The sequence below is a fragment of the Pseudoroseicyclus sp. CXY001 genome (assembly GCF_041714655.1).
Lineage (GTDB): Bacteria > Pseudomonadota > Alphaproteobacteria > Rhodobacterales > Rhodobacteraceae > Pseudoroseicyclus_A.
In genome coordinates, this window is record NZ_CP168219.1 from 818,857 (window position 1) to 873,710 (window position 54,854).

Here is a 54,854-nt window from a genome sequence, read left to right on the forward strand (position 1 = left end):
GTGGATGGTGAAGCTCACGCCATCCAGCGCCGCCTCCTTCGGGCGGGAGGGATAGTGGAAGCGTACGTGGTCGAAGGTGATCTCGCCATGCGGCTCGGGCAGGGCGGCGGGCGCGGCCGGGTCTTCCACCGCGTCGTCGGCATGGAGCAGCTCCACCAGCCGCTCGGTGGCGCCGGCGGCACGCTGGAGCTCTCCCCAGATCTCGGTCAGGGCGCCGACGGCCCCGGCGACCATGACGGTGTAGATCATGAACTGCACGAGCTCGCCGACGCTGATCTCGCCGGCGCGCACATCCGCCGCACCCATCCAGAGGAAGCCCACGACCCCGGCGAAGGCGATGAAGATGACGATGGCCGTCATCACCGCCCGCCAGAAGATGCGCGTCTGCGCGGTGCCGTAGCTCTTCTCGGTCACATGGGCGAATTTGGCGCGGCTGAGCCCCTCATGCGTGAAGGCCTGCACCGTCTGCGCCGAGAGGAGCTGTTCGGAGGCATCGCCGGAGGAAGCGGCGATCCAGTCCTGGTTCTCCTTGCTGAGCCGCCGCACGCGGCGGCCGAGCGTGATGAGCGGGATGAAGATGACCGGGATCGGCCAGAGGACGAGCAGCGTCATCTTCAGCGAGGTCACCAGCATGAGGGCGATGCCGCCGATGAGGATGAGGATGTTGCGGAGCGCCACCGAGACCGACTGGCCGATGACGGTCAGGATCAGCGTCGTGTCGGTGGTGATCCGGCTCAAGACCTCGCCGGTCATGATCTTCTCGAAGAAGGCCGGGCTCATGCCGATCATCCGGTCGAAGACAGCTTTTCGGATGTCGGCCACCACCCGCTCGCCGAGCCGGGTGACGAGGTAGTAGCGCAGCGCCGTGCCGATCGCGAGGAGCCCCGCGAAGACAAGCGCGAGGGCGAAATAGCCGTTGGTCAGCGCGCCCGCGTCGAAATTGTCGACCACCTGCCGGGCGGCGATGGGCAGGACGAGGCTGATGCCGGCGGTGAACACCAGCGCCAGCCCCGCCAGCGCGATCATGCCGCGATAGGGGAAGAGAAAGGGGACGAGCGCGCCGAGCGCCCGGATGCGCTTGGAGGCGGCGCGCTCTGTCTCTGATTGTCGCGGAAGCGGCTCGGCCATCGTTTCTCCCCCCCTCGAAGGTTGAGGGCTATCTAGTGACGCCGGGGCGGGCGAACAACCTAGCGGTCGAGCCCCTGCGGCAGGGGCCGTCCCTCGGCCCAGGCGGTGACGTTGTCCAGCGCCATCTGGCCCATGCGCTCGCGCACCTCGAGCGCCGCCGTGCCGAGATGCGGATAGAGCACCACGTTGTCGAGCGCGCAGAGCCGTTCGGGTACGTTCGGCTCGTGCGCATAGACGTCAAGCCCTGCGGCGAAGATGGCACGGCGCTCGAGCGTGTCGATGAGCGCGTCCTCGTCCACCACGTCGCCGCGGGCGATGTTGACGAAGATGCCGCCGGGCTTCATCGCTGCGAAGGCTTCGGCGTCGATCAGCTTCTTCGTCTCGGCCGTCGCGGGGACGGTGACGACCACGATATCCGCCTCGGCCATGAGCTGGTGGAGCGTCTCCACCTGCCGGGCGGGGAGGGGGGCCTCCTTCTTCGAGCGGTTGAAGTAGAGGACCGGCATCGAGAAGCCGTAGTGGCCGCGATGCGCCACGGCCTGGCCGATCCGGCCCATTCCGACGATGCCGAGCGTCTTGCCCGTGACATGCGTGCCGAGCATGTCCATGGGCCCGAAGCCCTTCCACTTGCCGGCGCGCACCATCCGCTCGCCCTCGCCGCCCCGGCGGCAGGCCGAGAGGATCAGCGACATGCCGATGTCGGCCGTCGCATCGGTGACGACCCCCGGCGTGTTCGAGACGACGAGCCCGGCGGCGCGGGCCGCTGGCACGTCGATATGGTTGTAGCCCACCCCGAAATTGCTGAGGACGCCGGCGCGGATGGTCTCGGCCGCGGCGAAGGTCTCGGCCGAGAAGTCATCGCCTAATGTCGGGATGATGGCGTCATACTCCCCGAGCGCGGCCACGGCCTCGTCCCGGGTCAGCGCGATGGCGCTCTTGCGGATCACCGTCTCGAAGCGCTCTTCGGCGAAGGCGCGATTGGCCTCGGGGACGGGGCGGGTGAAGAGCAGCTTTTTCAAAAGAGCCGGGCCCCCTTGGCGACGGGCTGGTCGGGGCCGATCAGCACCACCTGGCCATCGTCATCGGGCAGGCCGAGAACGAGCACCTCGGACCGCACCGGGCCGATCTGCCGGGGCGGAAAGTTGACGACGGCGAGCACCTGCTTGCCGACGAGCGTCTCGGGCGCGTAATGCGCGGTGATCTGGGCGGAGCTCTTCTTCTCCCCCAGCTCGGGGCCGAAATCGACCCAGAGCTTGATGGCGGGCTTGCGCGCCTCGGGGAAGGGCTCGGCGCGGGTGATGATCCCGGCGCGGATGTCGACCTTCATGAAGTCGTCGAAGGTGATCTCGGCTGTTTCAGCCACGGGAGAGCTCCTCGCTGCGGGTCTTTGCGGCGGCCATGGCGCGGGACATGAGGCCGGGCAGCTCCGGCATCAGCACCTCGAGCGCCGCCTGGGTGGTGCCATTGGGCGAAGTGACGTTGACGCGGAGCTGCGCCGGATCCTCCTCCGCCGCCTCGGCCAGCGCGCCCGCGCCGCCGACGGTGGCCTTGGCGAGTTGCAGCGCGAGGTCCGGCGTGAGGCCAAGCTCCTCCCCCGCCGCCGCCATGCATTCGATGAGGTGGAAGACATAGGCCGGGCCGGAGCCGGAGAGGGCGGTCACCGCGTCGATCTGCGCCTCCTCCTCCAGCCGGACGACCTGGCCGATGGCGGAGAGGAGCGCCTCGGCCATGGCGAGATGCGCTTCCGTCGCGGCGGCATTGCCGATGATGGCAGTGATGCCTCGGCCGATGGCGGCGGGCGTGTTGGGCATGGCGCGGATCACCGGCGTGCCGGGGCCGAAGGCGGCCTCGAAGGCGGCGATGGGCGTGCCGGCGGCGATGGAGAGGACCAGCGTCTTCCCCCCGCCGAGCGCGGCGACATCGGGCAGGGCGGCGCCCATCATCTGCGGCTTGACGGCGATCAGCGCCACGGCGGGCGCCTCGGGCAGCGCCTCGTTGAGGTGAAGCCCGAGTCCCTGAACCCAATCCGACGGCTTGGGGTCGCGCACATGCACCGCCTCAGCGCTCAGCCCGCCCTTCAGCCAGCCCGCCAGCATCGCCGAGCCCATCTTGCCGCAGCCGAGGAGCAGGAGCCCCCGCGTGCCGATGTCACCGAAATCCATGCTGGCTGCCCCCTTCGCTGTGCGCGCGGACCCTAGGGGCGCGCCCGGGAGGGATCAAGCGGGCCATCAAGCGGGCCTGTGTGCCGGGCGGTCGCCCACCGCCTCGCGCCAGTGCCGCCGGCAGAGCGAGACGTAGCGGTCGTTGCCGCCGATCTCGATCTGGGCGCCCTCGCGCGCCACCTGGCCGTCCGGCCCCTTGCGCACGACCATCGTCGCCTTCCGCCCGCAATGGCAGATGGTGCGCACCTCGCGCATCTCGTCCGCCAGCGCCAGAAGCGTCGCCGAGCCGGGGAAGAGCTGGCCGAGAAAGTCGACCCGCAGCCCGTAGCACATCACCGGCAGGTTCAGATCGTCCACCACGCGGGCGAGCTGCCAGACCTGCGCGGGGGTGAGAAACTGCGCCTCGTCGACGAAGATGCAGGCCTTGCCCGGCCCCTCCTTCGCGATGACCGCGTGGAGGTCCGTCGCCTCGTCCCAGGTCAGCGCCGGCTCGCCGATGCCGATGCGGGAGCGGATCCGCCCCTCGCCGGCGCGCGTGTCGAGCCGCGCGGTGAGGAGGAGCACCTCCATCCCCTGTTCGCGGTAATTATGCGCGGCCTGCAGGAGCACGGTGCTCTTGCCGGCATTCATCGTGGAGTAGTGAAAGAAGAGCTTCGCCATGGCGGGATCACTTGCCCGCCCGCGTGGCCGAGAGCAAGGGTTTCACGAACCAGCCGGGCCGGTGCGCCACCCCGCCGGGCGGGGCGCGAAGGGCATCGCACCGGCCCGGATTGCCCGGGAGGGGCAGTCAACTCGTGACACCGAACAGAACCCTTCGCCGATTGACTTGCATGCAGAAGGTGAAGACGGGTTTAATGCGCGGGCCGCAAATAGGGGACAGGCGAGTGAGCAACGTAACGGCGGACGGGCGGATCCGCTCCTATCTGAAGAAACACACCGAGGCGCTCGTGAAGGAGGTTGGCATCGAGCCTGCCGCCGAGCTCACCGGGCGCTCCAAGGCGACCCTGGGGCGCTATTACTCGGACGATCCCGAACATGCCTCGCGCTTCATGCCTGTCGATGCCGTGGCGTCTCTCGAGATGGCCTCGTCCTATCCGCATGTGACCGCGGCCCTCGCCGAGCTGCAGGGCATCCAGCTCGAGCACAGCGGCGCGCCGCGCAGGCCGAACACCGGCAGCATCAATGCCAATGTCATCGCGCTCAGCCAGCGCTTCGCCATCCTGATGGCGGAATATCACCTGTCGATCGACGACGGCCGCATCTCCGTCAACGAGGCGCGCCGGCTTTTGAAGGAGACGCTGGAGCTCCAGAAAGTGCTCGTCGACATGAAGCTGCGGCTCGAGGACGAGGCCGGCCAGTAGCCTGGCGTCCTACTTCGCCGCCCCCCCGAATCGTCTGGATTTCTGGAGCGATGCCGGTAGCGTGATCGCGCCGGCAGACGGCCGGCGCCCTAAAGGACCCTCCCATGTTCGATTGCCGCCCGTTGCCCCTCGCCGCCATGCTCCTTTCGCTCCTGACAGGGCTCGCAGGCCCGGCCGCGGCAGAGCGGGTCAGCTACGGCACCGTGCGCGGCTGGGCGGTCAATGCGAACATCGACGCCGACGGCACCTTCCGGAACTGCGTCGCCAACAACAGCGACAGCATGGTGCTGCTCTATGACGGGCTGGGCTTCACCCTGGGCGTGCCGACGCGCCAGCCCGATGGCGAGCGCGGCGGCTCGCTTTCGGTCGACGGCGCCAACCGCTCGGCGCTCTGGGTCGTGAACAACGGTCAGGCGCGTTTGCCGCTCGGCGACGGGCTGGCCGACGAGCTCGCGGAGGGCTCCGCGCTCTTCGCCAAGGTCGGCTCGGCCACGGCCGACAGATATTCCCTCGACGGCACGGCGGCGACCTTCGAGAAGCTGCAGGAATGCGTCGAGCGCCGCGGCCGCGCGCGGGGCGGGGCGGCGGCGGTGCCCGCGGCTCCGGCGCCGGCGCCCGCTGTCGTGCCCATGGCCCCCGAGCCGGCGGAAAGCGATGCCGCACGGCTCGGCCGCGGCTGCCCGGCCTGGGGGCAGTTCCGCTCGCCCCCCGGCAACGCGGCCGCCGAAGTCATCTTCCGCAACGACGCCGAACAGGCGGTCAGCATCTACTGGATCGCCGAGGACGGCGAGATCATCGAGCGGGAGGCGCTTTTGCCCGACGAGGAAGTCGCCCTGCAGACCTTCGCGGGGCAGTACTTCCTGGCGAAGGATGCCGAGGGCACCTGCCACGGCGGCGTGATCCAGGTCGCGCCCGGCCAGAGCAGCTTCGTCATCCCTTGATCGGGGGCTCTAGAGCCGCTCGACGATCACCGAGCCGACGGAATACCCGGCCCCGAAGGAGCAGATCAGCCCCCGCTCGCCGGGGGCCAGATCGCCCGAGGTCTGCGCAAAGGCGATGATCGAGCCGGCCGAGGAAGTGTTGGCGTATTCCTGCAGGATGTTCGGCTGCTCGCCCGGCTCCGGCTCGCGCCCCAGCACCTTGCGGCCGATGTAATCGTTCATCGCCTTGTTCGCCTGATGGAGCCAGAGCCGCTTGAGCTGGTCCGGCGTGGTGCCGTCCGCCGCCAGATGGCTCTCGACATGGGCGGAGACGAGGGGGAGCACTTCCTTGAAGACCTTCCGGCCGTTCTGCACGAACTGCATGTCGCGCCGGTCCTCCATCTGGTCATGCGCCCGGCGGAGGAAGCCATTGTTGTTGCGGATGTTGTTGGAAAACTGGGTGGCGGCCTTCGTTGAGCGGATGGCGAAGCCGGTGGCGGCATCGGCCTCGATCACGAGGGCGGTTGCGACATCGCCGAAGATGAAATGGCAATCCCGGTCGCGCCATTCCAGATGGCCGGAGGTGATCTCCGGGCTGACGATGAGGGCGGAGGGGATCGTGCCGGCGCGGATCATGTCGGCCGCGACCTGGATCGCGAAGGTGGCCGAGGAGCAGGCGACGTTCATGTCGAAAGCGAACCCCCCGGCGCCGAGCAGCGCCTGGATCTCCACCGCCATCGCCGGATAGGGCCGCTCCATGTTGGAGGCGGCGCAGAGGATCGCGCCGAGGCTTTCGGGGGCGAGCCCGGCCTCTTCCAGCGCCGGCCGGGCGGCCTTGAGCGCGATCTCGGCCATGAGGCTCGGCTCCTCGTCCGCCCTGCCGGGCAGCCTCGGGGCCATGCGCGCGGGGTCGAGCACGCCCGCCTTGTCGATCACATGCCGCCGCTCGATACCGGAGGCCTGGGTGATGAAGGCGGCGGAGGAGAGGGGCTTCTCGGCGACCTCGCCGGCGGCGATGGCGGCGGCATTCGCCTCGTTGAACGCGGTGGCATAGGCGTTGAAGGAGGCGACGAGCTCGTCATTGGTGATGACGTCCTCGGGCGTGAAGACACCCTTGCCGGTGATGACGGGGGTGGGCATGGCTCCTCCTCTTTGGAGCGGAAGCCTGCGGAATGAGGGCGGGGATGTAAAGAACCGTGCGGGCCTGGGGTAGGGTGGGTTTGCAACCCACCATGGGCGCGAGGCTCGAGCGAGGCCCCCGCCCGGTGCGCGCCGCAGGCGCAGGGCGAGCGCCGGCCCGTCCCGCGGGTCGGCGCTCTGGTGAGGCTGGGCATGAGCTCAGAGCGAGGGCGGGGCTGCACCATAAAGCGCGCCGTTCGGGCCGTTGGAGCGCCAACCCCCGGGCCGGCGCCCGCCCTGCGCGGCACCGTGGCGCTCGGTGGAGGACGGGCGGTGGGTTGAAAACCCACCCTACGGGGCTCTCAGCCTTGGAGGCTCCGCACCTCCACCTCACCCTCGCCCCGGGCCTTGATCGCCAGAGCCGCCGCATGGGCCCCCGCCGCCGTCGTGTAGTAGGGGATCTTGTCGTAGAGCGCGACGCTGCGAATTTCGCGGCTGTCCTCAACGGCCTGCGCGCCTTCGGTGGTGTTGAAGACCAGCGCCACATGGCCGTCCTTCAGGCGGTCGACGATGGTCAGGCCGCCCTCGTAGACCTTGTTCACCTGCTCGGCGGAGACGCCGTTTTCGACCAGCCAGGCCGCCGTGCCGCGGGTCGCGAGGATGGTGAAGCCGAGGCCGGTCAGGATGCCCGCCGCCTCCAGCATGTCCGGCGTCTTGTCCTCGTTGCGGATCGAGATGAAGACGCGGCCGCTCTCCGGCAGCTCCACCCCGGCGCCCATCTGCGCCTTGAGGAACGCCCGCGGGAACGACCTGTCCCAGCCCATGACCTCGCCGGTCGAGCGCATCTCGGGGCCGAGGATCGTGTCGACTCCCGGGAAGCGGGCGAAGGGCATGACGGCCTCCTTGACGGAGAACCAGGGCATGTTCGGGTCGACCAAGGTCATCGGGTCGCCCATCGGCAGGGGCGTGTCGTAGCTGACGTCCTGATAGGGCTCGCGCATCGGGAAGGCGGAGAGCTTCTCGCCCGCCATCAGCCGGGCGGCGATTGAAGCGATCGCTGAATCGGTCGCCTTGGCGACGAAGGGCACCGTGCGGCTGGCGCGCGGGTTCACCTCGATGAGGTAGACCTCCGGTTCGCCGGCCTCGTTCGTTTTCACCGCGAATTGCACGTTCATGAGCCCGACGACCTTCAGCGCCTTGGCGAGCGCGACGGTCTGCTCGCGGATCACGGCGAGCACCGCCTCGGGCAGGGTGTGGGGCGGAAGGCAGCAGGCGCTGTCGCCCGAATGCACCCCGGCCTCCTCGATATGCTGCATGATCCCGGCGACATGCACCGCCTCGCCGTCGCAGAGCGCGTCGACATCGACCTCGGTCGCGCCGGAGAGATAGCTGTCGAGCAGCACGGGGGACTTGCCGGAGACGACGACGGCCTCGGAGATGTAGCGCTCCAGCCCCGGCTGGTCGCGCACGATCTCCATCGCCCGGCCGCCGAGCACGTAGGAGGGGCGGATCACCAGCGGGAAGCCGATCTCTTCGGCGATCTCGAAGGCCTCGGCATCGCTGTGGGCGATGCCGTTGTGCGGCTGCTTGAGGCCGAGCCGGTTCACGAGATCCTGGAAGCGCTCGCGATCCTCGGCGAGGTCGATGGCGTCGGGCGTGGTGCCGAGGATCGGGATGCCCGCCTCCTCGAGCGCATTGGCGAGCTTGAGCGGCGTCTGGCCGCCGAACTGGACGATGACGCCCTTGAGCGTGCCGTTCTCCTGCTCGACGCGCAGGATCTCCATCACGTGCTCGAAGGTCAGCGGCTCGAAATAGAGCCGGTCCGACGTGTCGTAATCGGTGGAGACCGTCTCGGGGTTGCAGTTGACCATAATGGTCTCAAAGCCGGCCTTGGAGAGCGCAAAGCAGGCGTGGCAGCAGCAATAATCGAACTCGATGCCCTGGCCGATCCGGTTGGGGCCACCGCCGAGGATGACGATCTTGTCGCGGCCCGTGGGGCGCGATTCATCCTCCACCTCGCCCATCACCGGGGTCTCGTAGGTGGAGTACATGTAGGGCGTCTGCGCCTCGAACTCGGCCGCGCAGGTGTCGATCCGCTTGAAGACGGCAGTGACGCCGAGCCGCTGGCGCGCCCGGGCGACCTGGCCCTCGTCGCGGCCCGTGAGGTTGGCGAGCCGGGCGTCAGTGAAGCCCATCATCTTGAGCTTGCGCAGGCCCTCTTCGGTCACCGGCAGCCCGTCCTTGCGGACGCCGGCTTCGGCGCCCACGATCTCGCGGATGCGGGCGAGGAACCAGGGGTCGAAGCGGGTGACGCCCTCGATGTCGATGTCGCTCACCCCGTGCCGCATCGCCTGGGCGATGATCCGCAGCCGGTCGGGCGTGGCGTGGCTGAGCGCCTTGATGACCGCGGCCTTCTGGGTGTCGGTCAGGGGGGCATCGGTGCCGGCCCCGGCGGGGACGCCCGGGATCGCGATCTCGTCGAAGCCGGTGAGCCCGGTCTCGAGCGAGGCGAGCGCCTTCTGGACGCTCTCGTGGAAGGTCCGGCCGATGGCCATGGCCTCGCCGACCGATTTCATCGCCGTCGTCAGCTCGGGCTTGGCGCCGGGGAACTTTTCAAAAGCGAACCGCGGGATCTTTGTGACCACATAGTCGATGGTCGGCTCGAAGCTGGCGGGTGTCACTTTCGTGATGTCGTTGTCGAGCTCGTCCAGCGTGTAGCCCACGGCGAGCTTGGCGGCGATCTTGGCGATGGGGAAGCCCGTCGCCTTCGACGCCAGCGCCGAGGAGCGGCTGACGCGGGGGTTCATCTCGATGACGACCATGCGCCCGTCGACGGGGTTCACCGCCCACTGGACGTTGGAGCCGCCGGTCTCCACCCCGATCTCGCGCAGGACCGCAATCGAGGCGGCGCGCATGATCTGGTATTCCTTGTCGGTCAGCGTCAGCGCCGGGGCGACGGTGATGCTGTCCCCGGTATGAACGCCCATCGGGTCGACGTTCTCGATGGAGCAGACGATGATCGCATTGTCCGCCTTGTCGCGGACCACCTCCATCTCGAACTCCTTCCAGCCGAGGAGGCTTTCGTCGATGAGGATCTGCCCGGCCGGCGAGGCATCGAGGCCGGAGCGGCAGAAATGCTCGTATTCCGCCCGGTTGTAGGCGACGCCGCCGCCGGTGCCGCCGAGGGTGTAGGCCGGGCGGATGATGGCCGGCAGGCCGATCTCTTCCAGCGCGTCCATCGCGGCGGCGAGGCCGGCGCGGATGTCCTTCTTGCCGTTCTCGCCCTTGGGGGCGGTGACGATGGTGGCCTTGGGGTTCTCCAGGCCGATCCGCTCCATCGCCTCGCGGAAGAGCCCCCGGTCCTCCGCCATCTCGATGGCCGAGCGGTTGGCGCCGATGAGCTCGACGCCATGCTCCTCGAGGACGCCCATGTCGGCGAGGGCGAGCGCGGTGTTGAGCCCGGTCTGCCCGCCCATGGTGGGCAGGAGCGCGTCGGGCTTCTCCTTGGCGATGATCTTGGCGACGACCTCGGGGGTGATCGGCTCGATATAGGTGGCGTCGGCCAGCTCCGGGTCCGTCATGATCGTGGCGGGGTTGGAGTTGACGAGGATGACCCGGTAGCCCTCCTCGCGGAGCGCCTTGCAGGCCTGGGCGCCCGAATAGTCGAACTCGCAGGCCTGGCCGATGACGATTGGCCCCGCGCCGATGATCATGATCGAGCGGATATCGTGGCGTTTCGGCATGTGACGGGACCCCTGCAACCGGCGGCCGGCGCCCGGGAGGCGCTCGGCAAATTGCTGGCGTATTAGGGGGGAGGCGAGGGGGGTTCAACCCCTGGCGGCGGGCGGGTGGCAGGTGCGGGCAGACCCCCGACCCTGCAGTAGAGCTTGGCCCCGAGGCCGATGCGAGGATTGGAGGCCCGGCGGGGGCGGGCAGGGTAGGGTGGGTTTGCAACCCACCGCCACCACCGACCCCGTCAGTTCCGGTAGAGGTAGTCCCGCGTCAGGGGCACCGCCGTGTTGCTCCGCGCGAGCTGGAACTGGAAGTTCACCAGCGTCCCCAGGCGGAACCCCTCCTCGGCGCTGAGGAGGTAGAAGCGCCACATCCGCACGAAGCGCGCGTCGTGGATCCTCTCCGCCTCGTCCACCCTTGCCATGAAGCGGTCGTACCAGTGGCGGATCGTCTTGGCGTAGTGCACGCGCAACACCTCCACATCCGCCGTCACCAGCTCCGCCTTCTCGATCTGCGCCATCGTCTCGGACATCGACGGGATGTAGCCGCCGGGGAAGATGTACTTGCGGATCCAGGAGGAGGTGGCGCGCGGCGCATCGGTCGAGCCGATGGTGTGGATGAGCGCGATGCCCTCGTCCTTCAGCAGATCGCGCACCTTGTCGAAATACTCGCGGAAGTGCCGGCGGCCCACATGCTCGAACATGCCGACCGAGACGATCCGGTCGAATGTCTCCGTCACGTCCCGGTAATCCATGAGGCGGAGGTCGATCTGGCCTTCGAGCCCCGCCTCCTTCACGCGCTGGCGGCCGACCTTGAGCTGCTCTTCGGACAGCGTCACGCCCACGACCTTCGCGCCGTAATCCTTCGCCAGCGTCAGCGCCATGCCGCCCCAGCCGCAGCCGATGTCGAGGACGCTCATCCCCGGCTCGAGGCAGAGCTTGCCGATGATATGGCGCTTCTTGGCGATCTGCGCGTCCTCGAGCGTCATGTCGTCGTGAGGGAAATAGGCGCAGGAATACTGGCGGTCCTGATCGAGAAAGAGATCGTAGAGCCGCCCGTCGAGATCGTAGTGATGCGCCACGTTCTGCCGCGAGCGCAGCAGCGGATTGGCGGCGATGAAGCGCTGGATCGGCGCGGCGATCGTGTCGAGCGCCTTCATGAGGAACGGCGTCGAATCCACGGCGCGATTGTTGAGCGCAAGCTGGATCAGCGGGCGCGGGTCGTCTTCCGGCAAGACCAATGTGCCATCCGTATAGGCCTCTCCCACCGCCATGTCGGGGGAGAGGACGATGCGGCGCATCAACTCTTCGTCCTTCAGGTGAACGCGCACCGGCTCGACCCCGGATTGCCCGTAACGTTTCGGCGGCTGATCGGCCACCGTGACTTCCAGCGCTCCACGCTGGACGAAACGGCGCATGGCCGCGTCGAATATTCTGTCCCACATAGTTTCTTACCCTCACCCACCGAGGGGCACGATTGGCTTGCCCGACGCGAGTGTCAAAGGCGTTTGCTTGACTTCGCCGCCCGAGCGCGCTGTATCGGCGCGACCTTGAATTTAGCCCCGCCGTGAAGGAACACAATATGCACCGCTACCGCAGCCACCGATGCGACGCCCTCCGGCTCGCGGACGCGGGCACCGACGTGCGGCTCTCCGGCTGGGTCCATCGCATCCGCGATCATGGCGGCGTGCTCTTCATCGACCTGCGCGACCATTACGGCGTCACCCAGGTGCTCTGCGACGGGGATTCCCCGGTTTTCAAGGAGGTCGAGAAGCTCCGCGCCGAGACCTGCATCTGCATCGACGGCAGCGTGAAGGCCCGCGACGCCGAGCTGGTGAACCCCAAGCTGCCGACCGGCGAGATCGAGGTCTACATCCGCGACATGGAGGTATTAGGCCCGGTTCGCGGCGATTTGCCGCTGCAGGTCTTCGGCGATCAGGAGTATCCCGAGGAGACGCGGCTGCGCTACCGCTACCTCGACCTCCGCCGCGAGGTGATGCAGCGCAACATGGTGCTGCGCTCGGATGTCGTCTCCTCCATCCGCCGCCGGATGTGGGATCAGGACTTCCGCGAATACCAGACGCCGATCATCACGGCGTCCTCCCCCGAGGGGGCGCGCGACTTCCTCGTGCCCTCGCGCCTGCATCCCGGCAAGTTCTACGCGCTGCCGCAGGCGCCGCAGCAGTTCAAGCAACTGCTGATGGTCTCGGGCTTCGACAAGTATTTCCAGATCGCGCCCTGCTTCCGCGACGAAGACCCGCGCGCCGACCGCTCGCCGACGGATTTCTACCAGCTCGACCTCGAGATGAGCTTCGTCGAGCAGCAGGATGTCTTCGACACCGTGCAGCCGGTCATCACCGGGATCTTCGAGGAGTTCGGCGGCGGCGCCACGGTCGACACCGACTGGCCGCAGATCAGCTATGCCGACGCGGCGCTCTGGTACGGCACCGACAAGCCGGACCTGCGCAACCCGATCAAGATGCAGGACGTGAGCGAGCACTTCCGCGGCTCCGGCTTCGCGATCTTCGCCAAGCTCCTCGAGCAGGAGGGCAACGAGATCCGCGCCATCCCGGCGCCGACCGGCGGCTCCCGCAAGTTCTGCGACCGGATGAACGCCTTCGCGCAGAAGGAAGGTCTGCCGGGGATGGGCTACATCTTCTGGCGCGAAACCGACGGCCAGATGGAGGCCGCCGGCCCCCTCGCCAAGAACATCGGCCCTGAGCGCACCGAAGCCATTCGCGAGCAGCTCGGGCTCGGCGTTGGCGACGCGGCCTTCTTCCTCGGCGGCAAGGCGGCGAGCTTCGAGAAGGTCGCCGGCCGCGCCCGCACGGTGATCGGTGACGAGCTGAACCTCACCGACAAGAACCGCTTCGCCTTCGCCTGGATCGTCGACTTCCCGATCTACGAGAAGGACGACGAGACCGGCGAGATCGACTTCGAGCACAACCCCTTCTCCATGCCGCAAGGCGGGATGGAGGCGCTGGAGGGCGATCCGCTGCAGGTCAAGGGCTTCCAGTACGATCTCGCCTGCAACGGCTACGAGCTCGTCTCCGGCGCCATCCGCAACCACCGGCCCGACATCATGCTGAAGGCCTTCGAGATCGCCGGCTATGGCGAGGACGAGGTGAAGGCGCGCTTCGGCGGGCTCTACACCGCCTTCACCTACGGCGCCCCGCCGCACGGCGGCTGCGCGCTCGGCATCGACCGGGTGGTGATGCTGCTGGCTGGGGAGGACAACATCCGCGAGGTGATGCTCTTCCCGATGAACCAGCGGGCGGAAGACCTGATGATGGGCGCGCCGTCGGCGCCGTCCAACGAGCAGCTCCGCGAGCTGCGGCTGCGGGTGCTGCCGCCGGAAGATTGACGGCAGACGTGACGGTGCGTGAACTTCCCGGGGGGAGTCGCGTTGAAGGGTAAATGATCCTCGTCAACGGAGGCCCCCCATGGGCAAGCTCATCAAGTATTTCGCCATCTACAAGATCGCGCAGAAGCTCTTCCGTCGCCACAAGGAAGAGCCGCGCGGCCGCCGGGCCTGAGGCCCGGGCCGCCCAAGCAGCCAGCCGCCGGCCGGGCCCCTGAGGCTCCGGGCCGGCGGCTTCACGCTCCTCTGACTTGCCGCGCCCGCGCCGGCAGAGCATGAAGGGCGCATGTCCTTCGACCCCGCCCTCGCAGAGATCCGCTTCGGCACCGGCCTGTCGCCGCGTGTGCCGCCGCCGCAGGGCGTGGCCGAGATGGTCGACAGCCTCGCCACGCCCGACATCATCGAGACGACCGTCTCCGTTCCGCCCTTCCCGGAGGCGGTGCTTTACACCCATGCGCTCCGCCAGCTTCGCCGCGAGAACCGCATGGCGATGGGCACCGAGGCGGCCGACGAGACGCAGGCGCGGCTGATGACGCTGAGCCAGGATGCCGTGGAGCTCCGCCGGCAGGCGCTCGCCGCCACCTATATCCGCGCCGCCGAGACCGGCTCGGGGATGCGCGAGCGGCTGACCGCCTTCTGGGCCGACCATTTCACAGTGCGGGCGAAGAACTTTCTCACCCAGCATCTCGTCGCGCCCTATATCGAATCCGCCGTGCGCCCCTATATCGCCGGCCCGTTCTCGCTGCTCCTCAAGCAGGCGGCGCTGCATCCGATGATGCTCGACTACCTCGACCAGACGCCCTCGGCCGGCCCGAATTCGCAGGTGGTCGAGCGGCGGGGCGGCGGGCTCAACGAGAACCTCGCCCGCGAGCTTCTGGAGCTGCACACCATCGGCGTGGGCGGCCCCTATGCGCAGGTCGATGTGCGCGAGCTGGCCGAGCTGCTCGCCGGCGTCGTCTGGCATCAGGACGATACCGACCCCTCCTACCGCGCCCAGCAGGCCGAGCCGGGGGCGGAGACGGTGCTCGGGCGGACCTTCTCGCCCGACGCGCGGCTCTCTTCGGTGATGGAGGCGCTGGAATATCTCGCCGTGCATCCGGCGACGGCGGCGCATGTCTCCGGCAAGCTGGCGCGGGCCTTCGTCTCTGACGCGCCGCCGCAGGACATGGTGGACGAGATGGCGGCCGCCTGGCTCGACACCGGCGGGCACCTGCGCGCCGTCTACACCGCCATGCTGCGCCATCCGGCGGCCTGGGCGCCGGCGCGGCGGCTGGTCAAGCCGCCCTTCGATTTCGTCGCCTCCGCCCTCCGCGCCCTCGGGCTCGGCCAGGCGGAGCTCGGCGCCCTGCCGGCCGACCGCGCCTGGGGCCAGCTCGGCGTGCCGCTCCGCGCCATGGGCCAGTCCTGGGAAGAGCCCGTCGGCCCCGACGGCTGGCCGGACGAGCCCGCCGCCTGGGTCACCCCGCAATTCTACGCCGCCCGCATCGCCTGGGCGATGGCGACGCCCGACCGGCTGATGGACCTGCCCGACCCGCGCGACTTCGTGGGCGCGGCGCTCGGCCCCCTCGGCTCGCCCGAGGTGCAGCGCGCCGCTGCCGCCGCTGAGACGCGGGCCGAGGGCGTCGGCGTCGTGCTCGCCAGCCCGGATTTCCAGAGGAGATAGGGATGGATCGCCGCCGCTTCCTGCAAGGCTCGCTCGCCCTCGGCTGCTCCGCCGCCGCCAGCCCGCTGGTGGCGCCCGTCGCCTTCGCCTCGACGCCGGGGGACCGGCGGCTGGTGGTCATCCTCCTCCGCGGCGCCATGGACGGGCTCGATGTCATCCGCCCGGTCGACTCGCGCGAGTGGCGCGCCGCCCGGCCGACGCTGTCGGAGGATGCGAGCGCCGGCGCCGATCTCGGCGGCGGCTTCGCGCTCCACCCTGCGCTCAGCGACCTCGCGCCGCTCTGGCAGGCGGGCGAGATGGCGGCCGTCCATGCCGTCTCGACCCCCTATCGTGACAAGCGCTCGCATTTCGACGGGCAGGACCTCCTCGAAGCGGGCATCGGCGATCTGGAGGAGGGGCTGCGCGACGGCTGGCTCAACCGCCTCGTCGGGCAGATCCCCGGCGCCCGCGCCGACCTCGCCTATGCGATCGGCCGCGAGCGGATGCTGATCCTCGACGGCGCCGCCCCCCATGCGAGCTGGTCGCCGGAGGTGAGCCTGCTGCTCACCCCGCAGGGCCAGCGGCTCTTGGAATTCCTCTGCGCCGGCGATCCGCTCTTCGGGCTGGCGCTGGAAGAGGCGCTGGCCGTGGCCGAGAGCCTGCCGGGGCAGGAGGATGTGCGCGGCCGCGCCGATCACCTCCGCCTCGCCGATTTCACCGCCGAGCGGCTTCGCGGCGAGGCGCGCATCGCCTCCTTCTCGCTCGCCGGCTGGGATACCCATGCGCGGCAGGACATCGGGCTGAAGAACGCCCTGCAGCGGCTGTCCGAGACGGTGCTGGCGCTCCGCGACGGGCTGGGGCCGGACTGGGACCAGACGGCGGTGGCCTGCATCACCGAATTCGGCCGCACCTTCCGCGAGAACGGCACGGGCGGCACGGATCACGGCACCGGCGGCGCCATGCTGCTCTTCGGCGGGGCGATCCGCGGCGGCCGCGTCTATGCCGACTGGCCGGGCCTCGGCGAGAGCCAGCTCTATGGCGGGCGCGACCTGCTTCCGACGCGCGACGTGCGCGCGCATCTCGGCTGGATGCTCGCCGGGCTCTTCGGCGTCTCTCAGACCGCCATCGAGCGGCAGGTCTTCCCCGGGCTCGAGCTCGGCCCCGACCCCGGCGTCCTCGCATGAGGCCGCTCGGCGCGCCGGTCGAAGGCTGGGCGCCGCCGCCCGCCCCCGGCGATGCGCCGATGGCGGGCCGGTACTGCCGGCTCGAGCGCCTCTCCGCCGCCCATGCCCCGGCCCTTTGGGAGGGCTTCGCGGGCGAGGACTGGCTCTGGGATTACATGCCCTCCGGCCCCTTCCCGGACGAGGCCGCCTTCACCGCATGGGTGGAGAGCCTCACCCCCAGCCGCGACCCGCTCTTTTACACGATCCTCGTGGAGGGCCGCCCGATGGGCATGCACTCCTACCTGCGGATCGCGCCGGCGGCGGGGAGCATCGAGCTCGGCAACATCTGCCTCTCCCCGGCGCTGCAGCGCACCCCGGCGGCGACGGAGGCCTTCACGCTGATGATTGGCGGGGCCTTCGAGGCGGGCTATCGCCGCTTCGAATGGAAGTGCAACGCGCTCAACGCCCCCTCCCGCCGCGCGGCGGAGCGGCTGGGGCTGAGCTTCGAGGGGATCTTCCGCCAGGCGCTGGTAGTGAAGGGCCGCAACCGCGATACCGCCTGGTACGCCGCGATCGATTCCGAATGGCCGGCCCTGAAGGCGGCCTACGAGAGCTGGCTCGCGCCGGAGAATTTCGGCGCCGACGGCCGGCAGATCCAGCGCCTCTCCGACCTCACCGCCCCGATCCTCGTCGCCCGCTCCCCCTGATCCCTTTCATCTGGCCGAAAATACCTCGGAGGTGTGGAGGCAGAGCCTCCACCCGGCCCGGCACGGGCCGGCCCCCCTCAGGTTAAGGGCGCCGAGGGTGCGAGCCGCCGATCCACCATGGCGCTCAGCTCCGAGACATGCGCGCCCAGCACCTCGCCCTTCGTCCGCGCATCCGCCAGCCGGTCCACGGCCTCCGACAGGCGCGTATCCCCGGCGGAGCGCGCCACACTGGCGAGGAATTGGGTCACGTAGTCGAGCTCCTCTCCCTCCGCATCGCTCTTCAGCACCTCGGCGGCATGGGCGAGGTCGTCGCGGAGCGCGATCCTGTCCGGCTCCACCATGCCGCGGGGCAGGGAGCGGGGCCCGGTGGGCTGGCGCTCGGGCGGCAGGTGGCGGAGCACCTCCGTCTGGAAGCTGGCGAGCGAGGTGATGGGCTTTTCGAGAAAGCCGTCCGCCCCGGCGGCGCGGGCGATCTGCTCGGCCTCGGGGTCGGCGGAGACGCCGAGGATCATGTCGATCCGCGGTCGGGCCTGGGCCAGCTCGGTGATGAGCTGCGCGCCCGAGCCGTCGGGCAGGCCGAGATCGACCATCACCACCGTCGGGCGGTAGACGCAGAGGTGCCGGCGGGCATGGGCGAGGCTGTCGGCGCGGCGAAGCCTTGCGCCGGAGCGCAGGGCGAGGAGGCGAAACCCCTCGGCGGCGAAGCGGCTGTCTTCCACCAGAAGGATGGTCAGGCCCAGGAGCGGCTGGTCCGCATTCGGGGGCCTCAGTTGCATGAGATCGTCGAGGGGGTTCATTTGCTGCTCCGATTCCTTCTGGTCTCGCCTTGCCCCAGCTTCACGAATCGCGGTGAAGGCCGCGTTAATCGCCGCGCGTTCTCGTGACATCTGGGTGCTTTACGGCGCCGCCGGCTCCGCCGATAAGGCCCCATGATCGGACGCCTCAATCACGTCGCCATCGCCGTGCCGGACCTTCGGGCCGCCGCCGCGACCTATGCCGGCACGCTCGGCGCCGAGGTCGGCCCGCCGACGCCCTTGCCCGAGCATGGCGTCACCGTGGTCTTCGTCCGCCTGCCGAACACGGCCATCGAGCTGCTCGAGCCGCTGGGGGAGGCCTCGCCGATCGCCGCCTTCCTGGCGAAGGCGCCGTCGGGCGGTATCCATCACCTCTGCTACGAGGTGGCCGATATCGCGGCGGCGGCCGCGCGGCTGGAGGCCGACGGCGCCCGCATCCTCGGCCCGGCGAAGATCGGCGCCCACGGGCGGCCCGTGCTCTTCCTGCATCCGAAGGATTTCAACGGCACGCTGATCGAACTGGAGGAAGCCGCCCCATGAGCATCACCCCATGAGCATCACCTCGATCCTCGTCGTCTACGCGATCACCTGGTTCATGGTGTTCTTCATCGTCCTGCCGCTCAACCTGACGACGCAGGGCGATGTCGGCGAGCGTGTGCCCGGCACCCATGTCAGCTCGCCCGCCGGGCCGTTCATGCGGCGGAAGGTCATCATCACCACCATCGCCGGGACGATCATCTGGGCGCTGATCGTCGGCATCATCCTCTCCGGCTGGGTCTCCGTCGACGATTTCGACTGGTCGAAGAGCCTCCGCGAGGGCGGCTAGGCGCCGAGCCGCGGCCCCTTCAGCCGGTGGTAGAGATGCGTGAAGGTGGCGGCGCCGAGCACCGGCACCAGAAGGTTCACGAGCGGAATGGAGAGCGGCAGCGCCATCAGGCAGCCCGCCACCCAGATCGTGCCGATATGCTTCTTGCGGAGCTGCTTCGCCCCGTCGCGCCCCTCCCGCCGCATGGCTGCGATCTGGAAATACTCCCGCCCGAGCAGGTAGCCGTTCATCAGGTAGAAGATGAAGGGCGCGAAGGGCGGCAGCGCCGCATAGGCGAAGAGCGCGACGATATTGGCGGCGATCAGCACGCCGAGGAAGTTCACCGTATCGACCACGCCCTCCCAGAAGGTGGCGCCTTCCACCGGGGGCAGGGCGGGGTAATGCTCCGCCTCCACCGCCGCGGCCACATCGTCGAGGAACATCGAGGTAATGGCCGAGGCGACGGGGATCATCAGGAACATCGACAGGAAGAACATCAGCACCAGCGACCCCCAGGCGAGGAGGTCGCCGAGCCAGGTCACCTGCCCGACCATCGGCAGCACAAGCTGGCCGGCATCGAGCGCGCTGATCCCCCAAAGGAGCAGCGCGTAGAAGCCGAAGAGCAGCGCCAGCGCCAGGAGCACGCCGACGATGAGCACCCGGCGGAAGCGCGGATCGCCGATCTGGCCGAGCGCCTTGAGGAAATCGCCGAGGATCACGCCGAGACCCATCTGGTCAGCGCCGGCACGTCCGGGCGCGGGCGCTCCGGCGGGGCCGAGGCGGCGGTGCCGATATGGATGAAGCCGGCGAGGGTTTCCTCCGCCGCGAGGCCGAGCTCGCTCTCGAGGAACGGCCGGTCGAAGGCCGGCCAGTCGGTCAGCCAGTTGGCGCCCCAGCCGGCAGCGAGGCAGGCGTTGAGAAGCTGGAAGGCCACGCAGGCGGCGGAGGCGACCTGCTCCTCCAGCGGGATGTCGGCCGGCTTCGGGGCGGAGACGACGGCGACGCAGAGGCTGGCATTCGCATATTGCGCCACGATCTTGTCGCGCCGGCCTTCGTCCTCCCCGCGCGCCTCGGCGCGGGCTGCGACGGCCCCGGCGAGCCGGGTCATGGCGGCCTTCTCGAGGACGATGTAGCGCCAGGGCTCCAGCTTGCCGTGATCCGGCACGCGCGCGCCGATGGCCAGAAGCTCCTCCAGCTCCGCCCGTTCGGGGACGGGCGGCTGCAAGAGCTTGTGGGGGCGCGAGCGGCGGGTGGCGAGGAAGGCGAGGGCGGCCTCATTGCGGTCTGGCATCGGAACTCCGGGCAGCGTTTGCGCCTAGGTAGGCAGGCGAGGCCGCGCCGTCCAGAGGCTGGAGCGCCGCGCGAGGGCAGGGTAGGGGAAGGCATGACGCCCGATCTGACCTCCCTGGCACAGCCCGGCGCCCGCATCGCCGTGCGCGTGACGCCCCGCGCCTCCCGCGCGCGGATCGAGCCGGGGGAGCCCTTGCGGGTCTATGTGACCGTGGCGCCCGAGGGCGGCAAGGCCAACGAGGCGGTGCGCAAGCTCCTCGCCAAGGCGCTGGGCGTGGCGCCGGGGCGGCTGACGCTGGTGAGGGGTCAGACGGGGCGCGAGAAGCTCTTCGAGATCAGCTGAGCGCCCGTTTGTCGCGCGACGATCGTGCCCGGACATCGGGCGATCTCCGTGGGGCCGGGAGGGTTGCCGGGTTGAAGCCCCGCCTACGCTTGGCCTCGCCGCGGGGGTTGGGTGGGTTTGTAACCCACCGCTTGCGCCGCTGGAGCGGTGCCCCCGCCCGGGTAACGCGCCGCAGGCGCAGGGCGAGCGCCGGCCCGTCCCGCGGGCTGGCGCTATGGTGAGGCTGGGCTCGCCCTCGCGCGGCAGCGGCAGAGTCCCGGGCCCCCGAAGGGCCGTCACTCCACGGGTTTGAGCCGGTAGATGCCTTCGGGCAGGTTGAGGGCGGCCAGAAGGTCGCGGACCATTTCGGGCGAGAGCGTGATCCGCTGGACCCGGTCGGTCCGCGGGTCGAGCTGCTCGAGGGTCACGCATTCCTCGAAGGCGTTGACCGTCACATCCTCCTGCAAGGGCGTGGCGCCCTCGTCGATCAGCGTGACGATGGTTGAGTCGAAGTCGTGCTCGATGGTGAACATGGGGAAAGGCTAATCGCCGCCCCCCCGTCGCGCAAGCGCCGGCCGTTCACGCAGCCGGGACTGGCGGCCCCCCCGGCGCTCGGGTTAGGATCACCTTCAAAACAGGCGCCGCGCGGTGACGTGGTGCCGGCAAGACCGCGACACTCCTCGAGACGGCGACGCTCGGGGCTCTGACCCAGGGGGCCGGGCATGGGCATCATCAGAGCCGTTTTCCTCTCCACCCTTCTCGCGGCGCTGGCGGCCTGTGCGTCTTCACCTGCGCCGCAATCGTCGGCCCCGCCCGCCTCCGGCGCCTCCAGCCAGGAGGCGCGGCTCGGCAGCGTGCCCCGGCCTGTCCAGCCCTCGCGCGTGGCGGCGCGCAGCTTCGTGCAGATGATCGACCGGGTGGAGCCCGTGGCCGAACGGCTCTGCCGCGAGCGCAATCCGCGCGCCAATTGCGATTTCATCATCCTCGTCGACGACCGCCCCGGCGAGCCGCCCAATGCCTTCCAGATGCTCGACGAGAGCGGCCAGCCGATCATCGTCTTCACCCTCGCGCTCATCGCCGATCTGCAGAATGCCGACGAGATGGCCTTCGTGCTCGCCCATGAGGCCGGCCATCAGGTCGCCGGCCATATCGCCCGCAGCGAGGAGAACGCCCGCACGGCGGCGGCCGTCTTCTCGGGCATTGCCGGCGTCAGCGGCGCGTCGAGCGAGGCGGTGCGCATGGCGGCGGAGCTCGGCGCCGCCGTCGGCGCCCGCCGCTATTCCAAGGAGTTCGAGTTGGAGGCGGATGCCGTCGGCACCGAGATCGCGCTTCTCGCCGGCTATGATCCGCTCCTCGGCTCGGCCTTCTTCTTCCGCATCGCCGACCCGGGCGACCGCTTCCTAGGCAGCCACCCGGCCAATGCCGAGCGCATCGCCGTCGTTCGCCAGACGGTGGCGGCGCTGCAGGGGGCAGTGCAGCCGGGCGCCTGAGCGCTCAGGCGAAGGCGGCGACGGCCACGGCGGCGAAGAAGCAGCCCGACGCGGCCAGCACGAAGCCGTGCCAGGTCGCCGTCAGGTAGCGGATCTTCGACAGGTAGAGGATCCCGGTGCCGATCGTGTAGAGCACGCCGCCCGCGAGGATGAGGATCGTCGATGCGAGCGGAAAGGTCATGGCCATCGGCCAGATCAGCGCCAGGCTCAGCCAGCCGGCGGCGAGGTAGAGAAGCGGCGAGACCCAGGGCGGCCCCACCCGCAGGAAGAGCTTCATCGAGGCGCCGACCGCCGCGAGGCCCCAGACGATCCAGAGGACGGCGGTCGAGAGCCCGGTGCCGATCATCAGCGTCAACGGCGTGTAGGTGCCGGCGATCTTCAGCCAGATCGCCGCCTGATCGACCCGCCGCAGCACCCCCCGCGCCGCTTCCCGCGGCGGGAAGTGATAGAGCGCCGACGCCGTGAAGGCGAAGATCAGGATCCCGCAATAGACGGAAATCGCGGCGACATTTCCGTTGCTGTAGATGGCCGCGAAGGGGATCAGCAGCGCCGCCCCGACGATTGCAAGAAGGACGCCCGAGGCATGCATGATGCCGTCGGCAATCCTCTCGCTGCGGGCGAGGACGGGATAGGTCTGGGCGAATCTGGTCATGCCCCACCTTCTCACGGGACGGTTGCGGTTTTCCAATCACGCTTGTGGTGAGGAGGACGGGACGTGACGGCACGGGGATGCGGGTGCCTCCGCAGGGTCGGTTTCAGAGGCGACAAGGGGGGCAACGTTCGCAAAGTCCCCTATGGTTGGGTCGGGGCATGGATGGTGGGTTGCAACGCACCCTCCGCTCCGGCGCAACGGTCCCGCTCATTCCCCCGCCCGGTGCGCGCCGCAGGCGCAGGGCGAGCGCCGGCCCGTCCCGCGGGCTGGCGCTCCTGTAGGGCAGGCGGTGCCGGTGAGCGGGGAGGTGGCGGCGCCATAAAGTGCGCCGTTCAGCCGTGAGGAGCGCCAACCCCCGGGCCGGTGCTCGCACTGCGCGGCGGCGGCGGGAATGGTTGCGAAGGCATGGTGGGTTACAAACCCACCCTACGCCGGCGGCTAGGGTTGCGCGTAGGCCGGGCTTAAGCCCGGCGCCCCCGGCCCCGAAACTCAGGCTCGCCCGATCACCCGCCCGTAGAGGTCGTACTCGCTCGCCTCGTCGACCTCGGCCCGGACGATGTCGCCCGGCCTCAGCCCCTCCGTCCCCTCGTCGAGGAAGAGGTTGCCGTCGAACTCCGGTGCGTCGCCCTTGGTGCGCGTCGTGGCAACGCCGTCGGCATCCACCTCGTCCACGATCGCCTCCAGCCGCTGCCCGACCTTCCGCGCCAGCTTCGCCGCGCTGATCGCCTGCGCCTTCTCCATGAAGCGCGCCCAGCGTTCGGCCTTCAGCTCCTCGGGCACATGGTCCGGCAGCGCCGCGGCGCGGGCGCCGGCGACATTCTCGTATTGAAAGCAGCCGACCCGGTCGAGCTGCGCCTCGTCCAGCCAGTCGAGCAGCTCCTCGAACTCCGCCTCCGTCTCGCCGGGGAAGCCGACGATGAAGGTCGACCGCAGCGTGATCTCCGGGCAGTCGCGGCGCCAGGCGGCGATCTCGTCGAGCGTCTTCGCCGAGGCCGCGGGCCGGGCCATCCGCTTGAGAACGCTGGGAGAGCCGTGCTGGAAGGGCACGTCCAGATAGGGCAGCACCAGCCCCTCCGCCATCAGGGGAATGAGCTCGCGCACATGGGGGTAGGGGTAGACGTAGTGGAGCCGCACCCAGGCCCCGAGGCTGCCGAGGTCCCGCGCCAGATCGGTGATATGCGCCCGGTGGCCTCGCTCCTCCGCATAGCGGATGTCGAGCCCGTAGGCCGAGGTGTCCTGGCTGATGACGAGCAGCTCCTTCACCCCCGCCTCCACCAGCCGCTCCGCCTCGCGGATCACCGCATGGGCGGGGCGGGAGGCGAGCCGCCCCCGCATCGCCGGGATGATGCAGAACTTGCAGGCGTGATTGCAGCCCTCGGAGATCTTCAGATAGCTGTAATGCCGCGGCGTGAGGCTCACGCCGGAGGCTGGTAGCAGGTCGATGAACGGGTCCGGGCTCGGCGGCACCGCCTTGTGCACCGCATCGAGCACCGCCTCATATTGATGCGGCCCGGTCACCGCGAGCACCTTGGGATGCGCGCCGGTGATGTATTCGGGCTCGGCGCCGAGGCAGCCGGTGACGATCACGCGGCCGTTCGCCTCCAGCGCCTCGCCGATGGCCTCGAGGCTCTCGGCCTTGGCGCTGTCGAGAAAGCCGCAGGTGTTGACGATCACCGCCCCCGCGCCCGCGTAATCGGGGCTGATCGCATAGCCCTCGGCCCGGAGCCGCGTCAGGATCCGCTCGCTGTCGACCAGCGCCTTGGGGCAGCCGAGCGAGACCATGCCGATCTTCGGCTGGCCGGGGCGCGCACTGCCATCGATCCTCGGCAGGCCGGCGCGGTCGGGGCGGAGATCTGGCGGATTTGCTTGCATGGGCGGGGCTCATACGCGCTTCGGGCGCGCCTTGGAAGGCCCCCCGCATTGCCACGCTGCGGCGCAGCGCTATCCTGAAGGCCGGGGACGGCAAGCTGCGGAGGCCGGAATGGGCGAGATCGAACAGGCTTTGGGCGAGATCGAGGCCGTCGTGCCGAACACGCTCTGGCCCTGGCTGATCGTCGCCCTCGGCCTCGTTGCGGGCTGGGCGCTGCACCTCGCTCTCTGGGCGGGGCTCCGCCGGGCGCTCAGCCACCGCAACGGCCTGGCCGCGCGGCTTTTGCCGAAGCTCCGCCGGCCGGCACGGCTCGGCTTCGTCATCGGCGTCGCGACGCTCTTCGCGCAGGGCGCCCGGCTCGACGAGGATTTCCAGTACTGGCTGGCGAAGATCGCGGTGGCGGTCGTCATCACGCTCATCGGCTGGATGGTCCTCATCGCCATCGACGTAGTGGTCGAGCGGGCCAATGCCCGGCTTGCCCTCGATGCGGAGGATAATCTCGCCGCCCGCAAGCAGGCCACGCAGATGCGCGTCCTGCAGCAGGCCGGCAAGATCGTCGTGGTGCTGGTGACGCTGGCGAGCGTCCTCGCGACCTTCGAAACCGTCCGCCAATACGGCGTCTCGCTCTTCGCCTCTGCAGGCGCCGCCGGGCTGGTGCTCGGTTTCGCGGCGCGGCCGGTGCTGGCGAACCTCATCGCCGGCATCCAGATCGCGATGACCCAGCCGATCCGCATCGACGATGTGGTGATCGTCGAAGGCGAATGGGGCTGGATCGAGGAGATCGCCTCGACCTATGTCGTCGTCCGCATCTGGGACCTGCGCCGGCTCATCGTGCCGCTCTCGAAATTCATCGAGGAGCCCTTCCAGAACTGGACGCGCAAGAATGCCGACATCATCGGCTCGGTCTTCTGGTATCTCGACTGGACGGCCCCGGTCGCCGCCATGCGGGAAAAGCTCAAGGAACTGGCCGAAGCGAGCCCGCATTGGGATGGCAAGGTCGTGAATCTGCAAGTCACCGAGACAGACAAGGATGTCATCACCATCCGCGCCCTCGTCTCCGCCCGCAATTCGCCCATCGCCTGGGATCTGCGCTGCGAGATCCGCGAGAAGATGACGAGCTGGCTTCAGGCCGAATATCCCTCGGCCCTGCCGAAGGCCCGCGGCGAGCTCACGATGGCGGATCGCCCCCCCGAGCGCACCCGCGACCTCCCCCGGGGGCCGTCAGGCAGGGCCGCGGATTCCACCGGCGGCGTGCCGTCGGATGCCGTCCCCCAGAGCGAGGGCGGTACGGCAAAACCCGTCGAAGACTGATCCACCTTTCATCTGGCCGAAAATACCTCGGAGGTTTGGAGGCAGAGCCTCCAACGCACTAAAGGCGTGCGCCGCAGGCGCTCCTTTTAACAGCCCTCAGCGACGGCGGTCGCGCCGCGAGCTCATCGGCTGGAAGGCGACGCCCACATGCGCCTCGCAATAGGGTTTGCCCTGCTGGACGGGCAGGCCGCAGAACCAGAAGTCCTCCGTCGCGGGGTCGCCTACGGGCCATTTGCAGGTCCGCTCGGTCAGCTCCATCAGGGTGAGCTTCTTCGCAACCTTCTCGACCTCGTTCACCTTGGCGAGCGCTTCGGGGCTGATCTCGTTGGCGGAGGGCTGCGGCGGCAGCGGCTGGCCGGCCGGGATGATCGCCCGGCGCGCGGGGCTGATCGCGGGCTCGGCACTGGCGGCCGGCGCGGTGTCCGCTTCGGCCTCGGCAGGCTCGGGGGCGGGGCGCGCGGGCTCGGCCGGCTTTTCGGCGCGGGGGGCCGCGGCGGGGGCAGCGGCGGCGGCGGGCGCGGCCGGGGCGGCGCCGGCGGCCGGCGCGGGGCCGGCCGTGCGGTTCGACAGCCCCAGCCGGTGCACCTTGCCGATCACCGCATTGCGGGTGACGCCGCCGAGTTCCTTGGCGATCTGGCTCGCGGATTTGCCATCGTTCCACATCTTCTTCAGCGTCTCGACGCGCTCGTCGGTCCAGGACATGAAGCTTCCTTCGGATTGCAGGATCGGCCCCGGCAGAGCGGCGGGCCTCGTCATCAAGGGCATAATACTAGTCATGACGCCCCGAGATACAAGCGTCGGCGGCGGAGAGGTGACATCCCCGCCCCGCCTTGCTAGACGCGGACGACCCAAGGGCGCGGCAACAGGCTGAAGAGTGCAGATCGACAAGACCCCGCTGGACGGCGTGATCGTCCTCACCCCGAAGCGCCACGGCGATGCCCGCGGCTATTTCGTCGAGACCTATTCCCGCAAGGTGGCCGGCGAGGCGGGCCTGCCGATGGAATTCGTGCAGGACAACCTCTCGCGCTCCGAGGCCGCAGGCACGCTCCGCGGCCTGCATTTCCAGGCGCCGCCCCATGCGCAAGACAAGCTCGTGCGCTGCAATGCCGGCGCGCTCTGGGATGTCGCCGTCGATGCCCGCGCCGGCTCGCCGAGCTATGGCCAGTGGTTCGGCATCGAGCTGACGCCCGAGAACGGTCGCCAACTCTTCGTGCCCGCCGGGTTTCTGCATGGCTTCGTCACGCTGAGGCCCGGCACCGAGATCGCCTACAAATGCTCGGATTACTATGCGCCCGAATGCGACGGCGCCGTCCGCTGGGACTCGCTCGGCATCGACTGGCCGCTTGAGGGCCGCGAGCCGGTCCTCAGCGGCAAAGATGCAAGCGCGCAGCCCTTCGAGGCCTTCCAGACCCCCTTCGAGGTGGCAAAATGAAAATCCTCGTCACCGGCGGCGCCGGGTTCATCGGCTCCGCCGTCGTCCGCCGTGCGGTGGCGGACGGGCACCACATCGTCAATGTCGACGCGCTGACCTATGCCGCCTGCCTCGACAACGTGGCCAGCGTCGCCGCGAGCCCGCTCTATGCCTTCGAGGAGGCCGACATCCGCGACCGCGCGGCGCTCGACCGGATCTTCGCCGCCCATGCCCCCGATGCCGTCATGCATCTGGCGGCCGAGAGCCATGTCGACCGCTCCATCGACGCCCCCGGCGATTTCATCGAGACGAACATCACCGGCACCTACAACATGCTGGAGGCCGCCCGCGCCCACTGGGTCCGCGCCGGCAAGCCCGAGAGCTTCCGCTTCCACCATATCTCCACCGACGAGGTCTTCGGCACGCTGGGCGAGACGGGCCAGTTCACCGAAGAGACCCCCTACGCGCCCAACTCGCCCTATTCCGCCTCGAAGGCTGCTTCCGACCACCTCGTCCGCGCCTGGCACGAGACCTATGGCCTGCCCATCGTCATGACCAATTGTTCCAACAATTACGGGCCCTTCCACTTCCCCGAGAAGCTGATCCCCGTGGTCATCCTCAACGCGCTCTCGGGCCGCGACATCCCCGTCTACGGCGAGGGCCTCAACGTGCGCGACTGGCTCTATGTCGAGGATCATGCCGAGGCGCTCCTCAAGGTCGTCCAGGAAGGCGCCGTCGGCCGCAGCTACAACATCGGCGGCGAGAACGAGGCGAAGAACATCGACCTCGTGCAGACCATCTGCCGCATCCTCGACGAGAAGCGCCCCGCCAACCACCCTTACGCCGATCAGATCACCTTCGTGACCGACCGCCCGGGCCATGACGCGCGCTATGCCATCGACCCCAGCCGCATTCGCGAGGAGCTCGGCTGGCGGCCGTCCGTCACCCTCGAGGAGGGGCTGGAGAAGACCGTACTGTGGTATCTCGACAACGAGGACTGGTGGCGCGCCCTGCAGGGCCGCAAGGGCGTCGGCGAACGGCTGGGAACGGCGGAATGACCCGAGCCGCACCCTTGCGGATCGCCGACCTTTCCTCCGGAAGGCAGAACAATTTCAACCTGATCCGCATCCTGGCCGCCATCGGCGTGCTCGTCTCCCATGCCTGGCCGCTCTCCTCCGGGCCCGGCACCCGCGAGCCGCTGCAGGCCTGGCTTCACGGGCTCACGCTCGGGCGGGTATGCGTCTATGTCTTCTTCGCCATCTCGGGGTTCTTCATCGCCAAGAGCTTCGAGCGGAGCCGGACGCGCCGCCGTTTCGTGCGGGCAAGGGTGATGCGGCTTTACCCGGCGCTGATCGTGATGCTGCTGCTCACCGTGCTCGTCGCCGGGCTATTCCTCACCGAGGCGCCGGCGGCGGTCTTCTGGGCGGCCGTGCCGGAGTTCCTGCTGCGCAACCTCACGCTCGCCTACATCCAGTTCGAGATGCCCGGCGTCTTCCTCAATCTGCCCTATGAGCAGGCCATCAACGGATCGCTCTGGTCGCTGTTTCACGAGGTCATGTGCTACCTCTGCGTCGTCGTCACGGGCGCCGCAGGGCTTCTGCGCAACCGCCGGCTCTTCGCCCTGGCCTTCGCGCTGACGCTGGCCCTTTGCGTCTCCGGGCCCTTTCTGCCGCTGCCGGGCATCGCGGGGCTCTTCCTCGAGGTCGCGCTGCCCTTCGTCTTCGGCACCGCGGCCTATGTCTGGCGGGCGTCGATCCCGCTCAGCCCGCTCCTTCTGGCCGCGCTTGCCCTGGCCGCCGCCCTCGCCTGGGCCACGCCGCTCTTCCATGCGGTGTTCGTGCTGGCGCTGAGCTATGGCGTCCTCCTCCTCGGATTTTCCCGCATCGCCCCGCTTCTCGCCTACAACCGGCTCGGGGATTATTCATACGGCACCTACATCTACGCCTTTCCCGTCCAGCAACTGGCGGCGGGCTGGGGGGGCGATACGCCGGCCGGCAACATTGCCTTCGCCCTGCCGCTGACGCTGGCCTGCGCGGTGCTGTCATGGCATCTGATCGAGAAACCGGCGCTTGCCAGCGTCCATCGCGCCGATATCGAAGCGCAAAGGAATGTCGTGATATGATCCGCCCGGAGCGCCGCACATGAAGATCCTGATGTTCGGCAAGACGGGGCAGGTCGCCCGCGAGATTCTTGCGCGCGCCGATGATGTGATCGCCTTCGGCCGGGACGAGGCCGACCTCTCCGATCCTGGCGCCTGCGCCGGCGTGGTGGCCGAGGCCGCGGCCCAGGGGGCCGAGGTCGTCATCAACGCCGCCGCCTATACCGCCGTCGACAAGGCGGAGGAGGAGGAGGCGCTCGCCGCCGCCATCAACGGCGCCGCGCCCGAGGCCATCGCCCGGGCCGCCGCCTCCGCCGGCCTGCCGTTCCTGCATGTCTCGACCGACTATGTCTTCGACGGGGCAGGGGAGGCGCCCTTCGCCCCCGACCATCCGACCGCCCCTTTGGGCGCCTATGGCCGCACCAAGCTCGCGGGGGAGGAGGGGGTGCGCGCCGCCGGCGGGCTCCATGCGATCCTGCGCACCTCCTGGGTCTTCTCCGCCCATGGCGGCAATTTCGTGAAGACCATGCTCCGCCTCGCCGAAAGCCGCGACCGCCTGACGATCGTCGGCGACCAGATCGGCGGCCCGACCCCGGCGGCCGACATCGCCGAGGCGCTGCTGACCATGGCCCGGGCCTTCCACGAGGGGCGGGGCACCTCGGGCACCTTCCACTTCTCGGGCGCGCCGGACACGTCCTGGGCCGGCTTCGCCCGCGAGATCTTCGCGCAGGCCGGCAAGGAGGTCGAGGTGGTGGACATCCCCACCGCCGAATACCCGACCCCCGCCGCGCGGCCGCTCAATTCCCGCCTCGATTGCGGGTCATTGGCAGAGGCCTATGGTATCGCCCGCCCCGACTGGCGCGCCGGCCTCAAGGACGTGCTCGCCGCCCTCAAGACGGAGAAGAAATGACCAACCGCAAGGGCATCATCCTCGCCGGCGGCTCCGGCACGCGGCTCTATCCGATCACCATGGGCCTCTCCAAGCAGCTCCTGCCGCTCTATGACAAGCCGATGGTCTATTACCCGCTGACCGTGCTGATGCTCGCCGGCATCCGCGAGATCGCCGTCATCACCACGCCGGAGGATCAGGCCCAGTTCAAGCGGGCGCTCGGCGACGGCAGCCAATGGGGCATCTCGCTCACCTATATCGAGCAGCCGAGCCCCGACGGGCTGGCGCAGGCCTATATCCTCGCCGAGGATTTCCTCGCCGGCGCCCCCTCCGCCATGGTGCTGGGCGACAACATCTTCTTCGGCCACGGGCTTCCGCAGCTCCTCTCCGTCGCCGATGCGAAGGCAACGGGCGGCACGGTCTTCGGCTATTACGTGGCCGATCCCGAGCGCTATGGCGTCGTCGATTTCGGGGCGGACGGCTCCGTCCGCCAGATCATCGAGAAGCCGGAGGTCCCGCCCTCCCATTACGCCGTGACCGGGCTCTATTTCCTCGACGGCACCGCCCCCGAGCGGGCCCGCGCCGTCGCGCCCTCGCCGCGGGGCGAGCTCGAGATCACGACGCTCCTCGAGATGTACCTCCACGACGGGGCGCTCGACGTCCTCCGCATGGGCCGCGGCTATGCCTGGCTCGATACGGGCACGCATGATTCGCTGCTGGATGCGGGGAATTTCGTGCGGACCCTCGCCAAGCGGCAGGGCCTGCAGACCGGCTCGCCGGACGAGATCGCCTACAACCTCGGCTGGATCGACGAGGCGCAGCTCGGTGAGCGCGCCAAGACCTTCCGCAAGAACGATTACGGCAAGTACCTCGCCGACCTGCCCCTGCAGGACCGGCAGGTCTGATCCGCTTTCATCTGGCCGAAAACACCTTGGAGGTTTGGAGGCAGCGCCTCCAACGCACTTAAAAGAATGCGCCGCAGGCGCTCCGCTGACCAACCGTCTCAGCCGCGAAGCCGATCCGGCCTCAGCGCGTCCACCACCCCCGGCTCCACCTCCGCCGCGCCCCCCACATGGCTGGCGAGCACCCGGCTGGCCGCGCAGGAGGTCTGAAAGCCGTAGCCCCCCTGACCGGCGCACCACAGGAACGCCGGCGCGTCGGGATCCGGCCCCAGCACGAGCTGCCGGTCGGGCGCGAAGGTCCGTAGGCCGGCCCAGGAGGAGAGGAGCCGCGTGACCTCCATCGTCACATGCGCCTCGAAGCGGGCGATGCCCTCGGCGAGCACCATGTCGTCCGCCCAGGCGTCATGCGGCTCGGCCGGATCCTCCTCGGCGGGGGAGACGATCAGCGCCCCGGCGTCGGGCTTCATGTACCAGTCCTCGCCCGGCCCCATGACCATGGGCCAGCGGGCAGGGGACATGCCCTGCGGCGCCGCCACGCGCGCCATCGAGCGGCGGAGCGGCGTCAACCCGAGGGGGGCGACGCCGGCCATCGCCGCGACCCCGTCCGCCCAGGCGCCGGCGGCGTTCACCAGCACCTCCGCCTCCAGCACCTCGCCACCCTCAAGGCTCACGCGCCAGCGCCCGGCCTCCCGCGCGATGCCGGTGACCTCCGCGCCGGTCTGCACGCGCCCATTGGCGCGGATGGCCTGCGTGAAGCGCGTCATCAGCGCATGGGTGTCGATGTCCCAGGCGGCCTCGTCATAGCCGGCACGGTCGACCCTGACGGGATCGAGGATCGGGCAGAGCCCCGCCGCCTCCGCCGGGGTGACCGGGGTCAGATGCATGGCCTTCATGTCGGCCGCGAAGGCCGCGGCGGTGCCCCGCGAGCCGACGAGGAGCAGCCCCCGCGGCCTGAGCACGCCCGCCGCCTTCAGCTCGTCATGGCTGGCGCGGTTGAGCGCCACCGTCGTCGGCAGGCCGTAGCTTTCCTCGAAAAGCGCGGCGGAGCGGCCGGAGGCGTGGTAGCCCGTCTGCGTCTCGCGCTCGAGAAGATGGACGGAGCCGAGCTCCGCCAGCCGCGCCCCGGCGGAAAGCCCGGCGATGCCGCCGCCGATGACCAGAAAATCCGCCATGATGCCCCCGATTGCCTTGTCTGCGCTGGCCTGCCGCCGCCGCCGGCGCACCCTCGCACCCGCGAGGCGCGCTGCCAAGTCCGGCCGCGGACGATGACGTGAACGTCAAGCGGTCTGCGCCTTACCTTAGTGAAATCAACGGATTGCCTGCCATTCCCCGATGAGGTCAGGAGCATTTTAAGCAGAATTGGGGCGGAACCGAACCGCGGTCAGGATATCCGGACTCGCCGCCCTGCCGCTGTCGGATAGGGTCGCCGGACATTGCCTTGATGACCGAGTTATTTGCCAGGACCTGTTATGCCTCTCATGACGCTGGGCGACATGGCGGCGCGCCGGACCGTCGTGACCGCCAGCCCGGAGACCTCCATCCTCACCGCCTGCAAGCGCATGTGCGACGAACGGATCGGCGCGATCATCGTGCTGAGGGCCGGCAATCTCGTCGGCATCGTCACCGAGCGAGACATCCTGCGGCGGGTCATCTGCCGCTACCGCGATGCGTCCGAGACGACGGTCGGTGACGTGATGACCCCCGGGCCGATCACGGGGGAGGAGGGCGAGAGCCCCCTCGACGGGCTGAAGAAGATGCGCACCCATGGCATCCGCCACCTGCCGGTCATGCGGCGGAGCGAGATGCTCGGCATCGTCTCCGAGCGGGACATGCCGGTGTCGATCCTCGCCGAGGCCGAGCGCCGCGAGCTGGCCCGGCTCCCCTTCCCGGCGGAGCGCGATTAACTTAGCCTGTTGCCTAAGTTTCTGCTTGACCGGCGGCGGGCTCGCCGGATACCTAGGCACATGCCTAACCATTTGCTCGACAGCACCTTCCACGCCCTCGCCGATCCGACCCGGCGCGCCATCCTTTCCCGCCTCGCGGCGGGGGAGGAGAGCGCCGGCGCCCTGGCAGAGCCCTTCGACATGGCGCTGCCGTCGTTTCTTCAGCATCTGAAGGTGCTGGAGGCCGGCGGCCTCATCACCACCGAAAAGCGCGGCCGCCAGCGCATCTGCCGGCTGGAGGAGGCGCGCTTCGCCGAGGCGCGCGGCTGGATGGAGGCCGAGATGCGCCGCTGGACCGGCCGGCTCGACCGGCTCGGCGATTACCTCAACCGAAAGGACCGCCCCCAATGAGTGCCTCCCCCCTCGACACCTGGTCGCTCGACCGCGAGATCGTGCTGACCCGGGTCTATGACCATCCGATCGACGAGGTCTTCGCCGCCTGGACCGACCCCGCCGCCCTTGCCGCCTGGTTCTCCCCCCAAGGGCTGCAGACGGTGAGCCACGAGGCCGACATCCGCGAGGGCGGCCACTGGCGGTTCGACATGGTGGGGCCGGACGTGACCTACGAGAACCTCATGCAGTTCATCACCATCGACCCGCCGCGGCTGATCGTGATGGATCACGGCAATGCCGACCCTGCCGACCCCGGCCGCTTCCGCGTCACCGTCACCTTTGATGAGCAGTCGAACGGCAAGACTGTTGTCAGCCTCCGCCAGCTTCACCCGACGCGCGAGCAGCGCGACGGCACCATCGGCTTCGGCGCGGTGGAGATCGGCAACACCACGATGGACAAGCTCGCGGCCTGGCTGGCGCGCTGATCCGCCTTTCATCTGGCCGAAAATACCTCGGGGTCCGGGGCAGAGCCCCGAACGTCCCCCCGCAAGCGAAAGAGGGCCCGCCGTTTCCGGCGGGCCCTTCCTCGTCTCAAGCTGCGAGGATCAGGACGGGATCTCGCCCGTCAGCCCTTCCACGTAGAAGTCGAGGCCCAGGAGCATCTCGTCGGTGGCGACCTCGCCCTCCTCGAGCCAGACGGAGCCGTCCTGCTTCATGATCGGGCCGGTGAACGGGTGGTACTCGCCCGAGGTGATGGCGGCGATCATCTCTTCCGCCTCGGCCTTGACCTCTGCCGGCACCACATCGGTGATCTCGCCGATCACCACATGGCCCTCGGCCATGCCGCCCCAGGTGGCGGTCGATTCCCAGGTCCCGTCGATCAGCGCCTGGATGCGCTCGATGTAATAGGGGCCCCAGTTGTCGATGATGGAGGAGATCCGCGGCTCCGGCTTGAAGGCCGCCATGTCGGAGGCCTGGCCGAAGGTGTAGACGCCGCCCGCCTCTTCCGCCGCCGCCTGCGGGGCGGTGGAATCGGTGTGCTGCAGGATCACGTCGACGCCCTGCTCGATCATCGCCTTGGCGGCATCGGCCTCCTTGGCGGGGTCGAACCAGGTGTAGGCCCAGATGACGACCATCTCGATATCGGGGTTCACCTTCTTCGCGTGGAGGAAGGAGGAGTTGATGCCCTGGATGACCTCGGGGATCGGGAAGGAGCCGATGTAGCCGATCTTGTTCGACTTGGTCATGTGACCGGCGATCAGCCCCTCGATGGCGCGGCCCTCGTAGAAGCGGCTGTCATAGGTGGCGAGGTTATCGGCGCGCATGTAGCCCGTCGCGTGCTCGAACTTCACATCCGGGAACTGCTGGGCTGCCTCGACGGTGGCCTCCATGTAGCCGAAGGAGGTGGTGAAGATCAGGTCGGCGCCGGAGAGGGCCATCTGGCTGAGGGCGCGGATGGCATCGGCGCTCTCGGGCACGTTCTCCTGGTAGATCGTCTCGATGGCATCGCCGAAATGCGCGGCGGCCTCGAGCCGGCCCTGATCGTGCTGGTAGGTCCAGCCGCCGTCGCCGACCGGGCCGATATAGATGAAGCCGATCTTCGGCGTATCCTGGGCGCGGGCCGGCAGGCCGAGCGTCGCCGCGGCGGCGGCACCGGCGCCGGTGGTCAGAAGGGTACGTCTTTTCATCTCTCAAACTCCCTGTTTGTCCCGGGACTTGGCCCGCCCGGGGGGCATCTTGTCTGTGACCTCTGGCGCGAGGCGTGGAAGGGGCCTCGCGCTTACCTCGAGGCGTGGAACGACCGGCCCAGCGAGCCCGGCGCCCCCAGCGCCGCGCCCGCCTTGCCGGCCGACAGGATCACGAGCACGATGATCGTGACGAGATAGGGCGACATCGACAATATCTCGACCGGCACCCGCGCGCCGGCGGCCTGCAGGTTGAGCTGCAGCACCGTGATGCCGCCGAAAAGATAGGCACCGATCAGAAGCCGGATCGGCCGCCAGGAGGCGAAGACGACGATGGCGAGCGCGATCCAGCCGGCGCCGGCGGTGAGACCTTCCGTCCATTGCGGCACGCGGATGATCGACAGATACGCCCCGCCGACCCCGGCCATGGCGCCGCCGAAGGCGATGGCGGCCAGGCGGATGCGCACCACCTTGTAGCCGAGCGCATGGGCCGCCTCGTGGTTCTCGCCGACGGCCCGCAGGATCAGCCCCGCGCGGGTGCGGGCGAGGAAATACCAGACGAGCGCCACCATCAGGAGCCCGATGTAGACGAGCAGGTCATGGTGAAAGAGGATCGGCCCGATGACGGGAATGTCCGTCAGCACCGGGATGTCGATCTTCGCCGTGGAGGGCGCGCGGATGCCGACATAGCTCTGCCCGATCATCGAGGCGAGCCCGAGCCCGAAGAGCGTCAGCCCCAGCCCCGTCGCCACCTGGTTGGAGAGGAAAAGCTGCGTCAGCACCCCGAAGATCAGCGACAGGGCGGCGCCTCCCAGCGCCGCGCAGATAAAGCCGACGGTGGCCGATCCGGTGCCGACCCCGGCCGCGAAGCCGATGACGGCGCCGGTGATCATCATCCCCTCCACCCCGAGGTTCAGCACCCCGGCGCGTTCGACGACGAGCTCGCCCAGCGCCGCGAAGAGAATGGGCGTCGAGGCCACCATCAGCGAGGCGATGAGCAGGATCGGGTTGATGTCTCCCATGGGCCGGTCTCCTCAGGCCGCCGCTTCGCTGCCGAAGCGCGGGCGGTAATTGGTGAGCACGTCGAGGGCGAGCAGGAAGAAGAGCAGCATCCCCTGGAAGAGCTGGATGGCGGCGGCGGGCAGGGCGAGCTGAAGCTGCGCCATCTCGCCGCCGATATAGGTGAGCGCGAGGAGCAGCCCGGCGAGCAGGATGCCGATCGGATGCAGCCGCCCGAGGAAGGCGACGATGATCGCCGTGAAGCCGTAGCCCGTGCCGAAGTCGATGGTGATCTGGCCCGCGGGCCCCGTCGCCTCGAAGATGCCCGCGAGCCCGGCGAGCCCGCCGGAGATCAGCATCGACAGGATGATGAGCCGCTTGGGGTCCACCCCCGAGAAGGCCGCGGCCCGCGGGCTCTCCCCCGTGACGCGGATGGCGAAGCCGAGCGTGTGCCGCGCGAGGAGCACATAGGCGAAGATCACCGCGATCAGTGCGAAGACCACGCCCCAGTGCATCCCGGTACCGGCGATCAGCTCATGGTTCGCCGCTGCCTCCCAGTTGCTCAGCCGCCGCGAGCCGGGAAAGCCCATGCCCTCGGGGTTCTTGAGGGGCCCGAGCGCCGCATAAGCGATGATGTTCTCGGCCACATAGACGAGCATGAGCGAGACGAGGATCTCGTTTGTGCCGAAGCGCGTCTTCAGGAACGCCGGGATCCAGGCCCAGACCATGCCGCCGAGCGCGCCGACGATGATCATCAGCGGAAAGATCAGCCAGCGGGCTTCCGACGGGTAGAAGGCTAGCCCCACCGCGGCGCCGCAGACGGCGCCCATGATGTACTGCCCCTCGGCCCCGATGTTCCAGATGCCCGCCCGAAACCCTAAGGCCAGCCCCGTTGCGATGAGGATCAAGGGCCCCGCCTTCACCAGAAGCTGCGGGCGCGTATAGCTGGCGAAATCGCCGAAGAGCGGATCCCAGAAGATCGTGCGGATGGCGACGAGCGGAGGCTTGCCGAGGAAGGCGAAGAGGATGCCGCCCACGACCATGGTGAGAATCACCGCCAGCACCGGCGTGGCGTAGGACCAGGCGTCCGACGGCTGCGGGCGGCGTTCGAGGCGGATCATGCGCGGCCTCCCTCAAAGTCAGGCATGTTCGGCCTCTACGTCGTGCATGTCATGGGCGCCGCCGAGCAACAGCCCGATCTGTTCCATCGTCAGCCCCTGCGCCGGGCGCGGGGCAGAGAGGACGCCGCCGTTGAGCGCGGCGAAGCGGTCTGAGATCTCCATCAGCTCGTCGAGGTCCTGGCTGACGACGATCACCGCGGCGCCCTTGGACGCTAGGTCAAGGAGCGCCTGACGGATCGCGGCGGCGGCGGAGGCATCGACCCCCCAGGTCGGCTGGTTGACCACCAGCACCTCGGGGGCCTGCATGATCTCGCGCCCGATGACGAATTTCTGCAGGTTCCCGCCGGAGAGCGAGCGCGCCGCATTGGCGGGCCCCGGCGTCCGCACGTCGAAATCGCGAATGACCTCTTCGGCATAGCCCTTCGAGCGGCCCCAGGAGATGAAGCCGTTGGAGGAGAGCTTCTTGCGGACGCGCGCGGTCAGCGCCGCGTTCTCCGTCAGCGTCATATCGGGGGCGGAGGCATGGCCGTTCCGTTCTTCCGGCGCGGCGAGAAGCCCCATGGCCCGGCGCGCATCGGGCGGGCGGTTGCCGATCGGCTTGCCCTTCAGGATCACCATGTCGGGCTTGGTGCGCATCTCGCCCGAGAGCGCCAGCAGAAGCTCGTCCTGCCCGTTGCCGGCGACGCCGCCGATGCCGACGATCTCGCCCTTGCGGACCTCGATGTTCACATCCTTCAGCGCCGTGCCGAAGGCGCGGGGGGAGGGGGCGGCGAGGCCCTTCAGCTCCAGCACCACCTCGCCCGGCGGCGCCGGCTCGCGCTCCGGCACATGCAGGACCGAGCCGACCATCATCTCCGCCATCTCCTTGGCGGAGGTCTGGCGCGGGTCGCAGGAGCCCACGACCTTGCCGAGCCGCAGGATCGTCGCGTTCTCGCAGAGCGCCCGGATCTCTTCCAGCTTGTGGCTGATGTAGAGGATCGAGGTGCCCTCCTCGCGGAGCTTGCGCAGCGTGTGGAAGAGGATCTCCACCTCCTGCGGCGTCAGCACCGAGGTCGGCTCGTCCATGATGAGGAGCTTGGGATCCTGCAGGAGGCAGCGGATGATTTCCACCCTCTGCCGCTCGCCGGCGGAGAGGTCCCCGACGGTGCGCGCCGGGTTCAGCGGCAGGCCGTAGGCCTCCGAGACCTCGCGGATCTTCTGCGCCAGTTCGCCCATCGGCGGCGGCGTCTCCATGCCGAGCGCGATGTTCTCGGCGACGTTGAGCGCATCGAAGAGCGAGAAATGCTGAAACACCATCGCGACGCCGCGGGCGCGGGCGTCGGAGGGCTGGCTCGGCTCGTAGGGCGCGCCGGCCAGCGTCATCGTGCCGGTGTCGGGGCGCACGAGGCCGTAGATCGTCTTGACCAGAGTCGACTTGCCGGCACCGTTCTCGCCGAGGAGCGCATGGACCTCACCGGCCCCGATATCGAAACTCACATCTTCGTTCGCCACCACGCCGGGATAGGCCTTCGTCAGCCCTTTCAGGCTGAGCAGCACGTCACTCATCCAGTCATGTCCCCCGTCTGCGCCGCCCGTCTGGCCCCTGCGGCTTTTCCGGAGATTAGGGCAGCGGCCACCCCTATCGCAATGGCCTGTGGGTCCCGACCGTACGATGGGTCGCCTATCGGGCAGGCAATGCGGGATATTTGTGCGCCGGAATGGCCCAAGGCGGCCAATCGGTTGCGGAAGCGTGCCCATTTGCTGTGCGAGCCGATGAGGCCGGCATGGGCGAATCCATGGGTGAGGAGCGCATGGCAGAGCGCGAGGTCGAGCGGGTGGGAATGGGTGACGATCAGATGCCCCGCGTCCGTCGGCAGGCCGGGCACGAGCGCCGCCGGATCCGCCGCCACACGCGCGGTCACGCCCTGGGGCAGGGCCTCCGGCAGCCGCGCTTCCGCAACGTCGACCAGCGTCACGTTGAAGCCGGGCAGGGGGGCGATGACCCCGGCGAGCGCCCGCCCGACATGCCCGGCCCCCCAGATGAAGAGCGGCGCGCCCCCGGCCGGCGCTGCCTCGATCAGCCAGCCGGCCAGCTCCACCGGCGCCGCCCCCGGCTTCATCCGCCGCGCCCGGGAAGCGACCTTCTCCGGCATCTCCGCCGCCGCGCCCATGGGGCGGGCATAGGGCAGGGCCTCCGGCAGGCTGCCCGCGTCGAATCGCTCCCAGACCAGCCGCACCGCGCCGCCGCAGCACTGGTCGAGCGCGGGGCCGAGCGCCTTCGTCTCGCGCCGGATGCCCGGCCCGCCGGCCAGCATTGCCCGCGCCTCGTCCATGGCCGTCCATTCGAGGTTGCCGCCGCCGATGGTGCCCTCGGCGCCGCCCTCCCAGATCAGCATCGCCGTCCCCGCCCCCCGCGGCGCCGAGCCTGCGGTATGGGTGACGAGCAGCCGCACCACCGCGCCATGCGCCGCCACGGCGTCCGTCAGGGCCGGCAGGTCGAAGCTCATCCCCGGCCCCCCCAGTCTTTGCTCCCGAAAAATCCTCGGGGGGAGTCGCCCTTCAGGGCGACGGGGGGCAGACAGCCCCCCCGGCCGCCCCGGCGGCCGGCGATTTCCATATGGAAATCGCGCGCGGAAACCATGTGGTTCCCGCCGCCCGCCATCAGAGCCCCCGCGCCCGCGCCACGGCGGCCAGAAGCCGCTCGGGCGTCGCCGGGGCATCGAGCGCTGCCCAGTTCGGCCCGCAGGCGGCCACGGCATCGGCCAGCGCCAGGAAGTTGGAGATGCCGAGCATGAAGGGCGGCTCGCCGACGGCCTTTGAGCGATAGATCGTCTCCGCCCGGTTCTCGCCGGCATAGAGCGCGACGTTGAAGACCTTCGGCCGGTCGGAGCAGGCGGGGATCTTGTAGGTGGAGGGGGCGTGGGTCCGGAGCCGACCCTTCTGGTCCCACACCAGCTCCTCCATCGTCAGCCAGCCGGCGCCCTGCACATAGGCGCCCTCGATCTGGCCGATGTCGATCGCCGGGTTCAGCGAGGCGCCGACGTCGTGGAGGATGTCCGCCCTCAGGATCCGGTTCTCCCCGGTGCGCGTATCCAGCAGCACCTCGGTGATCGCCGCGCCATAGGCGAAGTAGAAGAACGGCCGGCCCCGGCCCTTCATCCTGTCCCAGCTCAGCTCCGGCGTCTTGTAGAAGCCGGCGGCGGAGAGCGAGACGCGGCTCTCGTAGGTGAGCTTCGCCGCCTCCTCGAAGCTCATGCTCTCGCCGCCCACGTGGACGCGGCTGTCCTCGAAGCGCACGTCCTCCGGCGCCGCCTGGAACTCGCGCGCCACCACCTCGGCCATGCGGGCACGGATCGCGTCGGCGGCATTGGCGGCGGCCATGCCGTTGAGATCGGCGCCGGAGGAGGCGGCGGTGGCGGAGGTGTTGGGCACCTTGCCGGTGTCCGTCGCGGTGATCCGCACGCGGGAGGCGTCCACCCCGAACCGCGCCGCCGTCACCTGCGCGACCTTCTGGTTGAGCCCCTGGCCCATCTCGGTGCCGCCATGGTTCAGCCGGATCGAGCCGTCCTGATAGACATGCACCAAGGCCCCGGCCTGATTGAGATGCGTCAGCGTGAAGGAGATGCCGAACTTCACCGGCGAGAAGGCGATGCCCCGCTTGAGCGCCCCACCGGAGGCGTTGAACGCCGCCACCTCGGCCTTGCGGGCCGCGTAATCGGCGCGCGCCAAAAGGTCATCGGTCAGCCCGTGGAGGATGAAATCCGTCACCTCCATCCCGTAAGGCGTGGTCTGGCCCTCGGGCTTGGGCGAATGCGCGCCGCCGAAGCGCCGCGAGCCGCCGGTGCCCGAAGAGATCGGCGCCGCGCGGCTGAGGCTGTCGGCCACGCCCTTGTCGGGTGCGTCGGGCGCGTCCGAGGTGGCCGGCTTGTCGGGCCCGTGGCCATGGAGCGGCTCGGCCTCGGCGTAGTAGTTCACCCGGCGGACCTCCACCGGATCCTTGCCCAGCTCCCAGGCGATATGGTCGATGATCCGCTCCATGCCGATCATGCCCTGCGGCCCCCCGAAGCCGCGATAGGCGGTGGCGGAGGCGGTGTTGGTCTTCAGCCGGTGCGAGGTGATCTTCACCGCCTTGAGGTTGTAGGAGCTGTCGGCATGCAGCATCGCCCGGTCGGCGACGGGCAGGCTGAGGTCCATCGACCAGCCGCAGCGGATCAGATGGGTGACGTCGAGCCCGAGCACGCGGCCGGTCTCGTCGAAGCCGACGTCGTATTCGACACGCGCGTCATGGCGCTTGCCGGTCAGCACCATGTCGTCGTCGCGGTCATAGCGCATCCGCACCGGCTGGCGGAGCTGGGTGGCGACGACGGCGCAGGCGATGGCGAGCCAGTTGCCCTGGCTCTCCTTGCCGCCGAAGCCGCCGCCCATCCGCCGCATCTCGACGCGCACATCGCCCATGTTGAGGCCCAGAGCCTCCGCGACCTTGTGCTGGATCTCGGTCGGGTGCTGGGAGGAGCACTGGACGAGCAGCTCCCCCGCCTCGAGCGGCGTCACCTGCGCGGCATGGCCCTCGAGGTAGAAATGCTCCTGCCCTCCCATGGTCAGGCTGCCGGTGAGCCGCTTCGGCGCGGCGGACAGGGCGGCGGCGCTGTCGCCCTTCTCCCAGATGACCGGGCCGCCCTCGAAGCGGCTGTCGGCCGCGAGGGCCTCGTCGAGGGTGAGGAGGGGCGTTTCCTCCTCGTAGGTGATCTTCCCCAGCCGCGCCGCCTTGCGGGCGGCGAGGTGGGAGGTGGCGACGACGATGAAGAGCGGCTGGCCCATGAAGTGGATCGGCCCGTCGGTGAGCAGCGGCTCGTCATGCAAGGGCGAGGGCGAGCAGTCGCAGGGGCCGGGGAGCTCGGCATGGGTGAGGACAGCGACCACGCCGGGCGCGGCGCGGACGGCGGCAAGGTCCATTCCCGTCCAGCGGCCGCGGGCGATCTCGGCCATGCCGAAGGCGAGGTGCAGCGTGCCGGGCTGGAGCGGCAGGTCGTCCACATAGGTGGCCTGGCCAGTGACGTGCAGCCGGGCGCTGTCATGCGGCAGGGGCTTCGCGACGCTCATGCCCGCACCTCCTCTTTGCGGCCCGCCATCTCGGCGGCATAGCGCAAGGCCAGCCCCCGCGCGGCCTCGGCCCGGTAGCCGGCGGAGGCGCGCATGTCGGAGAGGGGGGTGAAGTCGGCATCGAGCGCCGGGAGGGCGGCTTTCACCACCTCTTCCGTCAGGGGCTTGCCCATCAGCGCCGCCTCGAAGCCGGAAGCGCGCTTCGGGATGCCCGCCATCCCGCCGAAGGCGACGCGGGCGGAGGAGACAGACCCGTCTGTCTCCTCGATATTGAAGGCGGCGAGGACGGAGGAGATGTCCTGATCGAACCGCTTGGAGATCTTCCAGACGCGAAGCGCCGGGGCGCTGGCGGGGAAGCTCACCGCCTCGACGAACTCGCCCTCGCGCCGGTCCTGCTTGCCGTAATCGAGGAAGAACTCCTCCAGCGGCAGGTCGCGCCGGTCGCTCCCGGCCCGCAGGTGCAGGGTCGCGCCGAGCGCGATCAGCACCGGGGCGTTGTCGCCGATGGGCGAGGCATTGGCGAGCGAACCGCCGATGGTCGCCGCCGAGCGGATCTGCACGGAGGCGAAGCGGCGGAGCATCGCCGCATAGCTCGGATGGTGCTCGGCGAGGAGCGGCAGGAGCGTCTCCATCGTCTCCATCGCGCCGGCACGGATCATCCCGTCGGTCACCGTCACGCCCTTCAGGTCGGCACAGCGGTTGAGGAAGATGATGGGCGAGATGTCGCGGAGCTGCTTGGTCACCCAGAGCCCGACGTCCGTGGCTCCGGCGACCAGCGTCGCCCCCGGGTTGGCCGCATAGAGCTCCGCCAGCGCATCGGCGCTGACCGGGGCGAATTCCGCCGCCTCGGCCTCCGGCCCCCGCTCGTCCATCCAGCCCGGCACCGGCGCGCCCTCTGCGGCCTTGGCGGCGCGGACGATCGGGGCGTAGCCGGTGCAGCGGCAGAGGTTGCCGGCGAGCACATCGTCATGATCCGTTCGCCCGTTCAGATGCCCGACGGCCATCGAGACGATGAAGCCCGGCGTGCAGAAACCGCACTGGGACCCGTGCTTCTCGATCATCGCTTCCTGCACCGGGTGGAGCGTGCCATCCGGCCCGGCGATGCCCTCGACCGTGCGGACGGCCTTCCCCTCGAGCTGCGGCAGGAAGAGGATGCAGGCGTTGAGCGCCCGCGCGCCGCCCTCGTCGGTGATCATCACCGTGCAGGCGCCGCAATCGCCTTCGTTGCATCCTTCCTTGGTGCCCGTGAGGCGCCGCTCGATGCGCAGCCAGTCGAGCAGCGTGATGTCGGGTGCGGCCTCGGCCGTCACCTCTTCTCCGTTGAGAAGAAAGCGCACCTGCATATGTCGGTCCCGCCGCTGTACCACCCCTGGCGCACCCGCTGCCGATGCGGCGTAGACAGCGTGCCCTTTGAGGTCTCGATGAAATCGGGCCGGGCGGCGCTTGGCAAGTCTTTCGCCACGCGCAAGCGGCCCGCGCGCGCCGGAAAAGCCCTGCGGCATGGATTTTGCCGCTTGCGCGACCTTGCGGAAGGGGGCACCGCTTGAGGCGGGAGAAAAGGGGAGGGGTGCCATGGATGCCTATGGCTTCTTGAAATTTGTGCATGTTCTGTCGGCCTTTGCCTGGGTGGGCGGCGGCTTGACCTTCGTGGTGTTCACGCTCGTCATCGGCCCGAATGTCGACCGGCAGATGCGGCTGATGAGCGAGATGGCGGGCGTCGGGCTCGCCCTTCTGACGCCGGGCGCGTTGCTGACGCTGGTGTCGGGCGGGCTCCTCGTCTGGCTCGGCGCCTGGGGGGCGGAGGCCTGGGTGGCGATCTCGCTGATCCTGGCGCTGATCTCGGCGGTGAACGGCGGGGCGGTGCTCGGCCCGAGGCTCGGCAAGGTGGCGGCGGCCGAGGCGGCGGGGGACCGCGCCGCGGCGCTGGCGGCCGCGCAGCGGATCCTGCCCTTCAGCCGGGCGGAGCAGATGGGCAACGTGCTGGTCATCTTCCTGATGGTGACCAAGCCGGGCTGGGGCGAGCTCTGGATCGCCGCGCTGGCCGCGATGCTGCTGGCCGGCCTCGGCGTGGTGCTCGTCCGGCGGGGGCGTTTGCCGGGCGCGACGTGAAGTCAGGTATTCCATACTCGCGGGACGCGAGGGGCTTCCGTAGCAGGCATCATCCGATTGCAGCCGGATAGGCCCTCGTGAGCCGCGGCGCCCGGCCCGCGAACCGGGCTCCGCCACTCACGGGGCGCCAGAAAGCCCTCGGCATTGCCGGGGGCTTTTTCCGTTCTGGCGGCAGGCTGGTTCGGCCCGCCCTAACGGGCGGGCTCGCGAGGCGGCGGAAGGGCCCCCACGGAAGCGCCGGGCCCCATTGCCCCGGGGCGGCGGCGGCGGCATCCTCGCCCCATGGCCTCTCCCCGATTCATCCACCTGCGCACCCATTCGGAACATTCGCTTCTGGAAGGCGCCATTCCGGTCAAGAAGCTGCCCGGCCTCGCCGCCGCAGCAGCCATGCCCGCCGTGGCGCTGACCGATACGAACAACATGTTCGCGGCGCTGCAATTCTCTGAAGGGGCGGCGGCGGCCGGGGTGCAGCCGATCGTCGGCTGCCAGATCGACCTCGCCTATCTGCCCGCCGAGCCCGGCAAGCGGCCGCCCGACCCGGCGCCCGTCGTGCTTCTCGCCAAGGACGAGGCGGGGTGGATGTCGCTGATGAAGCTCAACTCCTGCCTCTATCTCCGGCAGGGGCAGGAGGCGCTGCATGTCACGCTGGACGAGCTCGAGGCCCATGCCGAAGGCCTCATCTGCCTGACCGGCGGCCCGACCGGCCCGGCGGGCCTGCTCTTCGCCAGCGGCCAGCGCCCCCGGGCCGAGGCCCATCTTCAGGCGCTGCACGAGATCTTCGGCGACCGGCTCTATGTCGAGCTCCAGCGCCATCCCGGCGAGGGCGGCCTGCCGGAGGCGGAGCGCCGCGCCGAGGAGGGGCTCGTCAGCTGGGCCTATGCGCATGACGTGCCGCTCGTCGCCACCAACGACTGCTATTTCCCGAAGCCGGCGCTCTTCGAGGCCCACGATGCGCTCCTCTGCATCGCCGAGGGCTCCTACGTCGACCAGCTGGAGCCGCGCCGCCGCCTGACCCCGCAGCACGCCTTCAAGAGCCAGGAGGAGATGGCGACGCTCTTCGCCGACCTCCCCGAGGCGCTGGCCAACACGGTCGAGATCGCGAAGCGCTGCGCCTTCCGCGTCTCCAAGCGCGCGCCGATCCTGCCGCGCTTCGCCGATGACGAGGTGGAGGAGCTGCGCCGTCAGGCCAAGGAGGGCCTCAAGGCCCGGCTCGCCGTCATCCCCCATGCCGCGCCGGTCGAGGAATACGAGGCGCGGCTCGAGTTCGAGATGGGCATCATCGAGGGGATGGGCTTTCCCGGCTACTTCCTCATCGTTGCCGATTTCATCAAATGGGCGAAGGATCACGACATCCCCGTCGGCCCCGGCCGCGGCTCCGGCGCCGGCTCCCTCGTCGCCTATGCGCTGACGATCACCGACCTCGACCCCCTGCGCTATTCGCTGCTCTTCGAGCGGTTCCTCAACCCTGAGCGGGTCTCGATGCCGGACTTCGACATCGACTTCTGCATGGACCGGCGGGAGGAGGTGATCCGCTACGTGCAGGAGAAATACGGGGCCGAGAAGGTGGCGCAGATCATCACCTTCGGCGCGCTCCTCTCAAAGGCCGCCGTCCGCGACGTCGGCCGGGTCCTGCAGATGCCCTATGGCCAGGTGGATCGCCTGTCGAAGCTGATCCCGGTGGAGGGGGTGAAGCCCGTCTCCATCGAGAAGGCGCTGGCCGACGAGCCGCGCCTGCGCGAGGAGGCCAAGGCGGAGGAGGTCGTGGACCGGCTCCTGCGCTATGCGGGCCAGCTCGAGGGGCTCTACCGCAACGCCTCCACCCATGCCGCCGGCGTGGTCATCGGCGACCGGCCGCTCGATGAGCTGGTGCCGCTCTACCGCGACCCGCGCTCCGACATGCCGGCCACCCAGTTCAACATGAAATGGGTCGAGCAGGCGGGGCTGGTGAAGTTCGACTTCCTCGGCCTGAAGACGCTGACGGTCATCCAGAACGCGCTCGACCTCATCCTCGGCGGCGGGCGCAACCTGCACGAGGCGGCGGACGGGACAAAGCTCTACGAGCCGGCGCAGGGGGCGGAGAACGACATCGGGCATATCCCGCTCGATGACGAGAAGAGCTACGAGCTTTACGCCCGCGCCAAGACGGTCGCCGTGTTCCAGGTGGAATCCTCGGGCATGATGGATGCGCTCAAGCGCATGAAGCCCACCTGCATCGAGGATATCGTCGCCCTCGTGGCGCTCTACCGGCCCGGGCCGATGGAGAACATCCCCACCTATTGCGAGGTGAAGAACGGCAAGCGGAAGCGCGAGTCGATCCATCCGTCGATCGACCATATCCTCGAGGAAACGCAGGGCATCATCGTCTACCAGGAGCAGGTGATGCAGATCGCGCAGGAGATGGCGGGCTATTCGCTCGGCGGCGCCGACCTCCTCCGCCGCGCCATGGGCAAGAAGATCGCCGAGGAGATGGCAAAGGAGCGCCCGAAGTTCATCGAGGGCTCGCTCGCCAACGGGGTCGACAAGGCGAAGGCCGGCGAGGTCTTCGACCTCCTCGAGAAGTTCGCGAACTACGGCTTCAACAAGAGCCACGCTGCCGCTTATGCCGTCGTCAGCTACCAGACGGCCTGGCTGAAGGCGAACCACCCGGTGGAGTTCATGGCTGGCGTCATGAACTGCGACATCCACCTCACCGACAAGCTGGCGATCTATTTCCAGGAGGTCCGCAAGGGCCTCGGCATCGAGACGGTGCCGCCTTGCGTCAACCGCTCCGGCGCCACCTTCACGGTGGTCGGCGGCAAGCTGGTCTATGCGCTGGGCGCGCTCAAGAACGTCGGCGTGGAGGCGATGCGGCTCATCGTCGAGGCGCGGGGCGATCATCCTTTCGTGACGCTCTTCGATTTCGCCCGCCGGGTGGACATGAAGCTGATCGGCAAGCGCCCGATGGAAATGCTGGCCCGCGCCGGCGCCTTCGATGCGCTCGATCGCAACCGGGCGCGGGTGCTCGCCAGCCTCGATGCGCTGACCGCCTATTCGGCGGCGGTGCACGAGGCGAAGGGCTCGGCGCAGGTCTCGCTCTTCGGCGAGGCGGGGGAGGATCTGCCGGAGCCGCGCCTGCCGGCGCAGGGCGACTGGCTGCCGGCGGAGCGGCTGGCGGAGGAGTTCAAGGCCGTCGGCTTCTACCTCTCCGGCCATCCGCTCGACGATTACATGTCGGGCCTCCGCCGAAGCCAGGTGATGACGCTCGACGAGGTGGAGAAGAAGGCCGAAAGCGGCCCCTTCGTCGCCAAGATGGCGGGCACCGTCACCGCCCGGCAGGAGCGCAAGAGCGCGCGGGGCAACCGCTTCGCCTTCGTGGGGCTCTCGGACCCGTCCGGCCAGTACGAGGTGACGATGTTCTCCGACGTGCTGGAAGTGGCGCGCGAGCATCTGGAGACGGGCTCGCTGGTGATCCTCACGGTCGAGGCGACGATGGAGGCCGACCAGCTCAAGCTCCTCGCCCGGGGCGTGCAGCTCGTGGATGCGGCGCTGGCGGGGGCGGGGTCGGAGGGGCTGCGGCTCTTCATCGACGCGCCAGATGCCGTGGGCTCCGTCGCCTCGGTGCTCGCCCGCGCCAAGGCCGAGAAGGTGCCGGGCGCGCGCGGGCCGGTTTACCTCTGCCTCATGGATGCGGGCCTGCCGGGCGAGGTGGAGATCGACTGCGGCGACATCTTCCCCGTCTCTCCGCAGATCCGGGGCGCGCTCCGCTCGCTGCCCGGGGTCGTCGAGGTGCAGGACGTCGCCTGACGGAGGCTGCCTTCGGCCGATCGGGCCGATTCTCCCGGGGACATCCGCAGAACCAGGGCAGGGGCGCAGATCGCCCTTTTGCCCGGCAATCTGCCTGAATCGCCGGCATTCCGGCTTCCGGCTGGCAGAGTCCCGCGCATTGGCCGGGGGCCTGTGGATAAGACTCGCGGCAGACAGACCGTTCGGTCTAGACAGCCGCCGGGACATCAGGGGCAAAGCATGCGTGCGATCTTCGCCGCCTTCGGGGCGGCCATCTTCCTTTCCGGCTGCGGCGATCCGCTTTCAGACATCGGCCGTTTCGACGGCGCCCTCGGCCCCGCTGCCACCCCCGGCCTCGTCGCCCCCGCGGATGAACTCACCGGGTTCGGCTTCCTGCGCGGCGCCTGGGAAGGCGCGGCGGCGGAAGATCCGGCCGCCGAGCCCGCCTCCGCCGAACCGGCCTCCGCTGCCGCCGCGCCGCCGGCCGGCCGGGGCGGCTTCCTCGGCGGGCTCTTCTCGGGCGCGACACCTGCCTCCGCCAATCCCGGCGCCGAGGTGGCGAACCAGGTGGCGCCGGGCACGGTTCTGCCCTGGGGCGAGGTCGGCGCGATCTGCGGGCTCGACCGCCGCGAGATGGGCAGCCGCATGGGCGCCGCCTCCGGCTTCGAGATCTGGGACCCTTCGGGCGGTGCCACCACCGCCCATACGCTTTACATCACCGGCTTTTCCGACGGCTGCGCCCGGCAGGTCACCGCCGCCATGGCGCTTTTCGGTGATGTCGGGACTTACGAATTCGTGCGCTATTCCACGCCCGAATCCGCCATGCCGATGATGCCGACCGATGTGGCCTACGAGGCCATCAAGTCCTCCGCCTGCGGCGTCCCCGCCGGCACGCCCTGCGGCGGCCGGCTCGATGCGCTCGACCGGCGGACGACCTTCCTGACGCTCTACCAGGGCTTCGGCAGCGGTGCCTCGGCGAGCCTGCTTCTGTCGAACGGCCGGCTGGCAGCGACGGATTTCCCCGGCGGCGCCGAGAGCTGACGCCGGCCCGGGGAGCCGCCATCAGGAATGCGACTTCAGTAGTGCGGCGGCGGCCGGTCCACCGGCGACATCTGGCCGCCGGCCTCCCGCTCCGCCTCGCGCTCCATCAGCATCTGCACGCGCCGCTCCAGCCGCGCGATGGCGCGCGCCTGCCGGGCGACCTCGCCCGAGAGGTCGTCATTGGCGCGCTCCAGATGCGCGAGGCGTTCTTCGATCTCTCTCATGAAGCCGGTCATGCCGCCGGCGGCCCCGCTTGTCCAGCCCGGGAGACGCCCGGCAAAGGCGGGCGCTGTTGCTCCCCGGGGAGAGGAGCGGTAAGGCAGCCGCGCCGGTTTCGGGGAGTGAAGGCAGATGGCCAAGGACAAGCGGCGGCGGCCGAAGGCCGAGACGCCAAGGGGATTTCGCGATTACTTCGGCGCCGAGGTCACGGGCCGCGCGGCGATGCTCGCGCAGATCGCCGAGATCTACCGCGCCTACGGCTTCGAGGCGCTCGAGACCTCCGCCGTCGAGACCGTCGAGGCGCTGGGCAAGTTCCTCCCCGATGTCGACCGCCCCAACGAGGGCGTCTTCGCCTGGGAGGAGGAGGGCGACTGGCTCGCCCTGCGCTATGACCTGACGGCGCCGCTCGCCCGCGTCTATGCGCAATATCGGAACGAGCTGCCCTCCCCCTATCGCCGCTACCAGATGGGCACCGTCTGGCGGAACGAGAAGCCGGGCCCGGGCCGCTTCCGCCAGTTCTATCAATGCGATGCCGATACGGTCGGCGCGCCATCCGTCGCCGCCGATGCCGAGATCTGCGCCATGGCCGCCGATGTGCTCGAGGCCATCGGCATCGCGCGGGGCGACTACCTCCTCCGCGTCAACAACCGCAAGGTGCTGAACGGCGTGATGGAGGTCGCGGGCGTCCTCGACCCCGAGGATCCGGAGCGCTTCGCTGCCGAGCGGGGCATCGTGCTCCGCGCCATCGACAAGCTCGACCGGCTGGGCGAGGCCGGGGTGCGGGCTCTGCTGGGCGAGGGGCGGCAGGACGAGAGCGGGGATTTCACCAAGGGTGCCGGGCTCTCGCCCGAGCAGGCCGAGGTCGTGCTCGCCTTCACCGAGGCGCGGCGCGACGATGCGGCCGCGACGCTCGCGCGGCTCGGCGAGCTCGTCGGCCCCTCCGCCACCGGCCGCGCCGGGGTGGAGGAGCTGGAGACCATCGGCACGCTCCTCGACGCGCAGGGCTACGGGCCGGATCGCGTCCTCATCGACCCCTCCGTCGTCCGCGGGCTCGGCTATTACACCGGCCCCGTCTACGAGGCCGAGCTGACCTTCGAGATCACCGACGAGAAGGGCCGCCCGCGCTCCTTCGGCTCCGTCGCCGGCGGCGGGCGCTATGACGATCTCGTCAAGCGCTTCACCGGCCAGGAGGTCCCCGCGACCGGCATCTCGCTCGGCGTCGACCGGCTGCTCGCGGCGCTGGCCGCCAAGCGCGGCGCCGCCGAGGCGGCCCCCGGGCCGGTGGTCGTCACGGTCATGGACCGGGATCGTATGGCCGATTACCTCGCCATGGCGAGCGAGCTCCGCAATGCCGGCATCCGGGCCGAGGTCTACCTCGGCAACCCGAAGAACTTCGGCAACCAGCTCAAATATGCCGACAAGCGCGCCTCCCCCGTCGCCGTGATCCAGGGCGAGGACGAGGCCACCCGCGGCGTCCTCCAGCTCAAGGACCTGATCCTCGGCGCGAAGATCGCCGAAAGCGCCAGCCTCGAGGAATGGAAGGACCAGCCCGCCCAGCGCGAGGTCGCCCGCGGCGATCTCGTCGCCGAGGTCCGCGCCGTGCTGGCCGCCCGCCGATGACCCCCGCGATCCGCGCCGAGGCCGCGCGCCTCGCCGCGCATTTCGCCGCCGCCGGGGCCGAGCCGGTGGAGACGGCGATCCTGCAGGAGGCGGGCGTCCTCCTCGACCTTTACGGCGAGGATATCCGCGCCCGCGCCTATGTCACCTACGACCCGCTCCGCGGCGAGATGATGCTGCGCCCCGACTTCACGGTCCCCCTCGTCCGCGCCCATATGGACAGCGGCCGGGCCGAGGCGCGCTATGCCTATGCCGGCGAGGTCTTCCGCCGGCAGGAGGAAGAGACGGGCCGCCCGTCGGAGTACATTCAGGTCGGCTTCGAGGTCTTCGGCGGCACCTTTCCCGAGGCCGATGCCGAGGTCTTCTCGGTCATCTCCGGCGCGCTCGACGGCCTGCCGCTCCGCGCGGTGACCGGCGACATTGCCCTCATCGTCGCCGCCGTTTCGGGCCTGCAGACCCTGCCGGCCCGTAAGGCGGCGCTCCTGCGCCACATCTGGCGGCCCCGCCGCTTCCGCGCACTGATGGAGCGCTTCGCCGGCCGCGCCCCGGCGCCGGCCGGGCGCGCCGCGCTCCTTGCCGCGGCCGACCCCTTTGCCGAGGCCGGCCCCGAGATCGGCAAGCGGACCGGCGCCGAGATCGCCGAGCGGCTGCGGCTCCTCGCCGAGGATGCCGCCGCCCCGCCGATCTCCGCCGGCGAGCTGGCGCTGATCGACGAGATCCTCGGCCTCCGCGCCCCCCTGCCGGAGGCCATCGGCGCGCTGGAGGAGATCGCCATGGCGCTGCCCGCGATCGAGCCGGCCCTCACGCGCCTGCGGCAACGCACCGAGGCGCTGGCGGCGCGCGGGCTTTCCCCCGATGCGCTGGATTTCGAGGCGAGCTTCGGCCGCACCGCGCTCGAATATTACGACGGCTTCGTCTTCGGCCTCGTGGCGCCCGGCCGCCCCGACCTGCCGGCGCTCGCGACCGGCGGGCGCTACGACGCGCTGACCCGCGTGCTCGGCGGCGGCCGCGCCGCGCCGGCGGTCGGCGGCGTCATCCGCCCCGAACTGGTGCTCGAGCTGAAGGGAGAGGCCCCATGATCCGCCTCGGCGTGCCCTCCAAGGGCCGGCTCATGGAGAAGACCTTCGACTGGTTCGGCCAGCGGGGCCTCACGCTCCGCCGCACCGGCTCCGACCGCGACTATGCGGCCGAGGTCGAGGGGGTGGAGGGGCTGGAGCTCGTGCTCGTCTCCGCCGGCGAGGTGCCTCAGGCGCTGGCCGAGGGCCGGCTCCACATGGGCGTCACCGGCTCCGACCTCATCCGCGAGAAGCTGGCCGGCTGGGACCAGATCGTCCGCCCGCTGGCGCCCATGGGCTTCGGTGGCGCCGATCTGGTGATCGCCGTGCCGAAATACTGGGTCGATGTCGAGACGCTCGACGATCTCGACGCCGCGGCCGCCGCCTTCCGCCGCCGTCACGGCCACCGCCTGCGCATCGCCACCAAGTATCACCGCCTCGTCCGCGAGTTCCTGCGCGAGGAGGGCGTCGCCGACTACCAGCTCGTCGACAGCCAGGGCGCCACCGAGGGCACGGTGAAGGCCGAAACCGCCGAGGCCATCGCCGACATCACCTCGACGGGCGAGACGCTCCGCGCCAATGGCCTGAAGATCCTCACCGGCGGCCTCATCCATTCGAGCCAGGCGACGCTCTACAAGTCGCGCCGCGCCGACTGGTCCGACGCCGACCGCACGCTCCTCGCCGAGCTGACCCGGCGTCTCGGGCTTTAAGCCCTCTCTCATCTGGCCGAAAATACCTCGGGGGTGTGGGGGCAGAGCCCCCACCCGGCCCCTGCGGGGCCGGCCCCCCGCTTGCCTCCCGCGCATTTCCCGGCCACCTTTCGCCCGAACTCCCCCGAACCTCCCCGGAGGCGCCCATGCACGGCCGATGCACCTGCGGCGATGTCACCTATCGCCTGACCGACAGCTTTCTCTGCGTCCATTGCTGCCATTGCCGCTGGTGCCAGCGCGAGACCGGCTCGGCCTTCGTCCTCAACGGCCTCATCGAGACGCGCCACCTCGAGGTCACGGGCGCGGCGGAGGCCGTCCTCACCCCCTCCGCCTCCGGCAAGGGGCAGGAGATCCGCCGCTGCCCGCGCTGCCGCGTGGCGCTCTGGTCGCATTACGCCGGCGCCGGGCCGCGCTTCGCCTTCGTCCGCTGCGGCACGCTGGACGCGGCGCTGGAGATCGCGCCCGATGTGCATATCTTCACCGAGACGAAGCTGCCTTGGGTGACGCTCCCGCCGGAGGTCCCCGCCTTTGCCGAATTCTACCGCCGGAGCGAGGTCTGGGCCCCCGCCGCCCTCGCCCGCCGGCAAGCCGAACTGGAGCGCGCCTGATGGATCATCCGCTGATCGACCTCATCTCCGCCCGGATTGCCGAGGCGGAGGCAGAGGGCGCCTTCGACAACCTGCCCGGCGCCGGCAAGCCTCTGCCGCGGCATGATAATCCCGAGAACGTGCTCCTCGATCGCCTCATGCGCGAGAACAATGCCACGCCGGAATTCGTCAGCCTCTCCCGCCAGCTCGAGGCGCTGCGGGCCGAGCTCAAGGCGACGGGGGAGCCGGTGCGCCGCCGCGACATCATGGCCGAGATGTCGATGATGGAGGCGAAGATCGCCATGGCCCGCAAGGCCTGGGCGCGATGACCGGCGGCCTCGAGACCACGCGGGCGCAATACGAGGCGCTGCCCTATCCCGAGCGTGACCCCGCCGACGAGGCGAAGCGGCTGATCACCGGCTCGCCCTCGCATCCCATCGAGATCGACCATTTCCTCTTCGGCGGCACCCGCGACTGGTCGCAGCCCTTCCGGGCGCTGGTGGCGGGCGGCGGCACGGGGGACGGGCTGATCCAGCTCACCCAGCTCCTCACCGCCGCCGGCAAGCCGCATGACATCCATTACCTCGACCTCTCGGAGGCCTCGCGAAAGGTCGCCGAGGCCCGCGCGGCGGCGCGCGGGCTGAAGGTCACGTTCCACACCGGCTCGCTTCTCGATGCCGCCGAGCTCGGCACATTCGATTACATCGATTGCTGCGGCGTGCTCCATCACCTGCCCGAGCCGGCGGAGGGCTTCCGTGCCCTTCGCGCCGCGCTGGCGCCGGGGGGCGGGATGGGGCTGATGGTCTACGCGCCCTACGGGCGGAGCGGCGTCTATCCGCTGCAGGAGGCGTTCGGCGCCCTCTTCGCGGACCTGCCGCCGGCGGAGCGGGTCGCGGCCGCCAAGGCGGTGCTGGCGAAGCTCCCCCCCGGCCATCCCTTCAAGCGCAACCCGCATGTGAAGGACCATGAAAACGGTGCCGCGGGCTTCTACGACCTCCTCCTCCACGGCCAGGACGTGGCGATGGATGTGGAGACGCTCCTCGGCCTTCTCGACGAGACGGGCTGGGAGCTCGTCTCCTTCACCCAGCCGGCGCTCTACGACCCCTCGCCGCTCTGCCCGGTGCCGGAGGAGATGAGTCCCCGCGCCCGCATGGCCCTCGCCGAGCGGCTCTATGGCACGATCAAGAGCCACGTCGCCTATGTAGTGGCGGCAGGGGAGGGGCGGGCGCCGGCGAGCGCCGCCACAGGCGATCCGGTGCCGCATCTGCGGCTGGGCAACCGGGAGAACGTGATGACACTCCTCGCCAATTCGCGCCCCTTGAAGGTCTCCGCCTCGGGCGTCGACAGCGAGATCCGCCTGCCGCCGAAGGCCGCCCGCCTGATCGGCGCGGTGGACGGCAAGCGGCGCCTGTCGGAGGTCTTCGCCGCCGCAAGGATGGAGCGCGACGAGGCGATGCCGCTCTGGG

Annotated in this window: 52 protein-coding genes (2 of these 52 only partly in view); 28 read left to right on the forward strand and 24 right to left on the reverse strand. The window is 69.7% G+C overall.

What is annotated here, in order from left to right; genetic code table 11:
• The 5 genes from ACAZ03_RS04130 to ACAZ03_RS04150 all read right to left on the reverse strand — a co-directional run.
• Positions 1-1,128: the 5' portion of an ABC transporter transmembrane domain-containing protein gene (locus tag ACAZ03_RS04130; protein WP_373356104.1), read on the reverse strand. The gene continues 660 nt to the left of window position 1, outside the view; 1,128 of the gene's 1,788 nt are visible here — the first part of the coding sequence; its start codon is at positions 1,126-1,128; its stop codon lies off the left edge, out of view.
• A gap of 59 nt (positions 1,129-1,187) precedes the next feature.
• Positions 1,188-2,147: a 2-hydroxyacid dehydrogenase gene (locus ACAZ03_RS04135; RefSeq protein ID WP_373356105.1), complete on the reverse strand. Its 960-nt coding sequence runs from the start codon at positions 2,145-2,147 to the stop codon at positions 1,188-1,190.
• Positions 2,144-2,491, reverse strand: a complete 348-nt coding sequence (locus tag ACAZ03_RS04140; RefSeq protein ID WP_373356106.1) for a tRNA-binding protein — start codon at positions 2,489-2,491, stop codon at positions 2,144-2,146. The genes ACAZ03_RS04135 and ACAZ03_RS04140 overlap by 4 nt, the downstream gene beginning before the upstream one ends.
• On the reverse strand, positions 2,484-3,290 hold the full coding sequence (gene proC, locus ACAZ03_RS04145) for a pyrroline-5-carboxylate reductase (protein ID WP_373356107.1): 807 nt from the start codon (positions 3,288-3,290) through the stop codon (positions 2,484-2,486). The genes ACAZ03_RS04140 and proC overlap by 8 nt, the downstream gene beginning before the upstream one ends.
• A gap of 66 nt (positions 3,291-3,356) precedes the next feature.
• Positions 3,357-3,950: a thymidine kinase gene (locus ACAZ03_RS04150; RefSeq protein WP_373356108.1), complete on the reverse strand. Its 594-nt coding sequence runs from the start codon at positions 3,948-3,950 to the stop codon at positions 3,357-3,359.
• A 224-nt stretch (positions 3,951-4,174) separates the two neighbouring features.
• On the opposite strand from ACAZ03_RS04150, the gene ACAZ03_RS04155 reads away from it, so the two are divergent.
• On the forward strand, positions 4,175-4,651 hold the full coding sequence (locus ACAZ03_RS04155) for a hypothetical protein (protein WP_373356109.1): 477 nt from the start codon (positions 4,175-4,177) through the stop codon (positions 4,649-4,651).
• A 104-nt stretch (positions 4,652-4,755) separates the two neighbouring features.
• Positions 4,756-5,592: a hypothetical protein gene (locus tag ACAZ03_RS04160; RefSeq protein WP_373356110.1), complete on the forward strand. Its 837-nt coding sequence runs from the start codon at positions 4,756-4,758 to the stop codon at positions 5,590-5,592.
• Positions 5,593-5,601: 9 nt separating this feature from the next.
• Here ACAZ03_RS04160 and ACAZ03_RS04165 read toward each other — a convergent pair whose 3' ends face one another.
• The 3 genes from ACAZ03_RS04165 to ACAZ03_RS04175 form a co-directional block, all read right to left on the reverse strand.
• Entirely contained in the window at positions 5,602-6,711 is a 1,110-nt protein-coding gene (locus ACAZ03_RS04165) for a beta-ketoacyl-ACP synthase III (RefSeq protein ID WP_373356111.1), read from the reverse strand.
• A 341-nt stretch (positions 6,712-7,052) separates the two neighbouring features.
• Entirely contained in the window at positions 7,053-10,433 is a 3,381-nt protein-coding gene (gene carB / locus ACAZ03_RS04170; protein ID WP_373356113.1) for a carbamoyl-phosphate synthase large subunit, read from the reverse strand.
• 233 nt (positions 10,434-10,666) lie between these two features.
• The gene (locus ACAZ03_RS04175) at positions 10,667-11,866 is read right to left on the reverse strand and encodes a class I SAM-dependent methyltransferase (RefSeq protein WP_373356115.1); all 1,200 of its coding nucleotides are present in this window, start codon (positions 11,864-11,866) and stop codon (positions 10,667-10,669) included.
• A gap of 137 nt (positions 11,867-12,003) precedes the next feature.
• Here ACAZ03_RS04175 and aspS point away from each other — a divergent pair, with 137 nt between their 5' ends.
• The 4 genes from aspS to ACAZ03_RS04195 all read left to right on the forward strand — a co-directional run bounded on the left by aspS (position 12,004) and on the right by ACAZ03_RS04195 (position 17,294).
• Positions 12,004-13,785, forward strand: coding sequence for an aspartate--tRNA ligase (gene aspS, locus ACAZ03_RS04180; protein ID WP_373356117.1), 1,782 nt, complete (start codon positions 12,004-12,006; stop codon positions 13,783-13,785).
• 283 nt (positions 13,786-14,068) lie between these two features.
• Positions 14,069-15,445, forward strand: a complete 1,377-nt coding sequence (locus tag ACAZ03_RS04185; protein ID WP_373356118.1) for a DUF1800 family protein — start codon at positions 14,069-14,071, stop codon at positions 15,443-15,445.
• A gap of 2 nt (positions 15,446-15,447) precedes the next feature.
• Positions 15,448-16,608 (forward strand): DUF1501 domain-containing protein, encoded by a 1,161-nt coding sequence (locus tag ACAZ03_RS04190; protein ID WP_373356120.1) that lies wholly within the window; start codon positions 15,448-15,450, stop codon positions 16,606-16,608.
• Positions 16,605-17,294, forward strand: a complete 690-nt coding sequence (locus ACAZ03_RS04195) for a GNAT family N-acetyltransferase (protein ID WP_373356122.1) — start codon at positions 16,605-16,607, stop codon at positions 17,292-17,294. Before ACAZ03_RS04190 ends, ACAZ03_RS04195 begins: the two co-directional genes overlap by 4 nt.
• A gap of 77 nt (positions 17,295-17,371) precedes the next feature.
• Here ACAZ03_RS04195 and ACAZ03_RS04200 read toward each other — a convergent pair whose 3' ends face one another.
• Positions 17,372-18,070, reverse strand: coding sequence for a response regulator (locus ACAZ03_RS04200; protein WP_373356124.1), 699 nt, complete (start codon positions 18,068-18,070; stop codon positions 17,372-17,374).
• A gap of 153 nt (positions 18,071-18,223) precedes the next feature.
• Here ACAZ03_RS04200 and mce point away from each other — a divergent pair, with 153 nt between their 5' ends.
• Both mce and ACAZ03_RS04210 read left to right on the forward strand, forming a co-directional pair.
• Complete coding sequence (gene mce / locus ACAZ03_RS04205) at positions 18,224-18,628, forward strand: methylmalonyl-CoA epimerase (protein ID WP_373356126.1); 405 nt, start codon at positions 18,224-18,226, stop codon at positions 18,626-18,628.
• Positions 18,629-18,638: 10 nt separating this feature from the next.
• Positions 18,639-18,914 (forward strand): DUF1467 family protein, encoded by a 276-nt coding sequence (locus ACAZ03_RS04210; RefSeq protein WP_373356127.1) that lies wholly within the window; start codon positions 18,639-18,641, stop codon positions 18,912-18,914.
• Here ACAZ03_RS04210 and ACAZ03_RS04215 read toward each other — a convergent pair.
• Complete coding sequence (locus tag ACAZ03_RS04215; protein ID WP_373357039.1) at positions 18,911-19,612, reverse strand: EI24 domain-containing protein; 702 nt, start codon at positions 19,610-19,612, stop codon at positions 18,911-18,913. The two genes, ACAZ03_RS04210 and ACAZ03_RS04215, sit on opposite strands and share 4 nt — an antisense overlap.
• Entirely contained in the window at positions 19,609-20,184 is a 576-nt protein-coding gene (locus ACAZ03_RS04220) for a nitroreductase (RefSeq protein ID WP_373356129.1), read from the reverse strand. Before ACAZ03_RS04220 ends, ACAZ03_RS04215 begins: the two co-directional genes overlap by 4 nt.
• A 93-nt stretch (positions 20,185-20,277) precedes the next feature.
• Between ACAZ03_RS04220 and ACAZ03_RS04225 the strand changes: the two genes are divergently transcribed.
• A complete protein-coding gene (locus ACAZ03_RS04225; protein WP_373356130.1) occupies positions 20,278-20,526 on the forward strand; it encodes a DUF167 domain-containing protein in 249 nt (82 codons plus the stop codon).
• A gap of 275 nt (positions 20,527-20,801) precedes the next feature.
• Here ACAZ03_RS04225 and ACAZ03_RS04230 read toward each other — a convergent pair whose 3' ends face one another.
• Positions 20,802-21,038 carry a hypothetical protein gene (locus tag ACAZ03_RS04230; RefSeq protein ID WP_373356131.1) on the reverse strand — a complete coding sequence of 79 codons (237 nt, stop codon included), beginning with the start codon at positions 21,036-21,038 and terminating at the stop codon, positions 20,802-20,804.
• Between the two features lie 189 nt (positions 21,039-21,227).
• Between ACAZ03_RS04230 and ACAZ03_RS04235 the strand changes: the two genes are divergently transcribed.
• Positions 21,228-21,995: a M48 family metallopeptidase gene (locus ACAZ03_RS04235; protein WP_373356133.1), complete on the forward strand. Its 768-nt coding sequence runs from the start codon at positions 21,228-21,230 to the stop codon at positions 21,993-21,995.
• A 4-nt stretch (positions 21,996-21,999) separates the two neighbouring features.
• Here ACAZ03_RS04235 and ACAZ03_RS04240 read toward each other — a convergent pair whose 3' ends face one another.
• Together ACAZ03_RS04240 and rimO are read right to left on the reverse strand one after the other, a co-directional pair.
• A complete protein-coding gene (locus tag ACAZ03_RS04240; RefSeq protein ID WP_373356134.1) occupies positions 22,000-22,647 on the reverse strand; it encodes a hemolysin III family protein in 648 nt (215 codons plus the stop codon).
• Positions 22,648-23,136: 489 nt separating this feature from the next.
• Positions 23,137-24,519: a 30S ribosomal protein S12 methylthiotransferase RimO gene (gene rimO, locus ACAZ03_RS04245; protein WP_373356136.1), complete on the reverse strand. Its 1,383-nt coding sequence runs from the start codon at positions 24,517-24,519 to the stop codon at positions 23,137-23,139.
• A 109-nt stretch (positions 24,520-24,628) separates the two neighbouring features.
• Between rimO and ACAZ03_RS04250 the strand changes: the two genes are divergently transcribed.
• Positions 24,629-25,828, forward strand: coding sequence for a mechanosensitive ion channel family protein (locus tag ACAZ03_RS04250; RefSeq protein ID WP_373356137.1), 1,200 nt, complete (start codon positions 24,629-24,631; stop codon positions 25,826-25,828).
• Positions 25,829-25,924: 96 nt separating this feature from the next.
• Here the strand turns inward: ACAZ03_RS04250 and ACAZ03_RS04255 are convergent, their stop codons facing one another.
• The gene (locus ACAZ03_RS04255) at positions 25,925-26,530 is read right to left on the reverse strand and encodes a GcrA family cell cycle regulator (RefSeq protein ID WP_373357040.1); all 606 of its coding nucleotides are present in this window, start codon (positions 26,528-26,530) and stop codon (positions 25,925-25,927) included.
• Positions 26,531-26,702: 172 nt separating this feature from the next.
• On the opposite strand from ACAZ03_RS04255, the gene rfbC reads away from it, so the two are divergent.
• Genes rfbC through rfbA form a run of 5 tightly spaced genes read left to right on the forward strand, consistent with a single transcriptional unit; the run spans position 26,703 to position 31,131 of the window.
• Entirely contained in the window at positions 26,703-27,260 is a 558-nt protein-coding gene (gene rfbC / locus ACAZ03_RS04260) for a dTDP-4-dehydrorhamnose 3,5-epimerase (RefSeq protein WP_373356139.1), read from the forward strand.
• Entirely contained in the window at positions 27,257-28,297 is a 1,041-nt protein-coding gene (gene rfbB, locus ACAZ03_RS04265) for a dTDP-glucose 4,6-dehydratase (protein WP_373356141.1), read from the forward strand. The genes rfbC and rfbB overlap by 4 nt, the downstream gene beginning before the upstream one ends.
• Positions 28,294-29,361, forward strand: a complete 1,068-nt coding sequence (locus ACAZ03_RS04270; protein WP_373356143.1) for an acyltransferase family protein — start codon at positions 28,294-28,296, stop codon at positions 29,359-29,361. Before rfbB ends, ACAZ03_RS04270 begins: the two co-directional genes overlap by 4 nt.
• Before the next feature lie 19 nt (positions 29,362-29,380).
• Entirely contained in the window at positions 29,381-30,247 is an 867-nt protein-coding gene (gene rfbD / locus ACAZ03_RS04275; RefSeq protein ID WP_373356144.1) for a dTDP-4-dehydrorhamnose reductase, read from the forward strand.
• On the forward strand, positions 30,244-31,131 hold the full coding sequence (rfbA, locus tag ACAZ03_RS04280) for a glucose-1-phosphate thymidylyltransferase RfbA (protein WP_373356145.1): 888 nt from the start codon (positions 30,244-30,246) through the stop codon (positions 31,129-31,131). The genes rfbD and rfbA overlap by 4 nt, the downstream gene beginning before the upstream one ends.
• A gap of 98 nt (positions 31,132-31,229) precedes the next feature.
• Here the strand turns inward: rfbA and ACAZ03_RS04285 are convergent, their stop codons facing one another.
• Complete coding sequence (locus tag ACAZ03_RS04285) at positions 31,230-32,300, reverse strand: NAD(P)/FAD-dependent oxidoreductase (protein WP_373356146.1); 1,071 nt, start codon at positions 32,298-32,300, stop codon at positions 31,230-31,232.
• 306 nt (positions 32,301-32,606) lie between these two features.
• Here ACAZ03_RS04285 and ACAZ03_RS04290 point away from each other — a divergent pair, with 306 nt between their 5' ends.
• The 3 genes from ACAZ03_RS04290 to ACAZ03_RS04300 are packed head-to-tail and all read left to right on the forward strand — an operon-like array spanning position 32,607 to position 33,889.
• Complete coding sequence (locus ACAZ03_RS04290) at positions 32,607-33,032, forward strand: cyclic nucleotide-binding/CBS domain-containing protein (protein WP_373356147.1); 426 nt, start codon at positions 32,607-32,609, stop codon at positions 33,030-33,032.
• Positions 33,033-33,092: 60 nt separating this feature from the next.
• Entirely contained in the window at positions 33,093-33,422 is a 330-nt protein-coding gene (locus ACAZ03_RS04295; RefSeq protein WP_373356148.1) for an ArsR/SmtB family transcription factor, read from the forward strand.
• Positions 33,419-33,889, forward strand: a complete 471-nt coding sequence (locus tag ACAZ03_RS04300; RefSeq protein WP_373356149.1) for an SRPBCC family protein — start codon at positions 33,419-33,421, stop codon at positions 33,887-33,889. Before ACAZ03_RS04295 ends, ACAZ03_RS04300 begins: the two co-directional genes overlap by 4 nt.
• Positions 33,890-34,009: 120 nt before the next feature.
• Here the strand turns inward: ACAZ03_RS04300 and ACAZ03_RS04305 are convergent, their stop codons facing one another.
• The 7 genes from ACAZ03_RS04305 to ACAZ03_RS04335 all read right to left on the reverse strand — a co-directional run bounded on the left by ACAZ03_RS04305 (position 34,010) and on the right by ACAZ03_RS04335 (position 43,631).
• Positions 34,010-35,092, reverse strand: coding sequence for a BMP family ABC transporter substrate-binding protein (locus ACAZ03_RS04305; protein ID WP_373356150.1), 1,083 nt, complete (start codon positions 35,090-35,092; stop codon positions 34,010-34,012).
• Positions 35,093-35,184: 92 nt separating this feature from the next.
• Positions 35,185-36,111, reverse strand: a complete 927-nt coding sequence (locus ACAZ03_RS04310; protein ID WP_373356151.1) for an ABC transporter permease — start codon at positions 36,109-36,111, stop codon at positions 35,185-35,187.
• Positions 36,112-36,123: 12 nt separating this feature from the next.
• Positions 36,124-37,209 carry an ABC transporter permease gene (locus tag ACAZ03_RS04315; protein ID WP_373356152.1) on the reverse strand — a complete coding sequence of 362 codons (1,086 nt, stop codon included), beginning with the start codon at positions 37,207-37,209 and terminating at the stop codon, positions 36,124-36,126.
• A gap of 18 nt (positions 37,210-37,227) precedes the next feature.
• Positions 37,228-38,754, reverse strand: coding sequence for an ABC transporter ATP-binding protein (locus ACAZ03_RS04320; RefSeq protein WP_373356153.1), 1,527 nt, complete (start codon positions 38,752-38,754; stop codon positions 37,228-37,230).
• On the reverse strand, positions 38,751-39,695 hold the full coding sequence (xdhC, locus tag ACAZ03_RS04325; protein WP_373356154.1) for a xanthine dehydrogenase accessory protein XdhC: 945 nt from the start codon (positions 39,693-39,695) through the stop codon (positions 38,751-38,753). The genes ACAZ03_RS04320 and xdhC overlap by 4 nt, the downstream gene beginning before the upstream one ends.
• Positions 39,696-39,849: 154 nt before the next feature.
• Positions 39,850-42,288 carry a xanthine dehydrogenase molybdopterin binding subunit gene (gene xdhB, locus ACAZ03_RS04330; protein ID WP_373356155.1) on the reverse strand — a complete coding sequence of 813 codons (2,439 nt, stop codon included), beginning with the start codon at positions 42,286-42,288 and terminating at the stop codon, positions 39,850-39,852.
• A complete protein-coding gene (locus ACAZ03_RS04335) occupies positions 42,285-43,631 on the reverse strand; it encodes a xanthine dehydrogenase small subunit (protein ID WP_373356156.1) in 1,347 nt (448 codons plus the stop codon). The genes xdhB and ACAZ03_RS04335 overlap by 4 nt, the downstream gene beginning before the upstream one ends.
• Positions 43,632-43,860: 229 nt before the next feature.
• On the opposite strand from ACAZ03_RS04335, the gene ACAZ03_RS04340 reads away from it, so the two are divergent.
• From ACAZ03_RS04340 to ACAZ03_RS04350, 3 genes are all read left to right on the forward strand, one after another.
• A complete protein-coding gene (locus ACAZ03_RS04340; protein WP_373356157.1) occupies positions 43,861-44,397 on the forward strand; it encodes a DUF2269 family protein in 537 nt (178 codons plus the stop codon).
• Between the two features lie 282 nt (positions 44,398-44,679).
• Complete coding sequence (dnaE, locus tag ACAZ03_RS04345; protein ID WP_373356158.1) at positions 44,680-48,180, forward strand: DNA polymerase III subunit alpha; 3,501 nt, start codon at positions 44,680-44,682, stop codon at positions 48,178-48,180.
• A 219-nt stretch (positions 48,181-48,399) separates the two neighbouring features.
• Positions 48,400-49,200: a hypothetical protein gene (locus tag ACAZ03_RS04350; RefSeq protein ID WP_373356159.1), complete on the forward strand. Its 801-nt coding sequence runs from the start codon at positions 48,400-48,402 to the stop codon at positions 49,198-49,200.
• Positions 49,201-49,235: 35 nt separating this feature from the next.
• On the opposite strand, the gene ACAZ03_RS04355 is transcribed toward ACAZ03_RS04350, so the two are convergent.
• Positions 49,236-49,424, reverse strand: a complete 189-nt coding sequence (locus ACAZ03_RS04355; protein ID WP_373356161.1) for a SlyX family protein — start codon at positions 49,422-49,424, stop codon at positions 49,236-49,238.
• Between the two features lie 127 nt (positions 49,425-49,551).
• On the opposite strand from ACAZ03_RS04355, the gene hisS reads away from it, so the two are divergent.
• The 6 genes from hisS to ACAZ03_RS04385 all read left to right on the forward strand — a co-directional run.
• Positions 49,552-51,039, forward strand: coding sequence for a histidine--tRNA ligase (gene hisS, locus ACAZ03_RS04360; RefSeq protein ID WP_373356162.1), 1,488 nt, complete (start codon positions 49,552-49,554; stop codon positions 51,037-51,039).
• Entirely contained in the window at positions 51,036-52,115 is a 1,080-nt protein-coding gene (locus ACAZ03_RS04365; RefSeq protein ID WP_373356163.1) for an ATP phosphoribosyltransferase regulatory subunit, read from the forward strand. The genes hisS and ACAZ03_RS04365 overlap by 4 nt, the downstream gene beginning before the upstream one ends.
• On the forward strand, positions 52,112-52,801 hold the full coding sequence (gene hisG / locus ACAZ03_RS04370; RefSeq protein ID WP_373356164.1) for an ATP phosphoribosyltransferase: 690 nt from the start codon (positions 52,112-52,114) through the stop codon (positions 52,799-52,801). The genes ACAZ03_RS04365 and hisG overlap by 4 nt, the downstream gene beginning before the upstream one ends.
• A gap of 146 nt (positions 52,802-52,947) precedes the next feature.
• On the forward strand, positions 52,948-53,409 hold the full coding sequence (locus ACAZ03_RS04375) for a GFA family protein (RefSeq protein WP_373356165.1): 462 nt from the start codon (positions 52,948-52,950) through the stop codon (positions 53,407-53,409).
• Entirely contained in the window at positions 53,409-53,717 is a 309-nt protein-coding gene (locus ACAZ03_RS04380; protein WP_373356166.1) for a DUF1992 domain-containing protein, read from the forward strand. The genes ACAZ03_RS04375 and ACAZ03_RS04380 overlap by 1 nt, the downstream gene beginning before the upstream one ends.
• A protein-coding gene (locus ACAZ03_RS04385) for a class I SAM-dependent methyltransferase (protein ID WP_373356167.1) crosses the window boundary here: on the forward strand, positions 53,714-54,854 show its 5' portion. It continues 62 nt past the right edge of the window; 1,141 of the gene's 1,203 nt are visible here — the first part of the coding sequence; its start codon is at positions 53,714-53,716; the stop codon falls past the right edge of the window. The genes ACAZ03_RS04380 and ACAZ03_RS04385 overlap by 4 nt, the downstream gene beginning before the upstream one ends.

What these genes read in the sequence shown, in the direction of transcription:
- proC (WP_373356107.1), bottom strand. Translation starts at nt 3,290, where the DNA reads ATGGATTTCGGTGACATCGGCACGCGGGGGCTCCTGCTCCTCGGCTGC.
- ACAZ03_RS04150 (WP_373356108.1), bottom strand. Translation starts at nt 3,950, where the DNA reads ATGGCGAAGCTCTTCTTTCACTACTCCACGATGAATGCCGGCAAGAGC.
- ACAZ03_RS04160 (WP_373356110.1), top strand. Translation starts at nt 4,756, where the DNA reads ATGTTCGATTGCCGCCCGTTGCCCCTCGCCGCCATGCTCCTTTCGCTC.
- ACAZ03_RS04165 (WP_373356111.1), bottom strand. Translation starts at nt 6,711, where the DNA reads ATGCCCACCCCCGTCATCACCGGCAAGGGTGTCTTCACGCCCGAGGAC.
- carB (WP_373356113.1), bottom strand. Translation starts at nt 10,433, where the DNA reads ATGCCGAAACGCCACGATATCCGCTCGATCATGATCATCGGCGCGGGG.
- ACAZ03_RS04175 (WP_373356115.1), bottom strand. Translation starts at nt 11,866, where the DNA reads ATGTGGGACAGAATATTCGACGCGGCCATGCGCCGTTTCGTCCAGCGT.
- aspS (WP_373356117.1), top strand. Translation starts at nt 12,004, where the DNA reads ATGCACCGCTACCGCAGCCACCGATGCGACGCCCTCCGGCTCGCGGAC.
- ACAZ03_RS04185 (WP_373356118.1), top strand. Translation starts at nt 14,069, where the DNA reads ATGTCCTTCGACCCCGCCCTCGCAGAGATCCGCTTCGGCACCGGCCTG.
- ACAZ03_RS04190 (WP_373356120.1), top strand. Translation starts at nt 15,448, where the DNA reads ATGGATCGCCGCCGCTTCCTGCAAGGCTCGCTCGCCCTCGGCTGCTCC.
- ACAZ03_RS04195 (WP_373356122.1), top strand. Translation starts at nt 16,605, where the DNA reads ATGAGGCCGCTCGGCGCGCCGGTCGAAGGCTGGGCGCCGCCGCCCGCC.
- ACAZ03_RS04200 (WP_373356124.1), bottom strand. Translation starts at nt 18,070, where the DNA reads ATGCAACTGAGGCCCCCGAATGCGGACCAGCCGCTCCTGGGCCTGACC.
- mce (WP_373356126.1), top strand. Translation starts at nt 18,224, where the DNA reads ATGATCGGACGCCTCAATCACGTCGCCATCGCCGTGCCGGACCTTCGG.
- ACAZ03_RS04210 (WP_373356127.1), top strand. Translation starts at nt 18,639, where the DNA reads ATGAGCATCACCTCGATCCTCGTCGTCTACGCGATCACCTGGTTCATG.
- ACAZ03_RS04220 (WP_373356129.1), bottom strand. Translation starts at nt 20,184, where the DNA reads ATGCCAGACCGCAATGAGGCCGCCCTCGCCTTCCTCGCCACCCGCCGC.
- ACAZ03_RS04225 (WP_373356130.1), top strand. Translation starts at nt 20,278, where the DNA reads ATGACGCCCGATCTGACCTCCCTGGCACAGCCCGGCGCCCGCATCGCC.
- ACAZ03_RS04230 (WP_373356131.1), bottom strand. Translation starts at nt 21,038, where the DNA reads ATGTTCACCATCGAGCACGACTTCGACTCAACCATCGTCACGCTGATC.
- ACAZ03_RS04235 (WP_373356133.1), top strand. Translation starts at nt 21,228, where the DNA reads ATGGGCATCATCAGAGCCGTTTTCCTCTCCACCCTTCTCGCGGCGCTG.
- ACAZ03_RS04240 (WP_373356134.1), bottom strand. Translation starts at nt 22,647, where the DNA reads ATGACCAGATTCGCCCAGACCTATCCCGTCCTCGCCCGCAGCGAGAGG.
- rimO (WP_373356136.1), bottom strand. Translation starts at nt 24,519, where the DNA reads ATGCAAGCAAATCCGCCAGATCTCCGCCCCGACCGCGCCGGCCTGCCG.
- ACAZ03_RS04250 (WP_373356137.1), top strand. Translation starts at nt 24,629, where the DNA reads ATGGGCGAGATCGAACAGGCTTTGGGCGAGATCGAGGCCGTCGTGCCG.
- ACAZ03_RS04255 (WP_373357040.1), bottom strand. Translation starts at nt 26,530, where the DNA reads ATGTCCTGGACCGACGAGCGCGTCGAGACGCTGAAGAAGATGTGGAAC.
- rfbB (WP_373356141.1), top strand. Translation starts at nt 27,257, where the DNA reads ATGAAAATCCTCGTCACCGGCGGCGCCGGGTTCATCGGCTCCGCCGTC.
- ACAZ03_RS04270 (WP_373356143.1), top strand. Translation starts at nt 28,294, where the DNA reads ATGACCCGAGCCGCACCCTTGCGGATCGCCGACCTTTCCTCCGGAAGG.
- rfbD (WP_373356144.1), top strand. Translation starts at nt 29,381, where the DNA reads ATGAAGATCCTGATGTTCGGCAAGACGGGGCAGGTCGCCCGCGAGATT.
- rfbA (WP_373356145.1), top strand. Translation starts at nt 30,244, where the DNA reads ATGACCAACCGCAAGGGCATCATCCTCGCCGGCGGCTCCGGCACGCGG.
- ACAZ03_RS04285 (WP_373356146.1), bottom strand. Translation starts at nt 32,300, where the DNA reads ATGGCGGATTTTCTGGTCATCGGCGGCGGCATCGCCGGGCTTTCCGCC.
- ACAZ03_RS04290 (WP_373356147.1), top strand. Translation starts at nt 32,607, where the DNA reads ATGACGCTGGGCGACATGGCGGCGCGCCGGACCGTCGTGACCGCCAGC.
- ACAZ03_RS04295 (WP_373356148.1), top strand. Translation starts at nt 33,093, where the DNA reads ATGCCTAACCATTTGCTCGACAGCACCTTCCACGCCCTCGCCGATCCG.
- ACAZ03_RS04300 (WP_373356149.1), top strand. Translation starts at nt 33,419, where the DNA reads ATGAGTGCCTCCCCCCTCGACACCTGGTCGCTCGACCGCGAGATCGTG.
- ACAZ03_RS04305 (WP_373356150.1), bottom strand. Translation starts at nt 35,092, where the DNA reads ATGAAAAGACGTACCCTTCTGACCACCGGCGCCGGTGCCGCCGCCGCG.
- ACAZ03_RS04310 (WP_373356151.1), bottom strand. Translation starts at nt 36,111, where the DNA reads ATGGGAGACATCAACCCGATCCTGCTCATCGCCTCGCTGATGGTGGCC.
- ACAZ03_RS04315 (WP_373356152.1), bottom strand. Translation starts at nt 37,209, where the DNA reads ATGATCCGCCTCGAACGCCGCCCGCAGCCGTCGGACGCCTGGTCCTAC.
- ACAZ03_RS04320 (WP_373356153.1), bottom strand. Translation starts at nt 38,754, where the DNA reads ATGAGTGACGTGCTGCTCAGCCTGAAAGGGCTGACGAAGGCCTATCCC.
- xdhC (WP_373356154.1), bottom strand. Translation starts at nt 39,695, where the DNA reads ATGAGCTTCGACCTGCCGGCCCTGACGGACGCCGTGGCGGCGCATGGC.
- xdhB (WP_373356155.1), bottom strand. Translation starts at nt 42,288, where the DNA reads ATGAGCGTCGCGAAGCCCCTGCCGCATGACAGCGCCCGGCTGCACGTC.
- ACAZ03_RS04335 (WP_373356156.1), bottom strand. Translation starts at nt 43,631, where the DNA reads ATGCAGGTGCGCTTTCTTCTCAACGGAGAAGAGGTGACGGCCGAGGCC.
- ACAZ03_RS04340 (WP_373356157.1), top strand. Translation starts at nt 43,861, where the DNA reads ATGGATGCCTATGGCTTCTTGAAATTTGTGCATGTTCTGTCGGCCTTT.
- dnaE (WP_373356158.1), top strand. Translation starts at nt 44,680, where the DNA reads ATGGCCTCTCCCCGATTCATCCACCTGCGCACCCATTCGGAACATTCG.
- ACAZ03_RS04350 (WP_373356159.1), top strand. Translation starts at nt 48,400, where the DNA reads ATGCGTGCGATCTTCGCCGCCTTCGGGGCGGCCATCTTCCTTTCCGGC.
- ACAZ03_RS04355 (WP_373356161.1), bottom strand. Translation starts at nt 49,424, where the DNA reads ATGAGAGAGATCGAAGAACGCCTCGCGCATCTGGAGCGCGCCAATGAC.
- hisS (WP_373356162.1), top strand. Translation starts at nt 49,552, where the DNA reads ATGGCCAAGGACAAGCGGCGGCGGCCGAAGGCCGAGACGCCAAGGGGA.
- ACAZ03_RS04365 (WP_373356163.1), top strand. Translation starts at nt 51,036, where the DNA reads ATGACCCCCGCGATCCGCGCCGAGGCCGCGCGCCTCGCCGCGCATTTC.
- hisG (WP_373356164.1), top strand. Translation starts at nt 52,112, where the DNA reads ATGATCCGCCTCGGCGTGCCCTCCAAGGGCCGGCTCATGGAGAAGACC.
- ACAZ03_RS04375 (WP_373356165.1), top strand. Translation starts at nt 52,948, where the DNA reads ATGCACGGCCGATGCACCTGCGGCGATGTCACCTATCGCCTGACCGAC.
- ACAZ03_RS04380 (WP_373356166.1), top strand. Translation starts at nt 53,409, where the DNA reads ATGGATCATCCGCTGATCGACCTCATCTCCGCCCGGATTGCCGAGGCG.